This window comes from Oceanospirillum maris DSM 6286, assembly GCF_000422865.1.
In the GTDB taxonomy this organism is placed as follows: domain Bacteria; phylum Pseudomonadota; class Gammaproteobacteria; order Pseudomonadales; family Halomonadaceae; genus Oceanospirillum; species Oceanospirillum maris.
This window is the reverse complement of record NZ_AUGW01000011.1, coordinates 115343-173013: the sequence shown is the minus strand read 5'-3', so window position 1 is coordinate 173013 and position 57671 is coordinate 115343. Positions and strand designations below refer to the sequence as shown.

Below are 57671 nucleotides of genomic sequence, written 5' to 3'. Positions count from 1 at the left end.
ACCATTGCCCCGATAGTCGAGCGGTAAAGACACGTTTCTTTTGGAAGAAAACATGAGGAGGGGCATCGCCTTTCTGTGGCAACGCAATAACGGCTACCCCTCCAGGAACCCGTGAGTCCTTCGGTACAAACCCACCATAAGACACACTAGAAAAGAGAAATAAAGCTATTAACAAGCAAGAGAGCCCTAGCTTAGAGACGACCCCGTGGCTCGCTATAATTGAATCTTTAGCCATAACCGAATATAAACCAAGACGTCCATTTATCAACCGTAACAAAGCCTGTCCCTCTTTAATAAGTGTCAATATAAGTAAAAAGATAAGTAAAAAATGAGCGCAAAAAACAACCCGAAATATGCCAAAAAAAGATAGTGTGCCTTAGCTCAGTTAAGAGTCAAGAATGATTCTCTTCCGTCACGCTTTCTCGACACAGCTCCAACCAACGATTAACTCCTGCACTACGGTATTTTTGCTTATGCAAAACAAAATAAAATAACCGCTGGGTATTACGCTGTGGAATCGCTAAAGGCACAAGATTGCCCCGAGCAAAAGCATCTTCAAGAGTAACACGGGAGAGACAACCCAAGCCCATCCCTGCGTCAACGGCCCGTTTAATCGCCTCGGTATGCTGTAATTCAAGCAGAACATTTAACTCAGGCAGAATCCCACTCATAATACGATCAAACGTTTGTCGTGTACCGGAACCTGATTCACGCAGAATCCAGCTAGCGGCTTTTAAATCATGATCTGATAAACGCTGTCGAGTTGCCAGCGGATGATCGGGGCTGGCGAACACCACCAACTCATCTTCTCGCCAAGGAATGACTTCAAGTTCAGGGTGCTGAATTTCCCCCTCAACCAAGCCAACATCCAATTCAAAGTTAATCACTTTTTGGGCAATGGCCGCTGTATTCTCAACATCCAAGCGCACTTTAGCATTGGGTTGATCCGCCATGTAGCGAGCCATAAGATTCACCGCCAAGTAATTACCGATACTGAGCGTAGCGCCCACATTTAGATTCCCCGGTTGCTGGTGCTGCTGCAAAGCCACCTCTAACTCTTGAGCTTGAGCCAAAAGCGCTTCCGCTTGAGGCCGAACCAAGCGCCCGAGTTCATTTAGCTGAAGGCGTTTTCCCACACGATCAAACAGCTGGATGTCAAACTGCTGCTCAAGCTCTTTTAATGCACTACTGGCTGCCGATTGCGACATAGAGAGACTGCGCGCCGCTCGAGTAATATTTTCAAAATGAGCCGCAGCAAGGAAAACCTGTAACTGTCGCAAACTGTATTTCATGGTGAAGCCTCAACATCAACTACACATATCGATTTTACTGATAAATATAATCTAAATTATCTGTTTAACAAATAGATTAATAGGACGTTACACTACCTGCAACAGATTTTCTTATACCAATATTTTATGCACTTTTTCTAATTCTATGCGGACACTCTATATAGAAACAGAAGAGGAGGCTGGAGGCACCATGGCTGCATTTATTAAAGAAGAAGTCCTCAGTGTTCATCACTGGGATGATAACCTGTTCAGCTTTAAAACCAGCCGAGCATCAAGCCTTCGTTTTAAAAATGGTCATTTTATTATGATCGGCCTAGAGGTCGAAGGTCGGCCTCTTATGCGGGCTTACAGCATCGCCAGCGCCAACCATGAAGATCATTTAGAGTTTTTTAGTATCAAAGTACCTGATGGGCCATTAACCTCTCGCCTGCAAAGTATCAAGCCGGGCGATGAGCTGATGCTCAGTAGCAAACCAACGGGCACGTTAATTAATGACCACTTACTACCAGGTAAAAACCTTTACCTAATCAGTACAGGCACAGGCTTAGCGCCATTTTTGAGCATTATCCGAGACCCTGATATTTATGAGCAATACGACAAAGTCATTCTAACCCACGGTGTACGTTACACCTCTGAGCTGGCTTACCAAGAGCTTATTCTTGAAGAGCTGCCTAATCATGAATATTTTGGTGATTTAATTCGAGACAAACTAGTCTACTACCCAAGCGTTACCCGTGAAGCTTACAAAAACCAAGGTCGGCTGACAGATCTTATGGTGAGCGGGCAACTGTTCAAGGATCTCAATCTCCCAGCATTTAACCTAGAAACAGATCGTTTTATGATCTGTGGTGGGCCAAGCATGCTGAAAGAAACCTGTGAGATTCTGAACGAGCGGGGCTTTAAAGAAGCTAAAAATAGCGAAGCAGGCCACTACGTTATTGAGCGAGCCTTTGTAGAAAGTTAGATTGTCAGGTGCGGTCAACGTCATTAAAACGCTGACCGCTTGATCTCTAAGCCAGCACAATATTTAAGCGCTGCTGGTTGAACTCAACACAGTCGCCAGAAACAATTTTACGACGTTTACGCGTTTCTTGCTGATTGTTGACCATGACATACCCCTGCTCAATCGCCATTTTTGCCTCACCACCGCTATTCACCAAGCTTTCAAATTTCAAAATCTTGAATAATTCAACAGGTTCTTGGGTGATAATCACATCTCTCATTGGATTGCTCTCTTTATGCTATGCCGTAAAAATCAAACGTATGCCGTAAAAATCAAACGAATATGGATGATACGGTGAATGAGGTTCTATGCCCACTAGATTTAAAATGTTCAGTATTCTCTAGACTTGAAACGTAAGTAACCGTTGAACATTGTGATGTATATCATACAAGAATCGCACTAAATCAGTGCATCACTTCTTTTTTGATCTCTGTCGGCATTCGCCTCAAATGCAGAAGTTATAATCGAAGCACCTATCAAACACGAGATTAGCGCGATGACAGAACAAGGCTTTTGGGACATTATTAACTCTTCTCTCGTGCAACATCCGTCTGGCTCTGAAGGCCAGTATCAGGAGATTGCACAGGCGTTAGCATCACTTCCTGAAGAAGAACTTATTCAATTTGAGAACCACCTAGCGAAACAGAAAAATAACGCCTTTAGCTTTCCCGTATTAATGGCTAATTTTATTCTTCAAAGCTATATCAATGATGATATTTTTGAAGATTTTCGGCTTTGGTTGATCTCTTTTGGTCAGGAGAAATTTTCTAATATTCTAGATAATGCTGACAACTTAGCATCTTTTAGCAACGTAAAAGACCCTATTGAAGATATTACAGGAGAAGGTTTAGTGTTTGCCGCACAGGAAGCGTATGAGGCCGCAACCGGTAAAGAGGACTTTTTAAAACGCGTAAGAACCCTACCAGACCCTGAAATGAACTACCTCTGGCCAGAAGATATTGATGCGCTGGCAAAAATGTTACCCAATTTATTCAATAAATACTGGGATAACAGCAGAACCTATGAATTAGGCCCTGCGGAAGAATAACCTAAAAATGACAAGGCTGGCTTAGGGAAAGGCAGGCCTTAAAAGTGACGTGTTTGATTTAAGAACCAAGGTGTTTGATTCAAGAAACAGAATGCTTGACCCAAAAAAATAGATCAATCGATGTTATCCGCCGTCGTATCTATCTCTTCCTGCAACCCCGAACGAATCGACTCCGCAATACCTGACATGGAAACTACTTGCAAAATACTGTTGATGGAGTTCCAGTCTTCCTCGGAAATCATAACAACATTGCCACTATCGCCTTTGATAAATACCGTTTCATGGGTTTGGGCCGTTTTATCAACAAGCTGATCAATTTGTTGAGCAAACTCTTTAGTGGTCATCATCATTTTGCTGCTCCTGTCACCACGCATTTAGCACTCTTTCAAACATCTGCTCTTTTATTTCGACATTCTTGCAGAGGATTATCTGCGGTGCCAGAGAGACATCAGCTAAAAACGGAGTGTATCAAAACTTGGTTGCATGTCACTTTTAATGCTGTTGATCATGATCTTTGTCACATCATTGATGACCGTTTAACCTCTTAAATCAAGCAATTAAGGTTAACTTAGATTTGATTCGCATCAACCCACTGAGCATAAACAATGGGAAACAATATATTTGATATAAAAAATACTCGTTTTTGCAATGAAGCCAAGTCTATAATATTTTTCGCTCAGAATCCGTCTCACGGAACGAGAATTTAAAACAATGACCGTTAAAGAGGGTTGAACCAGCTTATGACTCAGCAATACATGACTCTTGGGTACTACCACGGCTTCAACAAAATGTTCAGGCCAACTTATGATATTTTCGATTGCGAAGGCAATCCCGTTTATGCCGATACAAAAATGATCAAGCAGTTGGTAAGCGATGGGGTAATTGCCGACCCCGCTGACCGAGAAGGCCTTGAAAAACATTTAGTGGATGAAGGGGTTTTACATGGGTCTGGTCATTTACTCGACGGTATCGCTCTTGACCGAGCCAAGCAAGAACCATCGTCGGTTGATATCCCACCAATGGATGATGAGAAGCGCTTTGTGCTCGCCTGGAGCACATTAAACAAGATACCGGTTAGGCGCGGAAAATCCACCCGCAGCGTAAAACTGCCTATTGGTGAGTTCCCTGAAGGCACTCCGATTGTTGATCTACGCCGTAAACTTATCCCAGCTTTTCCTGATTTCGATATTGAATCGGCCATTAATGACGGGGTCAATATTATGCTAATCAAGCGTCGAGAAGAGCTTCTACTTTCTAAACGGTACGCTCTTGAACTGCCGCTTGATCTTGAAGCCGGGTCTTAGCATCCGTAGCCCACAGTTTAAACGGGGACACGTTTATGTGTGTGGTCGTTTGTGGTATTTCATTCTTTAGTCGTGAACAAGATAATTTCAAGCACTCCGCTCGCTCAAAGCGAGCACACGCGGTAAAGTGCTCAAGAGCATTAATAAAGAACACTTCAGAATAATTCAGCTCACGTTGAAGCACTAATGCCTTTAACGTTTCGTGCAGACGCTTAGCCTCATGGAGCAAATGCGCTCGCAGAGAAAGCGTCATTGCTTGGCCATCAACCTTTGCCAGCTCATCGGAAAAGTGTGTTAGAACTTGATCAATATAACGACGTGTCATGGGCTTACCCTGTTGTCATCTTTATTTAATATGACGACCTATGACAGCCTCAACTCTACCGTTAGATTACACCGTTAAGTCTACTGCTATGGCGTCACCGTCCATCATATGAATAAGACTAGTGTGAATTAATGACGCCAAGGTGACATATCATCGATATTTTTATGACAATAATCGACAAAAAATCATGCAGGATAGTCAGCAATACTCTCTGTCAGTAGACTCAAGACCTTCCCCATGCCTTGATGAAGCGCCGCTTCAATTTCTGCCATCGTGATAATCTCATCCGTCAGTCCTGCCGCCATATTAACCACAAGGGCAATACAGGCATAAGGTAGCTCAACTTCACGGGCCAATGCCGCCTCAGGCATTCCGGTCATACCGACAATATCGCAACCATCACGCAACATACGCTGAATCTCGCCGGCAGTTTCAAGTCTTGGGCCTTGAGTCGCACCATAGACACCCCTAGCCATAATATCCAGCTGCAGTGCTTTTGCCTTATTGACTAACCGTTGGCGAAGAGGCTCATCATAGGGCCAGCTAAAATCGATATGAACCACATGATCCAAGTCATCGGCAAAGAAGGTATGCTCACGCCCCCAAGTGTAATCGACGATTTGATCAGGAATCATCAACCCAGCAGGCTCACAATCAGGATGGATACCGCCTACTGCATTAACAGCAATAATAGCCGTGGCACCAGCGTTCTTTAATGCTTGGATATTGGCACGGTAGTTTACTTTATGGGGAGGAATTCGGTGCGGATGACCATGGCGTGCTAAAAAAAGCACATGTTTACCGCCAATGGAGCCTGTTATAATCTCGGCAGAAGGATCACCCCATTGAGTGTCCACTTTTTGGTGAGAGATTACATCCAAGCCATCCATTTCAGTCAGCCCAGTGCCACCTATGATTGCCAACATATTTTATCCTCTACCCTAAAACCGTTCCCATTAAAATAAAAAAGCCGCTGCACATTGCCAGCGGCCTTTACGTCTAGATCTACATGTACTTGAGTTTACATACCTTTAGGCGCATAAATACCCGGTGCATTACGCAAAAATCCTTGGAAATCCATGCCGTAACCAAAGAGGTAGCGGTCTTCAACGTCAAGCCCTGTGAAGTTCGCTTTCATACCTTTCTCAGCTTTACGATCATGCATTTTATCGACTAAAACCGCACTATAAACCGCTTTTGCACCTTGCTCATTACAATACTCTAGAATAGCAGCCAGAGTGTGGCCTTCATCTAAAATGTCATCAATAATCAAAACCGTGCGGTCTTTCATATTCACTTCTGGTGGCACACGCCAGTAGAGCTCACCGCCGGTCGTTTCACCTCGGTAACGTGTCGCATGAATATAGTCAACTTCTAGAGGAAACTCTAAACGAGTTAGCAAGTGACCTGTCGTAATTAAGCCGCCATTCATAACACAATAGACAACAGGCAGTGTATCGCCCAATTGCTGAGAAATGTCTTCAGCCATTTTATCTAATGCGGAATCAACCTGCTCTTTTGTACAAAGGCAATCTGATTCAGTAAAGACTTTTTTAATACGTTCCAGGTTATTTTCGACTGGCATTGTTTTATTCCAACGGTTTTTTTATGTCATCAAATAGTTAAATCCCAGCTAAATGCCATTAAAGCACTGAGCTGGGATTCATTGAATATCTCAGAGCCGTTTAGACAAGTGACTCAAGTAAGTCCGCTACACGGTTATAGCGAGGGTCTGCATCAAGGGCATCCAATGTCGGTCGTGAATGCACACTTAACGCAGCAAGACGTTGCTCCGAGCGCGGAGAAAACTCATAGTCCTCCAGTGCATCTAATACTTGTAACGCGCCTGCTCGATCATTACACACCAAAACCATGTCACAACCGGCGGATAAAGCAGCATGGGTTCGTGCGCCATAATCGCCCGCTATGGCTGCACCGGCCATGCCAAGGTCATCGCTAAAGATCACCCCTTTAAAGCCTAACTGGCGGCGTAGAATGTCTTTCAGCCAGTAAGGGGAAAAGCCTGCCGGTTCCGGTGCAACCTGCTTATAGATCACATGGGCAGGCATCACACCATCAAGCATTGGGCATAACGCCGTAAACGGTTTTAAACAACTAGCATCAATCTCTGAAAATGAGCGCTCATCAACAGGTAAGTCCACATGAGAATCTGCAGCCACAAAGCCATGCCCAGGAAAGTGCTTGCCAATAGCGGGCATACCCGCTTCATGCAACCCTTCAATCAAAGCATCTGCCAAACGAGTCACAACATCAGGACGGCCTGAGAAAGCTCGATCACCAATAACATCACTGGTGCCGTAGTCCAGATCCAACACAGGGGCAAAAGTAAAGTCTAGCCCATAGGCCAATAGCTCAGAAGCCATTAACCAACCAATATCCCATGCCAGTTCAAGAGCCGCTTCTGGGTCTTTCATAAATAATGCGCCAAGACTCGCCATTGGCGGAATGCGAGTAAAACCATTCCTAAAGCGCTGTACACGGCCACCTTCATGATCAACAGAGATAAGGATATCAGGACGTAATTCACGAATACTGCGTGTTAAGTATTCCAGCTGGGCAGGGTCTCGATAATTACGGGAAAACAGAATAATACCGCCCACCATCGGGTGAACTGCCAGCTCACGCTCATCATCGGTCAGCTCGTACCCTTCCAGATCAAGCATTAGGGGACCATGGGTCATAGCGACATTATCCTGTAAAGAAGTGAATAAACCGCGAAATTTAGCAGAGAACGGCCAAGAAAAAAACCTTAAACGTACCAACGCCCGTATTTGAAGGGAAAAAAACAGTAAAGAAGCAACAAATGGAACGATATGTAGAACTATATGCAGAAAAAACTACATCATTCAGCAAATATAGCTAAACATTCCCAATATAGACTGGCAAATAAACGGGAACAACCTCAAACAACAAAACAATATCCTGTAGCCGCATTCGGATACAGCCGTGGGATTGAGCAATTCCCATAGGTTCCGTATCGGGAGTGCCATGCAGGTAAATATAGCGACGCATCGTATCCCTATTACCAAGACGGTTACGACCCAGTTCCAAGCCACTCAGCCATAAGATGCGCCCTAGAATCCAGTCTCTATCAGGGTTTTCTCGACCTAATTGCTCGGTATAGCACTCACCAGTCCAGCGTCGCCCACGGTATACCGCATTAGCCGGATGCCCTTGACCAATTTTTGCACGAACCAAGTGCCAACCCAACGGGGTTTGACCGCTGCCTTCCTCTTCCCCCACGCCGTTAAGGCCGGTAGAAACAGGAAAGCTAAGCTCAACAATACCTCTGCGAATGACGTAAAGTTTTTGATGCGATATATCGACTTGCAACCAATGCCCAGAAGTCGCAAAAAACGACCAGTCAGGCGCTAATGCCGGTTGATAACCACCCTCTTCGTTAGCATGGGTCATTTTAGATCTCTACACTCGCTTCACTCGGCTCTGTTAGAGCATCTGGAACGGCCAGAACATCAGGAATCGGTGCCGACATACCGGCAGAGACAAAAGGGATTAACCGCTGAACCACATCTCGAACTCGGGTTTGTTCATTAAAATCCTGTTCAGCAATATCTTTAAGAGCATCTAAGCTAGACATCGTAAAAACAGCGGAACCTAGCATAAAGTGCAGCCGCCAAAAACGCTCAACATCCGGTAGATCACTAGAAGCATCACGTACCATACTTGTAAAACGGAAAAACACGCTACCGTATTGTTCCTGTAGGTAGCGGCGCATATGACCTTGAGCCTGAGTATAAGCCAAACCCAGCAAACGCATAAAAACAGACAAGCCATTACGGGTCGGGCTTGGCATGGTAATAACCGTTGTCGTTAGGGTTTCTAAAACCGCATTCAACGGGATCTCTTCACCTTTGTATTGTTCTTCAAGCCGATCCATTTCATCATTAAATCGCGCAGAAAAAGGGTCTAAATAACGGGCAAAAACAGCCTGTATCAAAGCCTTTTTAGAGCCAAAATGATAGTTTACTGCAGCAAGGTTAACCTTGGCCTTACTGGTTATTGTCCGCAAGGAGGTTTCTGCAAAACCTTTCTCAGCAAACAACATTTCAGCGGTATCCAAAATACGACTGACGGTATCTAATTGAGCCATGCTCACCTCTATAAGTATCTTTTTACTGCGGCACGACTAACTTAAAGAGCACGGGACCCAATATAAAGCACTGCACCAACAAGCTAACCAAGAAGCAATTATCAAACGAATGTTTAAAACATAAATACAATCGGAAGCAAAGTCAAGAATCCGCACAACCAAGGGCAATTAAAGGCATCATCTTGAAGTATTTATAGAAAAGCATCAGAAATCGCCATAAAAATAATGACCGAACCTCCTCTCCTGAGGTGCCCTCCTTAAAGATTCCTTATAAAAATGCCTATCGGGGAAGACAAAAAGCTATTTTTGTGTAAACTGTATGCAAGTACACGCTGTATAAAATGACAGATGAGACATCATGATAAAACTGACTAAACGCCAGCAAGAAGTGCTCGACTTCATTACGTCACACATGGAGTCTACCGGATACCCTCCAACACGAGCCGAAATCGCTAAAGCACTGGGCTTTCGGTCTCCCAATGCAGCAGAAGAGCACCTTAGAGCCCTTGCCCGCAAAGGTGCCATAGAAATGATTCCGGGCACCTCTCGTGGAATCAAACTACCGACGCATAGCCATCAAGGTTTGCCTGTGATCGGCCAAGTTGCCGCCGGTAGCCCTATTTTGGCTCAAGAGCATATCGAAAGTTATTCTGGTGTTAGCGCCAGCTTTTTTAGGCCAAAAGCACACTACATGCTAAGAGTGAGAGGCCTAAGCATGAAAAACATTGGCATTATGGATGGGGACTTGCTCGCCGTTCATCAAACCGGTGATATTCGCGATGGTCAAATTGTTATTGCTCGTATTGGCGACGAAGTAACTGTGAAGCGTTTTAAACAGGAAGGTAACTTGGTTTATCTCATTGCCGAAAACGAAGAGTTTGAACCTATTATTGTTGACCTAGAAACCGACTCTCTAGCGATTGAAGGCATTGGCGTCGGCATTATTCGTGGCGGTTACGGGCAAGGTTTGCAGTAAATTTTTATTCCCCCATCCTTAAAAAAATCATTAAAAAAACCCCCAATATAGGCTGTCCAGCCATTGGGGGTTAATTCATTGTCTTAATATCAAAATCACGTCACACGATCCATATCTACCCTAGTGAATAACCGAGTGCTCCGTTGGGCCTTCCTCATCCTCTTCGCCCCATAGGCGGTTATCCTGAATCGCTTTATCGATCATTTCACGGGCGATATCAAAACTTGCGCCACGTAGGTGCTCAACAATCTCTGGTGCAAAACGAATGCGCACCAAGGGTTCACCTTGATGGTCGTCGGCGGATTGCAAAATGACATCGCCATCGGCAAGCTCAACAATTTCAAGAAACGGGCTGTCAGACAAGGTGGTTACCTCTAAAAAAATAAAGAATGAGACAGTTCATGCTGCTTGTATCAAAATTCCTGCATGGTTTGACGTAAATCGTCCACAAAAGCGTGCATATGATCCAGCCATAAACGTAATTGCTGTTGATCTGATGTCGAGTCACTTACGGCCGAAATCAAATCTATATTAGAATCCACAGGGACTGCTTCCGCTTTACTCGGTTCAGGTAGCCAGCAAGCTTGATAGCGCTTTTGCAGCTGGCTTAGCCAGCTAAAGCTATCTGCTTCTAATGCAAGCACACGGTTAAGCTGCGGCAATACACACCCATGTTTTTCCGCCGCTTGCTGTAAATCTGACGGCGTTTTCCACTCTCCGGCTGGCAATCGAGCGGTCTCTGCAATCTCATACAGTAACGCCTGTAAAGCACCCTGAAGATGAAACACAACCGCTTCAAAATGAGCAGAGGCATACGCCGGACGAATTAATTCATCCTGTGCGTCAATCTGATCGAAATGTTGTAACAATAACCGTGCAGAATAGAGCTTCTGCATAGTTCGTGATGCAAACGATGCCATAGAAGGAAAACCTGATTCAGACCAGAAATAGGCATGTGCTTTTGAAAACACATAGATTCAGAACGCTAAAAGGCCGGTCTTAACCGGCCTTTTATAGACGTCATTTTCCGCACAGTTTAGCTGAAATCCACAGGATGTGAACTAGCTTTTAGCTGTTTTTCGTACCGCTTTTTTCTTCTCACGGCTAACCCATTGACCTCCCTCATAAAAAGCTTGCCAGCCCGTGGCCTTACCTTCTATTTCTGTCATAAGGTATTGCTCTTTATTCTTACGGCTAAAGCGGATAACGGTTGGATTTCCATCCCCATCGTGAGTAGGGCCATCCATCAAAAAGTTATACTTAGGATCAATTTCTGCTTTGTGCGGCAGAATTTCAACCAGCTGAGGTGGACGTGTTTCACGATTTTTCGGGAACTGACTTGCGGCCAAGAATAGTCCAGAAGCACCATCACGCAGGACATAATGATCTTCAACTTTTTGACAGGCTAGCTCCGGCATAGGCACAGGATCCATTTTAGGGGGCGCTGCTTCACCACTTTTCAGCAGCTTACGGGTATTTTTGCAGCTCTCGCTGGTGCAACCAAAGTACTTACCAAAACGCCCTGTTTTTAGCTGCATCTCAGATCCGCACTTATCACACTCAAGCACAGGGCCATCGTAACCCTTAATCTTAAACTCGCCCTGCTCAACCTCGTATCCCGTGCAATCTGGGTTATTACCACAGACGTGAAGCTTGCGCTGCTCATCAATCAGGTAACTTTCCATGGCTGTACCGCACTTAGGGCAACGACGCTTAGCCCGTAATGCCTGTGTTTCCGCTTCATCACCCGCATCCGCACTAATCGCCTCTTCACCAGGCGTTAGATTGATCGTAGTTTTACAGCGTTCTTTAGGTGGCAGGGCATAGCCTGAACATCCTAAGAAAACACCGGTACTTGCTGTGCGAATCTGCATTGGGCGGCCACAGCTTGGACAGGTAATGGAAGTTTCAACGGCCTGATTCGGACGCATACCGCCTTCCTCAGACTCGGCCTGAACTAACTGCTGACTGAAATCTTTGTAGAAGCTATTCAGCAAGTTCTTCCAGTCATTTTTGCCCTCGGCGACATCATCCAGCGCCTCTTCCATGCGAGCGGTAAAGCTAAAGTCCATTAAGTCGCTAAAGCTTTCCGTGAGACGATCGGTGACAATATCGCCCATTTTTTCCGCATAGAAACGTCGATTTTCAAGGCGTGCATAACCACGATCCTGAATGGTTGAAATAATCGCAGCGTAGGTCGAAGGACGGCCAATACCTCGTTTCTCAAGCTCTTTGACCAAGCTCGCCTCAGTAAAGCGCGCAACTGGCTTGGTAAAGTGTTGCTTAGGCAGCAGTTGTTCTAGGGTTAATACATCCCCAACCTGCAAATCAGGCAGAGACTGATCTTCATCTTTTTTGCTGTTAGACGGCATCACTCGGGTAAAGCCATCAAACTGCATCACACGACCACGGGCGCGCAATTCAAACGGCCCTGAGGCAACAACCAGAGAAGTGCTCATAAACTCCGCAGGCACCATTTGGCAAGCCACGAATTGACGCCAAATAAGCTCATAGAGCTTCTCTGCATCGCGCTCCATACCGGTTAACGCCGTTGACTTACGAGTGACATCCGATGGACGAATCGCTTCGTGGGCCTCTTGGGCACCTTCCTTGCTGCTATAGCGAACCGGATCTTCTGGCAGATAGTTTTTACCAAAATTATCGGCAATATAATCACGGCAGTTATCAACGGCCTCTTGACTCAAATTGGTCGAGTCAGTACGCATATAGGTTATATAACCCGCCTCGTACAAGCGTTGCGCTAACATCATCGTTTTCTTAACGCTATAGCCTAAGCGAGTACTCGCGGCCTGCTGTAGCGTTGAGGTAATGTAAGGTGCCGTAGGTTTGGTCTGCGTTGGCTTGTCTTCGCGCTTAGCAACCGTAAAGGCCGCTGAGTTAAGAATAGCCAAGGCAGCATCAGTCTGGTCTTTACTGGTCGGGCGAAAGCCCTTACCGTTCTCTTTGGTTACTTCACACTGAAAAGCCATCGTACCATCACGGTTTAGATCCGCATGTACGTCCCAGTATTCTTCAGGGACAAAGGCACGAATTTCACGCTCACGCTCAACAATTAAGCGCACAGCAACCGATTGCACTCGACCGGCAGACAGGCCGCGGGCAACCTTGGCCCATAGCAGCGGCGATACCATGTAGCCGACAACACGATCTAGAAAGCGACGTGCTTGTTGAGCATTTACTCGGCTCATATCAAGGCGACCAGGTTCTTTAAACGCATCCTGAATCGCATTTTTAGTGATTTCATTAAATACAACGCGGTGATAACGCTCTTCATCACCACCAATAGTTTCCCGCAGGTGCCAAGCGATGGCTTCCCCTTCGCGGTCCAAATCCGTTGCCAGATAGATTTGGTCAGCATCTGCTGCCAGCTTTTGCAGTTCAGAAACGACCTTCTCTTTACCCGGCAAAATTTTATAATGCGCTTCCCAATCATGTTCAGGATCGATACCCATGCGCACAATTAATTGCTCTCGTGCTTTGCGCTTTTTATGAATCGCTTTTTCATCCGGACTCATCTTTCGGGTAATCGCTGCCGCTTTGGCCCGCGCTTTAGCATCAATAGGCTCTTTTACACCACCGCTCGTTGGTAGATCACGAATATGACCTACACTCGACTTGACGATGAAGTCTTTGCCCAGATACTTGTTGATCGTTTTAGCCTTTGCAGGAGACTCGACGATAACCAGTGCTTTTCCCATTAGAGCGTCTCTTTATCTAAGGCTGTTAAGAAACAGTATATTCAAGAAAGTAAGTCTGTACTTTTGGCGTAATTTATTCGAAGGCAACTAACGAGTAACTCACTGACAGCACCAACATCCAGACCAGAGAACCAAAAATACAACGGTTAATTCGATAACACATTTAACTCGGTAACAAAAAATATGCGCCTCTTTTGCAAGATACGACACACCTTGTCAAGTACTACCTAAAAAAGGCGTATAAACTACCCCAGCAGATTAAAGAGTTCCAGCCCCAACATCAAAAAAGGCTTTTTATGCCTTAAAACGATGCGAGAGGCCATCTAAAAGCATTGTAATGACTAAAAACACTGTGGTTACAACCCTTTATCTCTGACTGCCTTTTTGAAAAAGCATTGCTTTTCTTACGGTTACCCTCCAATCTTAGGATGAAGTTGGGTGAAAAAACAAATGTGTCGACATATTAATCATCAGAACGACCCTGTCAGCCAGCAAGACAGTCACGCTAAAAGCATCAACAACACCATTTAAACTCTCACCCTTTTATTAACAACTTTCACCCTTTCAACAAGGAAGAGCCTGCAGCAATATTAAGGGCCGACCACGCCAGCTCTGCACAGTCTTCCTATAAAGCTTTTTATTGAACACGCTTTAACGAGGATAGAAACCATGACCATTATTCGAGTTGCTATAAACGGGTTTGGCCGTATTGGCCGCAATATTCTTCGTGCTTATTTTGAAGGCCATCACACGGATACCCTTGAAATTGTCGCGATCAACGACCTTGGCGATGCGGCTATTAATGCGCATCTACTGCAATATGATTCTGTTCATGGGCGTTTTGGCTATGAAGTGAGTCATGACGAACACTCACTAACCGTTGACGGACATACCATCGAAGTTTTCGCCGAGCGCGATCCAAGCAGACTGCCTTGGGATAAGCTAAATATTGATGTTGTCCTTGAGTGCACCGGGCTTTTTACTCAGCGAGATAAAGCCGCAGCACATTTAACCGCCGGTGCGAAAAAAGTGTTAATTTCCGCCCCATCCCCTGATGCCGATGCAACCGTAGTTTTTGGTGTTAACGAACACATACTAAAAGCCGAACACCAGATTGTCTCCAACGCCTCATGCACAACCAACTGCTTAGCCCCTGTGGTGAAAGTTCTGCATGACACCCTGAATATTGAAAGCGGCATGATGACAACCATTCACGCTTACACCAACGACCAGCATCTTACGGATGTTTATCACACGGATCCTTACCGTGCCCGTTCTGCGACTCAGTCCATGATCCCCACAAAAACAGGGGCTGCTGCCGCTATCGGACTAGTACTGCCGGAGCTGGAGGGGAAATTCGATGGTCTGGCCGTTCGCGTACCCACCAACAACGTATCCTTGGTGGATTTAAGTATTGTGGTCAGCAACCCTATTAGCGCAGAACAGATCAATCGAACCCTTGAAAAAGCCGCCCAAGACTCACCAGTCATGGGTTATAATAGCCTACCCTTGGTATCCATTGATTTTAACCATTGCTCCGACTCCTCCGTTTTTGACAGTAACCATACACGGGTTCAAGGCCGTCTTATTAAAGTCATGGCTTGGTATGATAATGAATGGGGATTTTCAAATCGTATGCTGGATACCGCGCAAGCACTGATGCAAACAAAGCTCTGAAACCTGCAAGATTAAGGAATCACAAAGAATGCGTAGAACCAAAATCGTTGCCACTTTAGGCCCTGCAACGGACAGCCCTGAACGACTTGCCAAAATACTGCAATATATCGACGTAGTACGTGTTAACTTCTCCCACGGCGAACCCGAGGAACATCAAGCTCGGGTTGAAGCCGTTCGCAAAACAGCCAAAGAGATCGGTCGTTTTGTTGCCGTATTAGGCGACCTTCAAGGGCCTAAAATTCGTGTTGCTCGCTTTAATGATGGCCCGATCAAGCTAGCCGTAGGCGATCTATTTACACTGGACATGGCCCTAGAGCGTGATGCTGGCGATCAAAACCGTGTAGGGGTTGATTACCCTCAGCTAGCCAATGATGTGATCTCTGGTGACACCCTGCTGTTAGATGATGGCCGCATCCAGCTCAAAGTGAACGAGGTTGTTGGTCAGGAAGTACGCTGCACCGTCACGGTGGGCGGAAAACTGTCCAACAATAAAGGCATCAATAAGCAAGGCGGCGGCCTTTCTGCTGCGGCACTAACTGAAAAAGATAGGAAAGATATCAAAACGGCCATCGCCCTTGATATGGATTATCTTGCGGTATCATTCCCTCGCACCGGGGATGATATGCGAGAAGCTCGGGCGCTATTGGGCGATGAAGGCAAAGATATTCATCTTATTGCCAAGGTTGAGCGGGCAGAAGCGGTTGCTAACGACGACGTTATGGATGATCTCATCAACGCCTGCGAAGGTGTTATGGTTGCCCGTGGCGATCTTGGCGTAGAGATTGGTGATGCACAGCTTATTGGCGTACAGAAACGCCTTATTCAACGCGCCCGCAGCCTGAACAAAGTCGTTATCACGGCAACCCAGATGATGGAATCTATGATTTCTAGCCCTCTGCCAACCCGTGCCGAAGTGTTTGATGTTGCCAATGCTGTATTAGATGGCACCGACGCCGTTATGCTGTCCGCAGAAACCGCCGTTGGCGAATTTCCGCTAGAAACCGTACAGGCAATGGACCGTCTTTGTCGTGGTGCAGAACTTGAGCGTGTTGCCCAGCAGTCTAATCACCGTATGCACGAAGGCTTTAGCCATGTTAACGAAGCCGTAGCGCTTTCTGCTATGTATGCTGCGAACCATTTAAAAGGTGTTAAAGCGATTATCTGTATGACCCGTTCAGGACTAACCCCCCTGTTGATGTCTCGCATTCGCTCAGGCCTGCCTATTTTTGCGTTTACAGCCAAAGAGCGCACCCAAAAGAGAGTTGCTCTCTATCGTGGCGTTACAACCGTACCTTTTAACCACAGTAGTACCGACCCAGAATCGATTAACAAAGCCATTGATGAGCTAAAACAGCGTCATGCTGTTGCCGCTGGAGACACCGTTATTTTGACCCGAGGCGACCATCAAGGCACCCATACGATGACGATTATTCCCGTTGTATAAGTTAAAACAAACGGTTAAATCGATAAAAAAACCTGTTGTATGACGTAAAAAAAGCCTTTGTACAAATAAAAACATTCGCCAAATAGTCGTATAGAGCATCGGGCAAATACCGCAAAAAAACGCACTATAAATAAGCAAGTCGTGCACACCAAGCACCAAATTAAAACAACTCACGAACCACGCTAAAGCCTGCAATCCTACTGGGATGTCAGGCTTTTTTTGTGCCCAACATCAAGCCTGCTATCAATTAGAAATAGACCACTAAACAAACCACCACAAAACATTTGCACGCTAACAATCCCTATAAAAAGCACTAACTCCAGAAAAAATTAGCCCTTGAAAGAAAAATATCAGCGGGTTATTGTATAAATATACTTTGAACCCTAAACAAATATTATGAATAGTGACATTATAGACTTAATTAGATTTACCCAACCCGCATTAAAGGACGGTCTTGCTGTTACAGACCTGATCCAAAACTCACCACCACTTGATCTGAACTCAAGCTATTGTTACATGCTGTGCTGCTCTCTTTGGGCAGAAACATCGGTATGTGCCTGGGAAGGCGATAAGCTTATTGGCTTTGTTTCCGCATTTATCCGCCCAGATCAACCCGAAGCCCTCTTTATCTGGCAGGTTGCCGTTCACGAGGATGCCCGAGGCAAACAACTTGCCAAGCGCATGATTCTTGAAATACTCAATCGCCCCGCCAGCCAGCCAGCCAAAGTGCTGCACACCACGATTTCACCGGATAACACCGCATCATGGCGGATGTTTGCAGGCCTAACCCGCACTCTGAAATGCGAATCCCGTACTTTCGATTTCCTTGACAAAGAGTTGCATTTTCACGGTCTGCACGAATCCGAAGAGCTGCTTGAGATCGGACCTTTCCAGCACCCGTAAAACTGGAAGTGTTAAGGCCCAACGCCTGTCCTTTTAAGCCTTGATTGTGTTCAAGTTACCCCATCAATCAAGAATGCAGCTAGCAACATGCTGATATTTAACGAATTAAAATATAACGGAGCACACGATGATTTTTAAAGAGTATGAGTCTGAAGTTCAGAGCTACGCACGTTCTTTCCCAGTTATTTTCAACAAAGCGAAAGGCAGCAAGCTGTATGACACGAACGACAACGAATACCTTGATTTTCTAGCAGGTGCAGGTTCTTTGAACTACGGACATAACAATCCAATTCTCAAAGAGAGCTTGATCGAATACATCCAAAGTGATGGCGTTGCCCACGGTTTAGATATGCACACAGAAGCCAAAGCAGGTTTTCTACAGGCATTTAGCGACATCATCCTGAAGCCCCGCGGACTGGATTACAAAGTGCAGTTTACAGGCCCAACCGGTGCTAACTGCGTTGAAGCCGCTCTTAAGCTGGCACGCAAAGTAACCGGACGTCATAACATTGTTTCTTTCACTAATGGTTTCCACGGCTGCACACTGGGCGCTTTAGCGGCAACCGGTAATAGCCACCATCGCGGTGGAGCAGGCCAACCTTTAAGCGGCGTAACGCGCCTGCCTTACGATGGCTACTTAGGTGATAACTTTAATACCCTTGAGCTATTCAAGAAGATGTTAACCGACAATTCCAGCGGCCTAGATATGCCTGCAGCGGTTATCATTGAGATCGTTCAGGGTGAGGGTGGTCTGAATACGGCATCAGGAAAATGGCTAAAAGAGCTATCTATTCTATGTAAAGAGCATGGCATACTGTTTATCGCAGACGATATTCAAGCGGGCTGTGGCCGTACCGGTACCTTCTTTAGCTTTGATCAATTTGATATCAAGCCAGATATCGTTACCTTGTCTAAATCTCTGAGCGGTTTTGGTTTACCGTTTGCGGTAACCTTGTTTGACCGTAAACTGGATATCTGGAAGCCAGGTGAGCATAACGGTACTTTTCGAGGCAACAACCACGCCTTTATTACGGCGACAAAAGCACTAGAAACGTACTGGGCTGACGACAAGTTTGCGAGCCATATCCACGCTCGTAGCGAACAGCTGAAGCAAATTCTTAACCGCATTAGTGATACATACCCAGATTTATACCGTAAAGGTCGTGGTTTGATGCAAGGTATCTGCTGCCCATCCGGTGACATTGCCGATGATATTACATCGCTATGCTTTAAAGAAAACCTGATTATCGAAACCAGCGGCCCTGAAGGAGAGGTTGTCAAATGCTTCCCGCCACTGACGGTGACAGAAGAAGAAATGGCCCAAGGCCTTAGTGTTCTAGAGCGTGCTTTTGAGCAGTACTACAGTGCTCATATGGATCTAAAAAAGGCGAGCTAATAATACGCCAACGTTACGCCTTTACTTTGAACTCCAGGTTAAAAACAACGAGGTATTTCATGATTGTTCGTCAACTTCAAGATGTTGAAAAAACCGACCGCTGCGTAAAATCCGATAACTGGAAAAGCGTTCGTATGTCTCTTAAAAATGACAATATGGGTTTCTCTTTCCATATCACAACGATCTATGCCGGTACTGAAACGCCGATTCATTACCAGAATCACCTAGAAACGGTTTACTGCATCAGTGGTTACGGTGAAGTAGAAACGGTTGCCGACGGAAAGGTTTATCCTATTAGCCCCGGCACCATCTATATCTTAGACCAGAATGACAAGCATCTACTTAGAGCCCACGAAGGTGAAGATATTGTTTTTGCTTGCGCCTTCAATCCACCGTTAAACGGTAAAGAAGTACATGATGAAAACGGCGTATACCCACTAGATGCTGATGAGCTGGCAGAATAGCAGTCCGGTTATCGAAAACAGATAACGAACAGCACTAGCTGCTTTGAACAAAATAGCCCGCTGCCTTTAATCAATAGCAGCGGGCTACTTTTTTGTACCCCTCTTCTTGGCACCACCTTTACATTCACTAATCACGCCCGTTACCCAAACTCTGTTTATCAGTTGACCCACTAGAATACAGCTTAAAACGCCAAGCCTTCTGTATGCCTTCTAGCACCAGTAAGCCCACCGCGATCCAAATAGCGATATAGGTTAACCATTCATGATCTGCAATACTCTCTCCTAATAGCAATGAGACAAAAACCAGCAGTACCGGCTCTAAATAACTGAGCAGACCAAAAAGGCTGAACGTCAACATTTTTGCTGACAACAGATAGAAAATTAGCGCCAGCGCACTAATCAGGCCAAGACCGATGACGAGCCACCAAAGCGACGCATTCTCAGTAAAAGCACTTTGGTCACCAGAACCGAAAGCAAACCAAACCGCCATGGGCAATAGCAAAAACATATCACACCAAACACCACCAAGGTGATCATTGCCCTGCCAACGTCTCAGTAAGAAATAAAGTGGATAACCGATAGCCACGACAAACGTTTCCCAAGAAACCCCGCCGGTATAAAAAACCTGATACCCTACGCCAAAAACAGCAGCGATTACCGCTAGAACTTGTAAACGCGACAACTGTTCTCCATAAACAATACGCCCCAGAACCACCATCACCAAAGGCATCATAAAGTAACCCAAGGATACCGGTAGACCACGGCCATTAACCGGCGCCCACATAAACATCCAAAGCTGAACCCCCACCAAAAAAGCTGATAACGGCAATCCTAGCCAAAGAAAAGGTTTGTGTTTGATTTCCCGTACCAGAGACAGGATAAGTCGCCACTCACCCGTCAGCCAGAGATAAAGGCTAACACTCGGCAAGGTTAGTAGCATACGCCATCCAAAAATCTGCTCACCATCAAGTGGAACCAGCCATGCGGGATAGTAATAAAGCACTGCAAACAGCACTGATGACGATAATAATAAAATAACACCGTTCATGTTTCAGATGACTCCCGTCCCTATAACAAATTCAATGGCAAATTTAACCCGAGATGGTAACAGGTTTACTGAAAAGATTAAGCGCTGATCTACAAACCAACTGAAAACAAAATATTGTTTATTTTTCAGTGAGTTAAATATATCTTTCGCACTCAAAAAAATAGACAATTCTCCGCTAGGGATACAGCGAAAGTTCAACTCATGCTTATATACGCTTATAAAAAAACGTCCCTAGGCTTAAAGCCTGTAAAATTCAGGACTGTCCCGTCAGTTTATGCTAGCTAAACCCTATAAACCCGTTATCATTAGCTATTGATAGACTCCACAACTAGATTAATATTAAGAAGACTCATGCAATCGTACGAAGAAGTTCTTGTAGCTATCCGCCAAATCATACGCGGCATCGACCTCCACTCCAGAAGGCTAAATAAAAGCACTGGCCTGACAGGCCCTCAGCTGGTTATTTTGCAAGAACTAGAAAAGGGCGGTGAGCACTTCACAATCCGAGAGTTATCTCAGATGGTCAATTTAAGCCAAGCAACAGTAACGACCATTTTGGATAGACTGGAAGTTAAAGATCTCGTTGTGCGCCAGCGCAGTACTATTGATAAGCGTAAAGTGCATGTTCTTTTAACAGACAACGGTAAAGAGCTGCTTAGCGATTCGCCAAAGGCACTACAGGAAGAGTTTATCGCTAAGTTCCAAAGCTTAGATAACTGGGAGCAAAACCTTCTACTGTCCTCAGTTCAACGTATTGCTCAAATGATGAATGCTGAAAAACTGGATGCTGCACCTTACCTAGAAGTCAGTAGTTTTACCCCCGAAAAGAAGTAAATCCGCTCGACAACATCCCAAGACGACGCCCGCGACAGATTCTTTCATTGTAGCGCGCGTCGTTTTTTTATTGGCTAACGCTAAAATGCTCTTATTTGATTGATAACACAGGCTTATCCCATGGAACAACTCAACACTCCCCAAGGTCAATTCCAACTCAGCCGTTTCCCTATCCGACCTAAAGACAGCCTACGAGCTTGGGATGCCGCCGATGAGTATCTCCTTAACTATCTTAATGATGAAAATATTGCCCTCAAGGGTAATATTCTGATTATCAACGATACCTTTGGGGCTTTAAGCACTGCCCTTGCAACACACAAGCCGACAACCCTGAGCGATTCTTACTTAGCAGAGCAGGGGATCAAGCAGAATTTACAGCACAATCATCTCGCTCCAGACAGCGTTCATTTTATTAATAGCCTGCAAACACCAAACACAACATTGGATCTTGTGCTGATAAAAATCCCTAAAAGCCATGCGATGCTAGAAGAGCAACTACACCGCATTCGCCCTTTTATTAATGCCAAGACTACCATTATCGCCGGTGCGATGACCAAGATGGTTCACACCAATACGTTAAAGCTCTTTGAGCGCTTAATTGGCCCAACAAAAACATCCCTTGCGGTTAAAAAAGCACGGCTTATTTTTTCAACCGTTACGGATATCAACTTACCAGAAAACCCTTATCCTCTGTCTTTAAATCTATCCCCAGAGAAATTCACCCAACAGGAATACACCATGAGCAACCATGCCAATGTATTTTCTCGGGAAGGTATGGATATCGGTTCTCGCTTCTTCTTAGAAACACTGGTAAAAAGCCAGCCGGTTTCCGACGAAGCACTTTCAATGGTCGATCTTGGCTGCGGTAATGGCATTGTGGGTTTAATCGTTGCCGAACGTTTCCCCAACGCTCAATTGCACTTTGTAGATGAGTCCTATATGGCCGTCGATTCTGCTCGCATCAATTTTCAGCACGCTTTTCCAAACCGAAGCGCACAGTTTAGCACCATGGACTGCCTAGGCGGGCTAGAGGAAAATAGTGTGGATATGATTATGAATAATCCGCCGTTTCATCAGCAAAATGTGGTGGGAGACTTTATTGCACAGCAGATGTTTATAGAATCGAAGAAAGTATTAAAGCAAGGCGGCACTCTATGGGTGGTAGGCAATAGGCATTTGGGTTATCAAGGTGCGCTTAAGCGCCTTATGGGTAACTGTACGGTTATTGCTAGTAACAAGAAATTTGTCGTTTTAAAAGCCATAAAACGCTAACGGAAACGATAAAAGCCCCTCAATATTAAACATTCAATGTTCAATTACTGAGGGGCTTTTAGTTAGTAGGAGATTTTCAGAAGCACTTCAAATAAAAGCTATTCAAATAAAGCCTCTTCTCTTCATCAGCAAAAATTATGCGGTTTTTAGCACTTTAGCTAAGCGCTGCAAACCTTCATCAATATCTTCCGGTGTCATTTGGCTAAAGCTTAAACGCAGTGCACGGGCCGCTGATTTTTCCACTTCAAAAGGTGTACCCGGTAAAGGAACCACCTTCGCTTCAATACCTTTTGTTAGCAGATCGCGTGTATCTTGCTCAAGCTCTAACCAGAAGAACATACCGCCAGCGGGTAACTTCCATTTAACGCTTTCTGGCAGGTACTGCTTCAACAGTTTCTGCATTAAATCACGCTTCGTGCGGTAATGGTTTTGCAGGCGATCAATATGTGCAGGCAGATTACCAGAAGCAAGGTAATCACCAATGATTTTCTGACCCAAACGGTTACTGTGCAGATCCGTCGCTTGTTTAGCACGCAGAATCCAAGGGTACAAGTCAGGATGAGCAACCACATAACCGGTACGCAGACCTGGCCATAACATTTTGGAGAAAGAGCCCATGTACATCCACGTTGCTTTCTTCAAATAAGAACAGATAGGTCGGGTAAAGGCGTTATCGTAGTTCAGAACACGGTACGGGTCATCTTCAATCAAGGTAACATCATAACGATCCAGCAGCTCCGCAACAGCAATACGTTCTTGTTCGGTGTAGCTGTAACCCGTTGGGTTTTGGAACGTAGGAATCAAATAAACCATACGCGGATTATTATTCTTTAACTGCTGCTCTAGAGATTCTAGGTTAACGCCGTTCTCACCTAGATCGAAGGGTAACAAATCAGCACCTAAGCCGCGCAAAACCTGCAGCATAGCCAAATAAGTAGGGTCTTCAACAACCACTTGAGTACCAGCGTCAACCAAAATGCGAGCCGCTAAATCCAAACCCTGCTGAGAACCCGAAGTGATCATAACCTGATCTTCAGTACACACTAAGCCCTCTTGACCCAGCCACTTAACAAGCTCTTGCTTGATCAGCACCTCACCATCAGAAGTACCGTATTGCTTAATGCTGGTTAATGTTGAATCATCCAGCACGGGCATTTCTGGCATAACAGAGGCATCGGGCAAACCACCGGCAAAAGAGATCATGCCCGGTTGTTGACTAACCGATAAAATTTCACGGACAGGGGAACCCGGTAAACGATTAGCGTAAGCGGACAGTTTCAATTCCGGTGAAGGACTGGACATTAGAGTGATCCTTTTGAATAAGTGATGACAGTGTAGTGACAACGTATAGGCTCCATTATGGAAACGGAGCAGACACACAGAAAAGATACAGTTCGCTAAAAGCAGCCCATACAGTCTACAATAACAGGCATACAGATTAATAAAATTTTATCATATTGAATAAAATGCGCAAACAGATGCCTGATCAAACCGATTTACAGAGCCATACACCCAACCCTCTCTATAAACAGGTGGGCCGAAAGCTGCACGAACGCGTCATTCAATATGCTAAGCCGGATCAAAAACTTCCGAGCTTACGCCAAGTGAGTGAACGCTTTGATATTAGTTTAAGCACAGCCCAGAGTGCCTATCAATATTTAATTGATCAAGGCTTAGTGGTTGTACGACCACGTTCCGGCTACTATTTACCGAAGCAGGTCGTGCCTAGTACGCTACAGCCACAGATTCCAGCCGCTAATCCTGCTGCAGAACGGGTCAATGTTAGCGAACTGATGATACACATGCTCTCACTTAGCCGACAGAAACCCGTCATCAATTTAGGCACGGCGGTTCCCGAGCCGGGCTTACTACCCTTAGAAGCCCTTGCTAAAATACAACGCCAGATCAGCCGAAAACCCCAGTGGGCCTACGGTGGTTACAGTCCCGTGGGTGGTGAGCCTTTACTTCAACAGGCCTTGTCGCAACATTTACAACAACGGGAAGTACACTGCACACCCGAACAACTGCTGATCACCAATGGCTGCACCGAAGCACTGCGTATCGCTCTAGGGGAATGCACACGCCCTGGCGATGTAGTCGCCATTGAGTCTCCCACCTATTTTACCATTTTGCAGCAACTGGAAAGTCTAGGTTTAAAAGCACTGGAAGTGCCCACATCACCCGAAACAGGTATTGATTTAGACCACCTCGCCTCGATGATGTCAGCGATTCGCGTGGATGCCTGTGTCGTCAATCCGGTGGGTCATAATCCCTTAGGCTTTGTTATGCCAGAAGTGCAAAAAAAAGCATTAATCGAGCTGTGCTACCGACACGGCACGCGGCTTATTGAAGATGTCATCTATCTGGATTTAAGCTACACCGACTATCATGTACGTTCGCTACGATCACTGGACACCTACGGTATCGTCAGTCAGTGCGGGTCATTTTCTAAAAGCCTATCACCTGCACTTCGAGTCGGTTGGCTGCTTCCCGCAGAAGACACTCATTCTGCTACTGCGCGAAAGTTCCTCAATAACGTGAGTGTCAGCACGCCTTGCCAACTCAGCATCGCTTATATGCTAGAGCAGGGGCTATATCAGAAGTCTGTCCGTAAAAATGCGGCCCAGCACAAAAACCGTGTTCATCAAACCCGAGAATGGGTACTGCGTTATTTCCCAGAAGGAACACGGGTGTCGCTCCCCCAAGCAGGATTTGTGCTTTGGATCGAGCTACCCGAACCGTTTAAGGCGATTTCCTTGCATGAACGAGCCTTAGAAAAAGGCGTCATGTTTCTACCCGGAGATGTCTTTTCCCCTACCAGTGATCTTTACAGCCGCTATTTAAGAATTAACTGCTGTGCGTGTCCTGAAGAGGAAGTTTTAGAAGGCATTAAACGTATTGGCCGCTGCTTTTAATCACCCAAGTAATCACTCAAGTTTTAACCATCAAACCACCAGCGGCTCCAAGCAGGCAATTAACTCCGACTCTAGTGCGTCAGCTCGATCAAAGGGAACCTCGCTAATCAACTCGAAACGAGAGTCCCGTCGATAAGCGATAGGGTAACAATCGGATTCTTGCCCAACGCGGTTATAAAACTGCCACTGATCTCTCACGCGATAGACCGCTTTTAAGCGTAATAGGTTAGGTATTGCTGCTAACCATTGCTGCAAAGCAACTTCATTAAATTTATCCTCGTCATGAAACAGCCAGCCCAAGGTATAAAACCCCACACCTTGACCTGAAAGCCGGATGGGTTGATGGGGCTTAACCTGCTGCAAAGCCTCAGCGGAGAAACTTTCTGGAGTCTCGCCAATACCACCATGCTCATGATGATGTTTTGAGCCGTGGTCATGATGATGGTCGTGGTCATGATGATGGTCGTGGTCATGATGATGGTCGTGGTCGTGGTCGTGGTCGTGGTCGTGGTCGTGGTCGTGGTCGTGGTCATTAGAGATCAATTCTTGATCATAGAATACTCCGTCACGGCCATAGGCTAGCAAGCTCGTATCTAGCACGCCTTTTTGGGCACGAACAACCCGCTGCTTAGGGGGAAACATACCTAAAGCGGCCTGCTCAAAGCGAGCCGTTTGCTGCTCAGTCGCTAGATCCGTTTTATTAATAACCAGAATATCCGATAGACTCAACTGGTCTTGGAAAATCTCATTTTCCCTAACCCGTTCATCCTCTATGGCACGAGGATCCACAAGGCAAATCACTGCCCGTACATCAAGAGCCTTAGCAAAGAGCTCATTGGTCAAGGTATCCAGAATCCCCGCAGGATGGCCAATTCCCGTTGGTTCAATAATTAACCGATCTGGCCGATACAAACGGATCAATTTTACCAAGGTGGCCGATAACACTACCCCTAAACTACAGCAGATACAGCCCCCTGGTAGCTCTTGTACTTTAATGCCGCCCTCTGTTTCGCTGGTATTTTTCTCAGTATAAGCCGCCTGATCAATACCAATCTGACCAAACTCATTAACCACCACGACCCACTGCTCATGTGCAGGCTTTTGTGCTAAAAGATGCTGAATAGCCGTTGTTTTTCCTACCCCTAAAAAACCAGTAATAAGATGTGTTGGAATCAGTTTAGGGGCAATATCAGTATTTTTTTTCAAGAAAAACTCCAGATTAACAAACAGAATAGAGCAACGATGAAGCAGGCTAGATTATGCGGCCATATAATACTTAATCAAGCCAAATGTTACATAACAACATTTCGCTTGAGTATTCAATATTCATCCCCGCATCTAATCCTACAGCCTGCGAAGCTTTATTTGCTATGCTAGCGACGTTTCCAATACAACAGTTTCCAATACAACAAGAAAAGATAAGGAACCACCATGAGTCGCCAAAGTCGAAACCCTTTCCTGCGCCTACCTGTTTGCGAAGGCAATGACGTTATTCAACGACTGATCCATGCCGATCATATATTGGAAATTTCAGAAAATGACGAACGGTCCTGCAATATAGAGCTGGTTAACGGTAAAATTTATTTAGTCGAGTTCGATCTAAAGACAATGGAGCTTCTACTCAACCAAGCCTTCGGTCATGAGCTTGCACGCCCATCGCGAGACCTTTAGATCAAATAAAAAAAGGATATGCCGCCATGCAATCACCTGCCGAACAACCAGAAATCATACGTATTCAGCTACATACTCTTGATGCATCAAACAATGCTGGCGGGCAAAAAAGCCCTCAACAAGACCTGCTGCCGGTTGCCGTCATTTATACGGGCGGCACCATCGGCATGGTTAACAGTGAACAGGGCCTAATACCTGGGGGGAATATGTCCCAGCGCCTGTTAAAAGCCCTGTTGCGATTGCCCTCAGAACGCTTTCAAGCCCTACCAAACTTTGACTTAATAACATTACCCCGCTTAATTGATAGCTCGAACGCCACACCCCATGATTGGTTGCAGCTCAATCAGCTCATTCATCAATATGCCGCACAGTACCACGCCTTTATTATTTTGCACGGCACAGACACTTTGGCCTATACCGCTTCTGCTCTCAGTTTTATCGCCCCCTCAAACAAAAAAATATTGATCACGGGTTCTCAGTATCCGTTAGAAGCTGACAATACCGATGCGATCAACAATATTGAAGGCGCACTGCTTTATACTCAGCTTAGCTCTCATCAAAAAAGTCTTAAACAAAATAGCCCAGAAAAAAATAGTCTTGAACAACAGGTATCACCACCCATCAGCAATAGTACGCCTTCAGAACTTGGTGTATCCGGTGTCTTTGGCGGCAAAATACTGCAAGGCAACCGTATGACGAAGGTAAGCACCTACTCACCACAGGGGTTTGATAGCCCAAACACCGAGCCGCTACGCTTTTACAATCATGGCAAACTACAACCAAACACTCAAAAAGCGCCAAGCACGGAGACAATCACCACCATCACTAAAATAACCCCAAAGCCGCAGCTTCAGGTGTCGGACGCCCAAGTGGTTATTTTAAAGCTTTGGCCTGGGATTCAAGCCCATCAAGTGGGCAGCTTGCTGGCTTCACCCATAAAAGGGGTCGTATTAGAAAGCTATGGTAGCGGCAATGCCCCAGATCTGAACCAACCATTATTAGCCGCATTAAAAGCAGCAACTGATCAAGGCATTATTATCGTCAATCGCAGCCAGTGCCCACAAGGCTCTGTCAGTACAAACTACGCGGCAGGTTCTGCCTTAGCGAAGGCCGGTATTATTAGTGCTTTTGATATGACCTGCGAAGCTGCTTTTAGCAAACTAAGCTTGTTGCTCATGTCTGGTTTATCCATAGAAGACGTTAAAATAGCATTTCAACGAAACCTTAGTGGCGAATTCAGCGTATAGTCATTAGCAGACTAGATATCAGCCCTATGGAGCTTAATGAATGTCAGTGCTTACACCAGCGACCACCGCACAACCTAATTTTTACCGCGACCTGTCGGCGGTACAAGATTTTTCCAAGATATTAGTGCTGGATACCTATCAACCTGTACCGGATGATTGGTTTGTTTTAGTGGCAGATGTGGTTAACTCAACCGGTGCCATTTTGAACAACCGTTATCAAGATGTGAATACTCTAGGCGCTAGCTGCATTATTGCAGTGCTAAATGCATGTAAAAACAACATCATTATTGATGATCAAACAGCGTCTAAAAAAACAGCTGCCATTCAAAACAGCCGAGAAAATATACCCTATGTTTTTGGCGGTGATGGGGCCTCTTTTTGCGTACCTCCATCTTATCTTAATCAAGCTTTAGCAGCCCTCAAAGGTACCCAAAAAGTATCACAGCAAGCCTACAGCCTTGAGTTGCGGACAGGCTTTATTGCTGTTTCAGCGTTAAGAGACGCAGGACACGAAGTTCTGGTAAGCAAGATGCAAGTCAGCAACCATGCCTTTCAAGCGGCCTTTGCCGGTAGCGGTATGACCCAAGCCGAGCTTTGGATAAAGCAATACCCAGATCGCCACGCTATACCTGACAATATACCGGCAGAGGCTGACTTTAGTGGACTGCAATGTCGCTGGGATCGTATACCAAGCCCAAAGGAAGAAACCGTTTCACTCTTGATAGAGAGCCGTTGCGAATCCCTAAGCAAGCAAAGCGACCTCTACCAGCAAACCATGAACAAAATCACCGAAATCTACGGTGATCAAGATCAACACCACCCTTTGCAAGCGGATAAAATGCATATGACGCTATCCGCAGAAAAATTACGCACGGAAGCCCGCCTCTACTCCGTAGGAAAAAGCTGGCTATACAAGCTGAGCTATGGCGTTAAAATTCGTGTAATTGCGGTAATCGGTAGCCTGATGATGGCTAATAATGTCGTTATCAAAGGCTATAACTGGGGTGGCTATAAGGAAGATATGATTCATCACTCCGACCACTTAAAATTCGACAATATGTTAAGAATGGTGCTCGCAGGCAGCCACGAACAGCGCCAACAGTTGGGATCTTGGTTAGAGGAGCAGTACCAAGCCGGCAAGCTTTATTATGGCGTGTCTCAATCAGAAGCGGCTTTACTCACCTGTTTGGTTTTTCAGCATGGTACCGATCATTTCCACTTTGTGGATGGCGCTGATGGAGGTTACACCCTAGCGGCAACTCATCTAAAGCAACAAAAAAAGACGGATAATCAGGCAATGGAAGCCAGCTAATGGCGCTACCCCGATCCTTACTTGGGCATTAATATATCTTGCGTTAAATATTGCATCGCACAATTTGTAAGAGTAAAGTCGATATGCAGCATATAGGCGGACATTATCTAATATAGTGCTAATGTGAGCTAATACAGCGCTAATGGCATGACGTCTTGATTCGATAAGTCTGGTGCGTACTCAATAAGATAACAGCAATCTGTTAAAGCTTTAGTTATCGGTAGTAAAAAAAAGGAAGCAGTATGTCAGAGCAAGAGTTTCAAGCACTTCAGCAGTGGGATAACAACGATCTGCTAGACGGTGTAAAGAGATTACTTACCGTATCAGAGGTCAACAGTTTGACGGATCTTTTCCGACTGAATGAGTTGGCTGAAAGCTATCGTCGTACGTACCCATTAACGGACAAGGTAAAGGCATAGCCCTGTTAATATAGTCCAATTTAAAGATAGCCCCGTTTAAAGGCGGGGCTTGTTTGCGGTGAAATAGCTAACTTTCTCAGGTTAGCCTTTACAGCCAAACGGCATTTCAATAGAGTTCGCCCTCTGCAGAAACGGGGTAGCGAACAATGCAACATTCTCATCCAGAACAAACTCAATCCGCTAAATTACAACAGCCTAAGTCACAAAAGCATGATGTCATTATTATTGGAGCCGGTGCTGCAGGTTTAATGTGTGCGATTAGTGCAGGGCAGCGCCAACGTGATGTACTGATACTGGATCATGCCCGTAAAACCGGCAATAAAATTATGGTATCCGGTGGTGGTCGCTGCAACTTCACCAACTATTATATTGAGCCGAATCGCTACCTCTCACGCAATCCCCACTTTTGCAAATCCGCCTTAAGCCGTTATACCCAATGGGATTTTATCGCCTTGGTCGAGAAACATGGCCTGCCTTACCACGAAAAAGAAGAAGGCCAGCTATTCTCTGACAACAAATCCAAGGCCATACTGGATATGATGTTAAAGGAAGTCGCCAGTGCCGGGGCGCGTATTCAGCTAAAAACTGAAATCGTAACGATTACCGCCTTGCCGGAAAAGGCCGCGCCCTATCGCTACCAACTACAAACACGGCACGGGGAAGACCAGCACGTTTATCAGTGCCAGTCTTTAGTGGTCGCCACTGGTGGGCTATCTATGCCAACCATGGGAGCCAGTGGTTTTGGCTATCAAGTAGCCGAGCAATTTGGTATTACACTACTGCCACGCAGTGCAGCACTTGTGCCCTTTACCTTACAGCCCGATGAGAAAGCATTAACAGAGCCTCTTTCAGGCCTCAGCACACCAGCGACTTTAACCTGCGAACCGGCCTCAGATAGCGAAGCCAGTAAAGACGGTAAGAATACTCATCCGCGCCCAAGCATAAGCTTTACCGGTAGCCTACTCTTTACCCATCGCGGCCTGAGTGGCCCACCAGTATTACAAATATCGTCTTATTGGCGGGCAGGGGATACCCTAACCATTAACCTGTTGCCGGATATTGAGCTGGATGAACATCTAAAAGAACTGCGCCAAAATCGCCCGAAGGTAGAGCTTAAAACAGTACTCAGTGAACATTTACCCGCCCGCCTTGCCAAAGCGATCTGTGAGAACTGGTTTGAAAATACGACCATCAGCGAGCTTAGTAACGCTAAAATCACCGAAATTACAGAAAAGGTACAGCGCTGGCAGCCGAATATCTCAGGTACCGAGGGCTACCGTACAGCAGAAGTGACCCTTGGCGGCGTGGATACCGATGAACTATCCTCCAAAACCTTAGAGGCGAAAAAAGCCCCAGGACTGCACTTTATCGGCGAAGTTGTCGATGTTTCAGGCCATTTAGGCGGATTTAACTTTCAATGGGCGTGGAGTTCTGGCTGGGTAGCTGGGGAGGTTGTTTAAGTTTTGCTTCGCATATTTCAAGGCTAACGTTTAAACAAGAGCGAGAATAAACCCTCGCTCTTGTTTCAGTCCTTCAGGCTCACTTCAATTAACCGTCCTGATCGACCGGGTCTCCTTCCTGCCATGCACAGACGCGGTTACGGCCACTATTTTTAGCCTTGTAAAGTGCGGCATCGGTATGCTGATACCAATGAGAGAAACCTTCATTCTCAGCAAGCTGAGCAACGCCAATGCTCACGGTAAATCGAGGAAGGTTCGGGGCGGCAATATTCTCAACGGCGGTGCGGTATTTATCCGCTAAAGCCACCGCATCATCAACGGCGACATCAGGCACCAACACTAAAAACTCTTCACCACCCCAGCGAACAAGGTGATCTGTGGCGCGCATTTGGGCGGTTAGAGTAGCGGCTAATAGCTTTAAAACATCATCGCCAACTTTATGCCCGTATTCATCATTAACATGCTTAAAATGATCAACATCCATGATCATCAAGCTTACCGGTGTCCCTTTACGCTGATTTCTTGCCATCTCTTGCTTAATCAACTCTGCACTGCCATGACGATTTAACAACCCTGTTAGTTGATCCGTATGAGCTAGGTTAATCGCCTCTTGCTCTGCCTGCTGGCGCAGCAATACTTCTTTCCCTAATCGCTTATTTAAGCGGCTATACCAAGCGATAACGGCCCCTAAAATGAGGACGGTAGCTAAAACACCAATACCCGTAATCCACCAATTCGTGCCTTTTTGGTAGCGAATTGAGATCCACTTATTGATAATTTCTTGCCGTTCAAACGCTGTCGTCTGTGCAATGGCCTTATCTAGAATACTGAGCAGCGGCTGCAAACTCTTCTGCACCCCCATGCCCAGTTGCCAATTTTTATCAAATTCTGAAGATACTTTCAGCTGACCAAGATATTCATGTTGAATTGAGTAACCAACGGAGACCAACGAGTCCGCATAACCAAATAGCTCACCGGCCTGAACTTTCTGTAAACCTTCATCAATATTAGCTACTTCGACAAAATTGAGGTCAGGGTATTGCTCAACCAAAACGGGATAAAAAGCGTAGCCACTACTAACCCCTATACGCTTACCGGTCAGTTGAGTGATATCAGCAATATAGGGGATTTGGATATCGGTTGCCAACACAAGAGGTGTTTTAATATAAGGCTGGGTGAAATTTAGAAACTCTTCCCTTGATGGCGTTTGCGTTATTAAAGGAAATATATCGCAAAGTCCCTCTCGCCCTAATTGTAAAGACCCTTGCCAGCTCTTACTGGGCACAAGATCAAACTGAATATCTAAGCGTGTTTCAATAAGCGCTAGAAAATCCGCAGAAATACCAACATGCAGACCCTTGTCAATCGCCTCTAACGGCAACCATCTAGGATCAACACACGTTGTGATATGTTTACGCTCATCTAAAAAAGCAATTTCTTCTTCGCTTAAACCCTCAACGCCTACGGTATCAAACTGGTTCATCCATTTGCTTTTTAATGCAGCGGCCTCGCTATAGGAAATTTGAGCATGGGCTTTAACCAAAATACTGCGTAAAAGCTCATTACCTTTGGTAACGCCCATCGGCAGTACCGTTGTCTGGGGAAGCGCTAAGCCTTCTACTTGACTAACATTTAAATTACTCAGCCAGTTCTTTTGAATATAAAACTCTAAAGCCGGTAAACTTCCCACCGCAATATCGGCCTTACCGTCTGAAACAGCGAGTACCGCACCAGCGGTTGATGTGCTCATAAACAGTTTGTTATCAGGGTAGTTTTTCTTAAGATAAGCGTGCAAAAACGTATTTTTAGAGACAGCAATCACTGCATCTTTGAGCTGATTTTGGCTCAGTTGCATATCTTTTCGGAAAACAGCCCCTGTTGTGTACTCAATATGACTATAAGGCGTGTAATCCACAAACTGCTGACGTTCTTCTGTAATAGCAATATAGGGGATTAAATCTAGCTCGCCTTTTTTTAGCTTGTCTAGCGCCTCAAACCACGGCTCTGATTCAAATCTAATATCAGCACCAAGCACTTGCCCCATCAGGCGCACATAGTCTAATGAGTAACCTTTTAATGAACCGTTTTCCATAAAACTAAAAGGAGGGAAGGCATCTGAAACATAAACAGAAATATAAGGCTTACCGTTCAGGTACGCCTGCTCTTCAGGCGTCAGTTGTAAATCCGAAGCCGCGAAGGTTTGAAAAGGGAAAGTGATCATCAAACATAGCATCAGAATACAACTCAAGCGTAGTGCAAAAGCTGAAAGTTCAGTCTGAAAACCTATAAACGGATCGCGCTGAAATAGGACTTTTAGCAAAATAAAACAAGCCTCTTAATAAAAAAATCAAACAAGCGGCTTATTAAAAAAGCCAAAACTATCAAAAAGAAAGCATAACAACCTTTTCATTATGATACAGAGCAGAGCTGTAGTACACACGATAAGAAGCACATACGACAAAAGACCTCATTGAAATTAGAACCTTTACATTACATTACCGACCACGCCAGCCGACAACTGGTTCACACAGCCTAAGACTGTTAAGATACGCGCCGATGTTTTTACGCCCTCTGGCCTGTAACGTACAGGAGGCCTTCAGGGGAAATATCCATGATAGGCTTTAATAAGGTGGATTTAACCCCACGGATCTAGGCTTTTTCACTCTGGGATAAGAGCGGAAATAATAAAAAATGATGAGTATGAAGAATCAAACGATAGACTTGTTTTCCCCAGACCATGATCATGGTTTGCGCTTTCATGAAGAACCCGACCTGAATTTTGCCCATCAGTGGTCATCAGTTCCTGTTCACATAAAAGAAGCGGTAGAGCTATCTAAAAGCTTGCCAGTGGTTTTTCATCGTAACCCAATGGGGACTATTGAAATTATCGCTCTTTTTACGGCTCATGGTGACCATCTCATTAAGAATGGTCAATGGAGTCTAAAGCAGCAGCCCAATTTGCTGAGAATGTATCCTTTCACGTGGATGCTAAAACAGCGAGATATTAAGCTAGCGTACTACCCCCAGGCACCGCATTTTCAGGGAGCAGGCCAAAAACTGCTAACCTCTAAAAGCAAGCCAACCCGAAAACTACGGGAAGTCATTAACGATCTGGATCGTGCCCAGCGTTTATTTTCTGTCACGGGTCAACGGATGATGGAGCTAGTACGCTTTGATCTCTTAATGCCCATCACTGTGGCCCAGAATATTACGCTGCCACAGGAAACCTACCTAATATTGAAAGAACCGGTTGCAGAAGACATTCGCAGCCAACTGAGTCCAGAAGTTGCTCACTTATTAGACTGTCATGTTAAGAGCTTAAGCTTACTGCCTGCCATTAACGGTGCCGTTATTACGGATACTAGCACTACCGCAAATGCCGCTGCACCAAGTAAGCCTGAAAAGGTTAAAGCTAAACCTGCAAAAACCAAGAAGGCAAAAGCAGAGGACATCAGCGGTACTGTTGGCATTGATCATATTATCGAGCAAGCTTGCATTCAATTTGAGGTGAGCCGAGATGACCTACAAAGCCGCAAGCGTAATAATACGCTAACGCAGGCTCGTAATAATCTAGCAACTGAAGCTAAAGCCGCTAGCATCTTAAAAGAGATGGCTGTTTGGTTAGAGCGCTCTCCTGCAACACTCAACAGCTGGTTGAAGTAGCCTAGTGTTTTAGGGATAAAACCATTGCTGTACAGGAAGATAAGGTGGGTCTTTTTACCCACCTTATCTTTTTTATTCACGCTTGTTCCTCTGTGCAACAACGAGCTTTACTTTGCGTCTTAGCATCTCTGTTTTCTTATTTCTTATATCCAATAAAACCCAAATGTTACCCAGTGCTTCAGGCAGGTTCAATATCGTGGGCTAGCATATGAGATTTTACAATATCAGGCAGTGCAACCACTTTACGCTCACGCATGGAAAACCAACCAAATATAGCCTTATGACGTGCCGCTAGCTCGCCATCCTGACGATAAATGCTATTAACCAGCTGTACCGATTTAGCAGATCCTGTTGGTTCACCAATTTCTATCGTGACATCGACCACTTCGCCCATAAATAACTCGCGGAAATACTCCGTTTCCTCTTTAAATAACACAGGCCCTAACCCTTGCTGTTTAAGCCACTCAGGAGTCATGCCAATATCAATCATGTAACCTATACGAGTGTGGGCGCAAAAATCAGCATAGGCGCTGTGGCGCATATGTTGGTTGGCATCACAGTCAGCCCAACGTACTTCAATTTTCTTGCTAAATAATACCGGTTGCTCAGTCATTTTATCGTATCTCCATTGTTGATCTTAAAACGTTGATCTTAAAAACGCTGACCTTAAAAAAGGTTGAATACGTTAGCCCAAAAAAACAGAAGCCTGACTCTATCACTCAGATTTTTCAATCGCAGTTGCAGCATTGTGGCGTTTTCTTTGGTATAAGTTAAATTCATAATTCAAATCCAAGTCATGATTTTTAATCATCAATACAATAACAACAATGGTCGAGCACGATGAATATTCGGACACTTAAAAAAATCGATCTTAATGCATTAGTCACGCTCAAGGTGCTATTAGATGAGCAGCATGTTACCCATACCGCAACCCAGCTCAATCTAACTCAATCAGCTGTTAGTCGGACTTTAGCCAAGCTACGGGATATGTTTAATGATCCACTACTTGTTAAATCGGGCAAGCATTTAGCCCTAACCAATCGCGCAGAAAAGCTACAGCCGCAACTTAACGCTCTACTAGAAAGCGCCAGCGCTCTATTGCTACCAGAACAATTTGACCCTGCCACCTATACCGGCAGTATTCGACTAGCCACCACAGATTATGGAACCCACAGTCTATTACCACGCCTAGTGCCAACCTTAAATGAGGTAGCCCCCAAAGTTAGCTTAACCGCTGTGGACTGGCGCTCTAATCTGTTAACTGAATTAGAAGAAAACCGTGTTGATCTTATTATTGGCGGTGCAACTCAACCCCCTGCCGATATTTTTCAGCGGATCGTCGCCCATGATCGCTTTGTGGTGGTGGTACGACGGGAACATCCCAATGCCCAAGGGGTGAGCTTAGATGATTATCTGACGCAAAAACATGTGATGATTAGCCCAACAGGCACAGGTACCAGCGGCATTGATGACGTGCTTTCATTAGAAGGGCACTCGCGTCATATTAGCGTGCGAGTGCCTCACTTTTTTGCCGCATTAGAGATTATCGCTACGACAGACATGATGATTCTACTACCGGCCAAATTTGTACGCCGCTATGTATCCGCCGAAAAATATGCCGTACTAGAACCACCTTTTGCTATTCCTGAAATGGATATTTCAATGTTCTGGCACGCTCGTATTCACCACGACCCTTTGCATAAATGGTTTCGCCAGTTTATCTACGACACCATTTATGATCGAACCAAGGTGTGACTGCTCCCCACCCTGACCGGCGAGGGTTTACGCGGAGTTTTGCTAAGCGCTTCAAATACACTGATGCTCTAACGATGGGCTAAAGCATTTTCAGGGCAGTTTAGTGCGATACGCTCCTGCTCCTCATCTAAGATAGATTGAGGGAACTGTCCCATAAAGCAGCAGCAAATATTCTCACCTATCATGGTTCTTGGGCCTAAAGGATGGCCTATATGCCGGTAAACACCGTGACTATGGCTGTGGGAATGATCATGGGAATGATGATGACCGTGATCATGTGAGTGTTTATGAGGCTGAAACTCTGCATGATGGTGATGAATATCCACCTCACCAGACGCTAAACGGCGCTTAAAGGCGCTCATTAGACTTTCTGGCCCAGCTTCGTCTTGCTGCATAATCTCCCGTACGCGAACTTCAAAAGCGTCGATCACTTTTTCATGGTCGTTTAAGTACTGCGCCTTAATAAACTCGATCTCTGGATTTTCCGCCGCAACTTTATCAACGTAGCCGTAAATCCGCTTAATCAAACGTCCGGTGAACAGGAAGTAAGGGGCAATAACCACTCGCTTATAACCCAATTTGAGTAGCTTCTCTAAGCCAACCCCAACAGAAGGGTAGGTAACGCCGGAATACACGGTATCCGCCCAACCAAAGCCCATATTCTCGTTGACGATTCGGGTTAGCTTTGCAGCCTCCGCATTCGCATGTGTATCAGATGTGCCACGTCCCACCACCACCAGTAATGTGTCATATAAGTTGTCTGGTGGGTTATTCGCATCCAGGCCTAATGACTCATAAATCCGGGTCTGAAAGGCGGAGATCATCGCATCATGCAAACCCAGCTCACTGCCGTATTTAACCGTTAAACCCCGCTGAGAATCCTGAAACGTGGTCAACACTGAAGGAATATCATTTTTGGCATGGGTCGCGGCAAATAGCATTCCCGGTACGGCATAAATTTCTTCAACACCTTGATCCACTAACGCATTTAAGCCCATATGGATATTCGGTGCAGAAAACTCCAAAAAGCCATATTCCACAGGTAGATCGGGAAAACGTTTTTTTAGCCCTTCTGCCACACGGCCAAACTCACGTTCAGCATCTTTATCTCGGCTACCGTGCCCACACACCATAATGCCTTGCTTTGCCATATTATTATCTCCCTTAAACGCTAATACGATCTGTTAGAAAAAATTCAATCAACTAAAATAACTCAGGTTTACCTATCGAAGATAAACCTTCTCGGGCTTCATCTAATGCCAATAGCAACTGCTGTAACTGTTGCTGATAATGTTCTGGCTGCTGCCATTGCCCGCGCTGGATCGCCTCCATTAGGCGTTCCGCCATCTCTTCCAATGCATTGGGGTTATGCTCCTGCAAAAACGCTTGATTGGTCGTATCAAGCACCAGCGCATCGGCCACTTTTTCATATTGGTAATCGTCAATCAGGTCTGTGGTTGCATCATAGGCGAAGAGGTAATCAACACTGGCCGCCATCTCAAAGGCGCCTTTGTAACCATGCTCTCGCATCCCATTAATCCATTTAGGATTTAACACCCGACTGCGGATGACGCGATTCAACTCTTCTTTTAAGGTGCGAATGTTAGGGTCTGCAGGATTTGAGTGATCCCCATGATAGACCTGCGGTGTTGTGCCAGAATACACAGTAACCGCGTTGCTCATGCCGCCTTGAAACTGATAGTAATCATCGGAATCCAGCAGATCATGTTCTCGGTTGTCCTGGTTTTGCACCACCGCCTCCAACTGAGAAAGACGATACTCAAAGGCTTGATGTGCTGCCACACCGTCGCCAGAGGGTTGATCTGATGATGAATCCTCATCGGTACCGCTGCCATAGGCATATCCCCCCCAATTGAGATAAGCCTCCGCTAAGTCGCTCTTTTTCTCCCAACAACGCTCATCAATTAACCCCTGTAAACCCGCGCCGTAGGCTCCCGGTTTGCTACCAAAAACGCGATAACTGGCTTGGCGTAGCGCCTGTGCAGAGCTAAGCCCCTCTGCAATTAACCCCTGCTGACGCTTAACAATATGAGCTTTAATGGTATTGCCGTTACCCGCCTCTTGGTAATCCACCAAGGCCTGTACCGCCGCATCATAAAGCTTCATCACATTAGGGAAGGCATCACGAAAAAAGCCTGACACCCGCAAGGTAACATCAACCCTTGGACGACCTAGGCGTAAGCAGCTGACGATCTCAAAATCCACCACGCGGTTAGAGCCGCTAGCCCATACCGGACGTATGCCCATTAACGCAAAAGCCTGAGCAATATCATCGCCACCGGTACGCATGGTCGCCGTCCCCCAAACCGATAATCCTAGCTGTTTCGGGTAATCGCCCTGCTCTTGCAGGTGCCTCTGGATCAACGCCTCAGCGGAACGTTCGCCAATAGCCCAAGCAGCAGGCGATGGAATAGCGCGGCTATCTAAGGAGAAAAAATTACGCCCCGTTGGCAGCGTATCTAACCGCCCCCGAGTCGGTGCGCCACTTGGCCCCGGCGGTACAAACTGCCCATTAAGACCTGAAACCAAAGAGTGTAATTCTAGATGAGCACTTTGTTGCAATGCTTTGAATAATCTATTTTCCACATATTCAAATTGCTGTGCCGTTCGGGGTAAGCGTGCTAAATCTAAACTAAAGCCATTCGCCGTATCAGAATTAGAACAGGAGTCATCGTCTAATAAATAACGCTGAATCAGCGCCAGCGCCAATAGCTCTAATCGCTCTCGGGTATCTGCACGGGTGCGCCACGGACGAGTGCTTTGTGCGACGAGAATATCAGGCTTGGCTCCTAGCCAAGGTTCTGCATCGGCTTTTAGGGGATTAAATATACCGCCATCAGCCTGTGTAACAGCCAAACCTAAGTCTTGACTAAGATTATGCAGAATACCTTGGCTCTCAGGAGTGCTACCCCGAGGAAGTCGCAACAAAGCCACTAAGGTATCCGCTAGCTTATCCCGCTCCGGTAGCTGCCCTAAAATATGCAGGCCGTGCCGAATCTGAGCTTCTTTAATCTCACAGAGATAGGCATCTAACTGCTCTAGAACCTGATTATCATCAACGCCTTTTGTCGATAGGCGTTCAATCGATGGGGGTTCAGTTGATGGGGGTTCAGTTGATGGGGGTTCAGATATATTTAAGCCTAATTCTTCCAACAGATGACTGCTTTGCACCTGCTTTAGAATCTCTTGTTTGAGCCAGTCTTCACGGCGTTGATCCATCCCCAGAGCTTGATAATACTCATCCACGAGATTCTCCAGCTCTGCCAGCTCGCCATAGCTTTCAGCCCGAGTCATCGGTGGCATCAGATGATCAATAATAACCCCCTGAGTACGACGCTTAGCCTGCGCGCCTTCTCCGGGGTCATTAACGATAAAGGGATAAAAATGCGGCAATGGGCCAAGGGCAATATCCGGCCAACACTGAGCCGATAAGGCGGTTCCCTTGCCGGGCAGCCATTCTAAATTGCCGTGTTTACCCACATGCACCACCGCGTCCACTTGATAGCAGTGTCGTAGCCAAAAATAAAACGCCAGATAACTGTGGGGCGGCACAAGATCAGGGTCGTGATAGTTAGCGACCAGATCAATATTGAAACCCCGTGCAGGTTGAATACCGATAAAGACATCCCCCAAACGCAAGCCTGATAGCATCAATCGACCGGCGCGGTATTTTATATCTTGCTGAGGCATTCCCCAACGCTGCAATACCGCTTGCTGGTTAGCCTCCGGCAACTGCTCAAAATACTGTTGGTATTCATTCAGCGCCATACTTTGCCAGCAGGGCAGTTGATGCAGCGTATTGGGGTTATTCGTTACCGACTCCAGCAACCATTCAATCAGCTCTGTTCCAGATTGCGGCAAATCATGCTCGGGTAATGGATAGCCCGCCTCGGCCAACGCCCGCAGAATATTGACCATGGATTGCGGTGTATCCAACCCAACACCATTGCCGATACGACCATCTTTAGTGGGGTAGTTGGCTAAAATAAGTGCAATACGTTTGTCTTTATTCGCCTTTGCCCCTAAACGACAATAGGCCTTTGCCAACTGAGCAACGAAGGTGGCACGCTCCTGATGCAATTGGTAACGCACCACAGGAAGCTGGCAGCGTTCATCAAAATGAGATTGGGCTTTAAAACTAATCGCACGACTGATAATACGACCGTCCATCTCTGGCAGTACCACCTGCATAGCAATATCTCTGCTGCGTAATCCCTGGCTGTATTGCTGCCAATCCTCTTGAGTGCTACCGGATAGAATCAGCTGCAGCACCGGAATCTGGCGTTCAAAAGGGGAATCAAACAGGGTTGGCTCAGAGCTTACGCCCTGTTCAAGGATGTCCCGATGAGCACGACTCTGATTCTGATACGTCTGATTCTGTTGAACACGATTACTGGCAAAGCTGGTGCTATTTAAAATCAAGCAGGCGTTATGTGCTTCCACCAACTGATTGACCAAAGTAAGGGATTCAGCATCTTTAAGAGAGGATACCGCCACTGCCAGAGGATTAAGTCCTTGTTGGCGTAACAGGGCTAAGAACTGATCAAACACCTGCGTGTTTGCGCTTTGAAGATGGCTGCGATAAAACAGCAGCACACAGACCGGTTGATCTGATGGAGTATCAGCCTCTTGATAAACCAAGGCGTTAGGCAACATTTGTGGCTCTTGCCATGCGTGAAGATAAGCTCTTGCAGGCGAACGATCACTTAATCGGTCATCCGCTAAGAACGAATCAAGCAATAGCTGATCCATTAAAAAGCGCAGCAGATTTTCACTGTTTGCCACGCCCCCTTGACGCAGATAAGCCCAAACTTTTAAACAAATGTCTTTTGCCACATTAGAGGCACCGAACAGCTCAAGGTCAGGGCTGTTATCCCCAGGCACCAGAATCAACTGACGTTTTTTCCCCTTGGAAGTATAGCCTTCACTCCAACGCTGCAACCGCTCAAACCCATAGGGCCAATAACTTTGCCCACCTAATAGTGACACCACCACCAACTCTGTTTCTTCCAGCACGGCGCTTTCATACAGATCATAGGCCGCAGGTTTTAATAGCTGCATCCAGTTTGCCAACCGGATTCTGGGTTCATGTTTATCAGAGCTAACGCCTGTGGCCAAAGCGTCCGAAAAACGAGAAACTCCAGCAGACAAAGCTGCAAGGCTAGTGTCTGCTGCCGCCAAAATAACCAGATCCCCAGGGCTTTGCTGTAAATCGACAATACCTTCATCGTCCACAAAACCACCGGGCTGCGCCGCTAACAGATGCATATCAGACCGCCTTGTTCAGTACCGCTTCAATATCGGCTTGATGGATACCTTTACCAATAAAGACCAACTGCGTTTGACGGGCTTCATTCGATTGCCACAGGCGATCAAAGTAACATTCCAAACGTTGACCTACCGCCTGTAAAACCTGCCGCATCGGTTTATCCGGCAAGGCCGCAAAGCCTTTAATGCGAAAGATATTCTGTTGCTGCAGCAGTTGGTTCAAACAAGCCTGTAGGCGCTCGCTATCCACTTCCGGCAGGGTGACCACAAAGGAGTCAAAATGATCATGGGCATGTTCGTGATGAGCACCATGACTATGGTGATGATCGTGGTGATTATGTACCTCGTTAATATGCTCTTCTGTGGCAGCACCCACACCCAAAAGCAGATTAAGATCCGTTGCATGGTGATCCAAATACAGGGTTTTCACCTTGTCGGACACCTGCTCGGCAACCACTTTGGCGACGGTTTCTTGCTCCGCCTCAGATAGCAGGTCTTGCTTGCTGACAATCACTAAATCGGCGGCACTGAGCTGGTCGTCCAACAGTTCTTGCAAGCTAGGATCATGATCAAGACTTTCATCCGCAAGGCGCTGAGCTTGGACACGGGCCTCGTTATCCGCAAAGCGACCCGCAGCAACGGCGGGGCCATCAACCAGTGTAATCACCGCATCAACGGTGCAGAACTGTTTAATGTCAGGCCAGTTAAACGCCTGAACCAGAGGCTTAGGCAGTGCAAGTCCACTGGTTTCAATCAAGATATGGTCAATATCATGGCGGCGCGCCACCAATTGCTGCATAACCGGTAAGAACTCTTCCTCTACCGTGCAGCAGATACAGCCGTTAGCCAGTTCGTAAATACCTTTTGTTCCTAGGGTGTTCTGTCCATCGACGACGTTCTGTCCATCAACACCATCCTGACCATCTGTTTCGCACTCCAAAGGACACGAACGTAGCAGTTCAGAATCAATATCCAGCTCACCAAACTCGTTCACAATCACCGCAATACGCTTGCCAGCCGCTTGTTTTAGTAAGTTCGATAATAGAGTGGTTTTACCACTGCCTAAGAAACCAGTAACAATCGTGGCGGGAATTTTATTCAGTTGCATCCTGTGCTCGCTCGCTCTGTCTGTTTGCTTATTAACGCTGTTTTTAATCCGCGGGACTTATAATCTGCGGATCTTATAATCCACGAACCCTAGGCCGAAAAACATGGGCCTGATCCTTGTGATACAAATAGGAATCGGCAAAGTCATCACTGTCTAAAACATGCCCCACCAAAATCAAACTGGTTCGGGTAAACCCCTTAGCACGCACTTTAGCGACAATATCCTTTAAAGTGCCGGTCACTTTATCTTGGTCTGGCCAAGAGCTGCGATAACAGACCGCAATCGGGCAGTCTTCGCCGTAATGAGGTATCAGCTCTGCCACAATTTTATGGATACGGGTAACGCCTAAGTGAATCGCTAGTGTTGCGCCACTACGGGCCAATTCAGGTAAACGTTCCCGCTCGGGGAACGGGGTTTTACCCTCGTAACGGGTCAAAATTAAGGTTTGTGAGACACCGGATAACGTGAGTTCTTTCCCCAGATAAGCCGCCGATGCGGATACAGCACTTACACCGGGGATCACCTCATAGGGAATACCCTCATGCTCTAAGCGCCGGATCTGTTCACCAATAGCACCATAAAGAGCCGGATCACCACACTGCAAACGGGCAACGTCCTGCCCTTTGTCATGGGCGGCGGTAATATAAAGCATAATCTCATCCAGATTTAGCTGGGCTGTATCCGCAATGACCTCAGCCTTGCCCTCAACACTGGCAACAACCTCTCGGGGAATCAAAGAGCCCGCATACAGCACCACAGGACAAGCCTGCAGAAGACGCTGGCCTTTTAGGGTCATCAGCTCAGGATCGCCGGGGCCTGCACCTATAAAATAAACGGTCATACGGTTACCTCTTGCAAGACGTTTTCTGTCCTATCAACATCGGTGCCATCAACATCGGTGCCATCAACATCGGTCTCATCAACACCTGTACCGCCAGTTTTTAGCTTTTTACGGTAACCCCTAGGGGTATAAAGCCACTCTTTACTGCCGTTAATAATATGACGGGACTCGCTATTACCCACGCTAACCATGGTGAACATATCAACCTGTGAGGCATCCAGTTGATCTAAGCGCACAATACGAATCTGTTCATCACTGCGGGTTAACTGTCGTCCAATAAGAACTGGTGTGCTGGCCGGTCGATATTGCAAAAGCACATCCCGAGCATGGTTGAGCTGCCAATCCCGTTTTTTCGAAACAGGATTGTAGAAGGAGACAACAAAATCCCCTTGCCCTGCGCTATGAATACGCTGGTCGATGGTTTCCCAGGGCGTAAGCAGGTCTGATAAGGAGATGGTGCAAAAATCATGGCCGAGCAAAGCCCCCACACGACTGGCTCCGGCCTGCATCGCGGAGATGCCAGGGATCACCTCAATATCCACATCCAGCCATTCTGGATGCTGCTCCAATCCCTGTAACTGCTGATCTAACAGCTCAAACACCAAGGTTGCCATCGCATAGATGCCGATATCACCACTGGAGATTAGAGCCGTTGTTTTACCGCTAGCGGCTAAATCAAGAGCCAAACGCGCGCGGCCAATCTCCTCACCTAAAGGCAGGTCGTGGTGCTCTTTGTTCTGGCACAGATCGCCTAATAGATCTAAATAAAGGCCGTAAGCCACTAAATCACTACTGGCTTGAATCGCTTTAAGTGCCTTAGGGGCTACCAGTTCTAAATCACCGGGGCCGATACCGACGACATACAGTTGTTTTCTCATTATGATCGCTTTCTCATCAGGTTTTATCTCCTCGATAAAATCGGGCAATAGCACAGGTCGCACGGGGATTTTTGTGTTTAGGCAGTACCAGCTCTGACTCTGCCCTGCTCTTGTTTAAGTTCTGGTTCTGATCAGCGCCATATAAAGCGGCGGACTCTGCTACGCCATAAACGCCCACCGTATTAAAAACATACTCTGAGCGAGTGCTTAGCCGCTGGTCCATCATATTCAGCTGATCTTTGTGCCAAGTGAAAAATGGGAGGCCTAACTTTTCCGCTAGGGTGATCAACCCCTGCTCATCAGCTTTAATATCAATACTGTGCAAACTCTCGACCTGTGACAGCGGGATACCGGCCTTCGCCAGACAGGACATTAATAAGCATTCAAGGTCGTCCAATGGGCAGTGGCGTTCACACCCCATCCCAATACAGTAGCGGGGATTAAGATAGGACTGCGCGGTGGTAATCACTGGCTGTGCCTGAATCTGTATGGCTAACTGTTGTGTCAAATGGTTCGCACCGCCTTCATGACCGGACAGCAGCGGAATCACAAATTGACCGCACTCATCCAGTACCAGCACCGGCGCATCCTGATACTTATCTTTGAGTACCGGCCCTAAGGCCCGCATCACAATGCCGGTGGCGCAGATAAAAACCAACGCATCCTGCTGGGGAGCGGCCTCAGCAAAAACCTGTTGCACCCGTGGTATAAAAGGCTTGGCCCTATGCTCAATTTGGCTGCGATAGCCTAGCACCTCTAAAGGCTGTATCAGTCGTTCAGCCAATGCCAAGCCTTGCTCGGTTAAACTAAAAAGTGTGATCACAGCCGCGCCGCCTGTCGAGTAACCACAAATAGCGAAAAGTAAGGCCCAGACTCCGCCACCAACTGCGTAACATCCGGTTCAATCCGCTGATTATCACGGCCAATATATTCCAGATAACGGGCATCGGCGCTGCGCTGGGTTTCCGCCAAAAGCGCTAAAATACGCGGTCGAGCCAACCCCGCTTTCATAATCACCACAGAATCATGGTTCTGTAGCGTTTGACGAATTTGCTGATCCGTATGGCGACCACTCACCACCGCAAAGGATTCTTGTTGCAAGGTTAACGCCTGTTGTAACTGAGCTGCCGCCGCATGTACCGATGAAATACCGGGCACAACTTGGGTAGTAAACTGCCCCTGCAAACGCTCCAACAAATAAGCAAAAGAGCCAAAGAACAGCGGATCACCCTCGCACAAAAACACCACATCAAGCCCTTGGGTCAACGCCTTGGCAATTTGAGTGGCGGCGTGATCGTAGGCTTGGTTTGCAAGACGGCGGTCAGTGCTCATGGGCATAACAATAGGAATCTCCCGTAGTGGGTGATCCGGTGGTAAGCCGACAAAGGCCTCACGGGCAATCTCTTTTGCCTGAGAGCGGCCTTCTGCATTAGCTAAGTAGCTAATCACAGGAGCCCGTTGAATCTGGCGTAGAGCTTTTAAGGTCAATAGCTCGGGATCACCGGGGCCAACCCCTACGCCAATTAATCGGCCCTGTGTTTGCTGATCGCTTAGACTCATAACCCTTGTGCTCCACTGTTCTGATTGCGTTTAACACGATGCTTGCTGAACTTAAACAGAGTGACGGGCAATGCCGGTCGATAAAGCAACTGTCCTGCCAGTTGATCGCCTTTACTAACCGCTATTTGCAGGGTTTCACACTGCCCCTGCAGCCCATCATCCAAAAAGCGCAACAAGGTTTGACGACTGTTCTCGGTAACGGCGCTTGCCACCAAAACCCCATGCTCTGGCAACTGTTGCCAACAGCGTGTTAATAGCGCCGACAACTCACCATCACTACCGCCAATGAAGACCTTATTGGCTGGGGGAAGCTCAGCTAAAACATCCGGCGCACGCCCTTGAACGGGTATCAGGTTGGCGGAGACACCAAAGCGCTGGCGGTTGGCTTCAAGGCAAGCAAAGCGCTCTGGATGATGCTCAATCGCAAACACCTGGGCCCTTGGCTGCCAAAAGCTCAGCTCTACCGCCACACCGCCACAACCCGCACCGATATCCCACAGAGTCTCTTCAGCACCAAGCTGCAACAGAGACAAAATACCCAAACGAACCTCTCGCTTAGTCAACATCGCACTCGTCCGCCCTTTTGAGCTCTGAATCGAACCAGCCCCAGAACGAGAGCCCACCTGCTCATCTACCACCTGCTTATCGATATGGGTAATAAAATCAGCATCAGCAATACCGGGAAACTCTGGCAGATAACCTCGGGAATGATCCACCTGATTGAGCCGCAACACAGTAATGTGCAAAGGGGCAACATCATCATCCGGCCAGATATGTCTTTCTAAACAAATGCTCTCTAAGAAAGTTCTCTCTAAGAAAGTGCTCTCTAAGAAATCGCTTTCTGGGTAAGTGCTTTTATAACGACGAATCTGCTCCTGCGGATAGCCTAGGTTTTCACATAGAGTTAGCTCAAAATCTGTAAACCCCGTATCAAGGCATAACTGAGCAATGGCTTGGGGATAGCTTTTCGAATCGGTCAGAAGCACCAGTGTGCTCCGCTGTTTAAGGTGGCGGCGTAAGGTGTTTAAAGGTCGCCCGTGCAGGCTAACAACCTCCACATCCTGTAGCGATAAGCCCAGTCGATGACAGACCACTTGTACGCTGGAAACCGCCGGATAAAACTGCAGCTGTTCAGGCTGAAACCCTTGCCGTCCCAACCAACGGCCAATACCATAAAAAAGCGGATCACCGGAGGCTAACACCACCACAGACTGCCCTTGATCCAAATAGGGTGTAATCACCGCCTTTAGCTGCTTTAACTTAGGCAGTTCAAGGGTTGCGGGTTTATATCTAGGTTTAGATTTAGGACTAGACTCAAGTCCCTGCCATAAATGCTCAACCAAAGCCAGTTGCCGATTAGAACCTATTACCAGTGCGGCATCGTAGAGCACTGCGCAAGCCTCAGGTGTTAATAGCCCTGTACCATCATTGACAGAACTGCCATTGACAGAACCGCCATCGACAGAACCGCCATCGACAGAAAGCCCGATCACATGCAGCATCAGTAGAACTCTCCGCGTAAACAGCGCAACAAAGCATTGCAGCTGGCAGACGTTACCGCGCTACCACCCTGCCGCCCCAACAGGGTAATGCACTCTATCTCCAAATCCTGATGGCTCTGCCACAGTGCCGCTTTCGACTCCTCCGCGCCGACAAAGCCCACGGGCATTCCGATAATCAACGCAGGTCTATCGGCCCCTTGATGGATCATCTCCAACAACCGGAACAGGGCCGTAGGGGCATTGCCGATCAAAACAACACTGCCTTTTAACCGTGGCCGCCATAGCTCTAACGCAGCCATAGATCGTGTTTCACCACGCTCTTTAGCAAGGGATTGAGTCTCTGAATGGTTCAAAAAACAAAGTGGCTCACGATCAATCATCCGCTTGGTTATCCCCTGCTTAACCATCTCGACATCGCATAAGATCCTGTGCTCGTTATTGGATAATGCCGCCAAACCGCTCTGACAGGCGTTAGCACTAAAGCGTACCTGCGAGGCGATTTCCGGTATTCCCACGCTATGCACAATGCGCATCACCACCTGCTGCTCTTCACGATTAAAGGTGCTTAAATTGGTTAACTGGCGGATTTGGCGAAAACTCTCCCGCTCAATCCCCACCGGATCGGCGATATAGCTCAAATCAAGACTCATAAAACACTATCCTTAAATAATTTAGCGACAGCATCAGAAAGAGATTCCACCGTGCAAAAATGGCGATCCGCTGGCTCAAGCGTTGGGCGGGCTAACATAAAAACGGGGATATTCAATCGACGAGCGACTTCTAACTTAGGCTCAGTGGCGATACCACCACTGTTTTTGCTGACCAGAACGCGCACATCATATTTAGCAAATAACGCCTGTTCACCAGCCAAATCAAAGGGGCCAATAGCTTTTAACCAGTGAATCGTCTTGGGTAGCGGCACCCGAGAAGGGGCAGCGGTGCGCATAATAATGCCAAGGGAATGTCCCGCCGGATTCTGTTCATCTGTTTCCGTGCTATTTAATAGCTGAGTCAGCATGGGCGCGCTTAGCTGACCCGTCGTCAACAGAATACTCCCCGTGGTGGATAGCCCTTGTAAATAGCGACCGAGGCCTTGGGTTAAGCTGAACCAATCGGGGTACTCAAACCAGTTATCCTGCGGTTGAGCCTGCCAGGCCGGACGATGGAAACGCCAGCAAGGGATACCCACAATTGCCGCCGCGAGAACAGCGTTCTGACTCATGGTTGCGGCATAGGGATGGGTAACATCAAGGATTAAATGGATATTCTCTTGCTCTAAAAAGCGAGCCAGGCCGGTAACGGACCGGTTCCCTTCCGTAGCCATAGAAAAACGACTAAAACCACCGCTGATCACAGGGCAAGCAAGGTTCTGCTGACGGGCCAAGCCAGCCACGCTCAATCCAGCCACACTGTAGATCAGCGTAACACCCTGTTGATGCAGCTTCTGGGCAAGTTTTCGGCCATCGGAAGTGCCCCCCAATAGCAAAATACGAGTCTGAGTCACGATATTGTCCTTGGAGTCGCAGCAGGGATAGGTGATGCAGAAATAGAGATAGAGACAGGCCCAGAGGAATAACAGCCTACAAAACGCCCCTTACGATCCACCGCCCAGACCTCCAGCTCGCAGGTTGTAGGCAGATAACCTTGAGCCACCTCCCATGCGGCTTTGCATACCGCAGAGGCAAGATCAACATTCGCTTGCTGACAAAGCTGTAGCGCTTGAATACTGGTATTACAACGGATGATCTCTTGTTGAAGTGACTCATCCGCTCCAGCCTCAGCGGCCAGTTTTGCCAAAGAGGAAAAACTGATTGCCGATACTCGGCTGTTCAAATCCAGATGCCCTTCCGCCAGCTTACTTAACTTGCCAAAACCACCGCACAGGCTCAGTTTTTCAATATTGACAATGGACGGTGATTTATCGAGTTCATATTTGCTGTGGTTCGTTTCAAGCAGGTTATTTTTGTGCTCAATCTTCTTATGTTTAACACGCTTATGTTTATATTTAATATGCTTAAGTACAGCCCCAACAAAATCTCCCATCTCGATCAAAGCGGTTTCAGGTAGCTGATAATGGGCAGCAATGGCTTGCTCGCTGCTGCTGCCCGTGGTCGCGGCAATATGACTAAAGCCGTTATGGGCTGCAACATCAATACCCTGCTTAATCGACGCAATATAGGCGGAACAGGAGTAGGGGCGAACAATACCGGTAGTGCCTAAAATCGATAATCCCCCTAAAATACCCAAACGCGGATTCATGGTTTTCAGTGCGATCTGCTCGCCGCGCTCGACCCCTACCGCCACTTCGAACCCCCCTTGATATTGGTAGGTGTAGGCGGTTTTGGTCAGATGATCCGCGATCATTTTTCGGGGAGTAGGGTTAATCGCAGGCTCACCAACAGGTAACACCAAACCTTCACGGGTGACCGTGCCTACGCCCTTTGCCGCTTTAAAGCGCACACCAACATCAGAGATTAAGCGCAGCTCTACAAAGACGGTCGCACCGTGGGTCACATCTGGGTCATCCCCTGCATCCTTGATGGTGGCGGTGATCATGCCGTTTTCAATCTCTTGATAGGCCACTATCGGTAAAGAGACTTGCTGCCCTTTTGGCAGAGTAATCTCCACCTGTTCGGGTCTTCGTTTGGCTAGTAACGCTTGCACCGCCGCAACACAACAGGCCGTCGCACAGCTACCCGTTGTTAACCCAGAACGTAAAGGTTTTGGCTGCTCGGTACTTTCTGGCCACATGGTTAAACCGCACCCTGGGCATCAGCATTGAACGATTCGGACAGTAACTCCGCCAAAGGAATGTAAGTAGCCGATAGCTGTGTAGCCAATTCCATGCAACGCCCGCGCTTTATGGTGCTCTGTTCGGTATCAATCAAGAGGGTTTCACCGGCCAAGGCTAAACCGGAAAAAGAGGCCGTTGTACGCCCATCGGTAAACAGGTAGTTATAACAATGCAGGGTTGGCTGTTGGCGTAGGGCTTGGCGAAGATAACGAGAAGCCTGCTGCAACGCCTCCTTAAGAGGGGTTCCACCACCAACTGATAACTGGTTAAGCCAGCCTTTAAGACTTTTCGGCGCTTTTTTGCCAGTAAAGACCTGAACCTGTTGATTACCGAAGCCGATTAAAGCCAGCGGCTGGCGCTTAAGATAAGCGTGCTGGCTGATCTGCTCGACCAAGGCTTTAGCCTGCTCCAAACGGTTACGGCCCGGTTCATCATTGAGCAAGGAGCCAGAGCTATCCAACATAACAAGATGCAAAATCGGCTGGCTTTGGCGTTTAGTTTGAAACACCAAGGATCGCAATGGCTGTTGGCCTCTAGACTCCGGCAAGGTCTTAAACCAACCGGATAAGGTTTTAAACCAATCGACAGCGCCAGCGGTTTGCTTTGCTTGCGCTATTTTAAAATCACCAAATGCGCCCACCCCTTTACGACATGATCCTTTAGCGCCACCGCTACGCATAATAGAGGCCTGTAATGCAGACTCAGATAACCCCCTTCTCCTTTGGGTCGCAGATGGGTTTTGCTGTAATCGTTGCCAATTTAAGCTCGGTAACAAGGGCATGTTTTCTAAAGGATAACCTTGCTGTTGCTCTGCGGTTAACTGGCCCCAATCCCCTTCGGCTTTTGAGTCTTTTTCTTGCATGTTCTTCGGTAAATCAGACTGAGGTAAACCGGATTGGGATAAACTCGTTTGGGCAGGCAAAGGCCGCTTGCTACCTTCTGGACGCTTAAAAGGCGACGACGGCTTACGGTCACTTTTTTCCGGCTCATCTTGCGGGCGTTGATCGTCCTGCGTGTTTTCCTTTGGCCTATTCTCAGGCTTATTCTGAGTATTATCTTGAGAACCTGAACCTGAACCTGAACCTGAACCTGAATTAGGATTAGAGCCAGATACATTTCGACGATGTACCAGTACCAATTCTTCTACCGCAAGAATATCGGCTTCGGTAATCTCTTGTCGCTGCTGCAGGGCAGCATGGGCGGTTGCAGCACGATACCAGACGATATCGGCCCGAAGACCATCCACCTGTGCCGCACAGCAACGTTCGGCAATTTGATAACGCAGAGCATCACTGCATAACACCGTAGGCAATAATTCTCGGGCTTGCTGAACGGTCTGCTGCAATAGCTGTTGAGCCTGCTCGTAATCACGACAAAAACGCATAGGATCACGGTCAAAAGCTTCTCTTAACCGCACAATCTCAATGCGATCCTGCACTTGGTAATGGTTTTCCAACTGTACACAAAGACCAAAACGATCCAATAACTGGGGACGCAACTCACCCTCTTCAGGATTCATAGTACCGATCAATAAGCATTTGGCTGGGTGGCTATGGCTGATCCCGTCGCGTTCAATGCGGTTGATACCACTGGCGGCGACATCTAGGAGCTGATCAACAAGATAATCGGGCAGTAGATTAACCTCATCCACATAAAGCACACCACCGTGGGCACGGCTTAACAAGCCAGGGCGAAAAACCACCTCTTGCTGATCAAGTACCTTTTGCAGATCAAGACTACCCAACAACATCTCTTCACTGGCCCCTAAAGGCAGAGTGACAAATTCCGCAGACTGTTTCTGTTCTTGAACAAGAGTTTGGGAAGGAAGAAGATCAGCCAAAGCTCTTGCTAGAGTAGACTTCGCGCTACCCCGTGGCCCGCTGACCACAACCCCGCCCAAGGCTGGATTAATCGCCGCTAACAATAGGGCTAACTTAAAGGTTTCCTGCCCGATAATTGCGCTAAAGGGATAATGCATCGCGCTAAACGGGTCACGGTCGTCGCTAACCGACTGTCGATTGCTTGCAGCATTAAGCTCTGTCATAACACCGCCTCGATATTGTTAGGCTCGGATAAACCTGTTGCCTTTTTTTCAATCTCAACCGAGTCCAGCACGGGGGTTCGGGTGACAAGCTGAGCCGCATCCAGCACGAGGGTTCGAGTGGCGAGCTGAGCCAGAAAATCATGGTCATGGGAGATAATCAGCATCGCTTGAGGTAAGCTTTTAAGCGTTGTTAGCAGCCGCTCACGGGCTTGCTGGTCTAAGGCATTACTTGGCTCATCAAGTAGCAAAATATCCGGTTGCATGGCTAAAACGGTTGCTAGGGTGATCATACGCTTTTCACCGCCGGACAACTGATGAGTGACCGCATCGGCAAAATCGGCCATTCCCAGATCCTGTAACGTTTGTTGAGCAATCCCCAAGGCTTCCCCTCGACTTTTACCTTGGTTCAATGGGCCAAAGGCCACATCTTCGAGTACCGTAGGGCAAAAAAGTTGATCATCTGGGTCTTGAAACAAAAAGCCAATTCGTGACCTTACACAGACAAAGTCCGCCTCAGACACACAGGGTTTACCAAAGGCGATAACCTGTCCTGCCTTAGCTTTTTTCAACCCGACCAGTAGATGTAAAAATGTCGTTTTACCGGTGCCATTAGCCCCTGTTAGAGCCACCCGCTCACCGATATGCAGATCAAAATCCACCTGATCCAACACCACGCCGCGTCGGGGATAACGGTAGCAAAGCTTTTGCGCCTGTAGCAACGGTGATGATGGTTCTCGGTGGGCTTCAAGGCTCATAGCAAAATAGCTCCAATTAATGCGCCTAAATAGCCGCAAGAGAAGATAGCAAACAGGTAATCAATACGGGTCAAGCGTAGGTTATCGAGGAGATAAAACTGTCCGGTAAACCCTCGGCACTTCATGGCGTTATTAATTCGTTCTGAACGCTCCAGTGATCGCACCAACAACATACCGATCAAATAACCGATCGCCCGCCACGTATGTCGATTAGCCCTCATAACAAAAGCACGGGCCTGCATCGCACGACGCATACGCTTGTATTCTTGTCCAATAACATCCAGATAACGTACGGTAAAGAGTAAGAGATGCACCAGCTTTTCAGGCACCTTTAGATAAGCTAAAGCATGCCCCAACGTTGATGCACTTAACGTACCGATCAAGGCCAAAAGGCACAGCAAGGTGCTGTTCGCTTTAAGCCCAATAAATAAAGCATGTTGCACGCCTTCAACGCTGGCAACAAAACCTGCCACTTCAAATAAAGGCGTGCCTTCTGTTGTAAAAGGCAGCATAAAAAGCAAAAAGATAACAAAAAGATCCATCGCTAAAACGCGGCGCAGGGTGCGCCTTAGGTTTAGCTTCGCCAATAATGCGAAAGTTAACGCTGTTGCCAAACATACCAAAAGCACACCCAAGCTATTAGCCGCCACTACTAACAGGGCAAAAACCGAGGTAAACAACAGGCGCAGGCGCGGGTCAAGCCGGTCTAAAATAGAACGATTATGCTTAAGTGCCTGCCCTTTCCAAGAGGTTGCACTGTGCTCTAGGGCTTTAGGCATTCGTCACCCGAGTGCTCTTTAATGGTGTTCTTTAAGTGGCTAGTTGTTATTTGAAAGTGGCTATTTGTCATGTGAGCTTTTTTCTGTTGGCGATTTTGCCACCAAATACCTAAGCCGCAGATACCGAAGATATAGCCGATGCCCCCTAAAACATTCTGCAGGTTAGCCTTGGCTTGATAAGCGGCCAGCTCTTGGCGCAGGGGTTTGATCTGACGGGCAACGGCCTGTTCAATCTGCTGTGCCGTTAGGGCGGGGGTAGCACTGGGGATATCAACTCGGCTCACCACACTTCCGGCTGAGCCTGTCTGTTCAGGTAGGGTTATCTCATCCGCAGGTAGATGCAACCTAGCAATATGGCCAGAGCTCATGTCAACCACAAAGTAATGATCCTCCGCCTTGGATGCGGTAAAAAAGAACATGCCATCATCACCGATCTGTGTTTCTCCAAGCCGTTCGCCATTACCGTTTTCAACCTGTACCAAGGTGCCAGCCTTAGCCATATCACCGTTAGAAAAGCCCACTTCGCCTTCAACCTGGTTGCCAATGGCATAAACCCCACCGATAACATTATGGGCATAGGCTCCAGAGGAAATGCTAATAATAAAAGCACAGAAGCAATAGATAAAACGGTTAACCATAACGCTGTTCCTGCCATGTTTCTGATAGTTGTAAAAATTCTGGTTTCACTTTACGCAGCAGTAGCACCGCCGACCCCGTGACAAAAGCTTCAACCAGTATGACAGGGATATGAGCGATCAAGGTGATTTGGGCTGCAGCCCAAAAAGCCTGCCCCGACAACGCCAATGAACCCGCAACCATAACGGTGGTTAACGCAACAGAGCCGCCACCCCCAATACCGCCCCAAATTGCAGCGGTTCTATCGGAGTATGCGGTGATACCTCGACGACAGAGGTAAAAAACCAATACAGCAGGTAAGGCGATATTCAGCGTATTGACCCCTAAAACCGAAAACCCGCCAAAACCAAAAAAGACCGCCTGCAGTAATAACGCGATAAGCAGTGCCGGAAATGCCACCCAACCAAGGGCCAAACCAATCAGGCCGTTTAAGATCAAATGAACGCTGGAAAAGCCCAGCGGCAGATGAATATAAGACGCCACAAAAAAAGCGGCGGATAAAACGCCCACTTGAGGTAAGCGTTCCGCATCCAGTTTTTTCAGGCCAATACCAACGCCAAGCACCGCTAAAACAGCGCCTGAAATAAGTACCGGCCCCGATAAAGCGCCATCAACAATATGCATAACCGTTATCTTTCCCGAGGCAATCAATAGAAACTACGTAGCGCTATCAACAGAGCTATCAATAGAGCTATAAAAAAGGCTACGTAGTTATTTAATGTGGCAATAAAGGCTAGGTCACGGATCAAAGATCTGTGACTGGATGCGCCTGCACCCAAATTACCGCGTCTTGGGAAAGCTCTTTACCCTTGTGCTCGGTCTTAGGGCCAACACCCAGAGCACAGAAACCCCAGTGTCCTGCTTTTGGCAAGGCAAAGGTAAAGGTGCCGTTAGCATCGGCTTTAATCGTCATGGTGATAAAGGCATCAGCCGGAGGGTCAATGGTTGGCTGACTAGAGAAGGCGTTGCTTTTCATCTCCGGCTGATAATTAACGTACTCAACCTCAATCTCAGCAAACGGCACGGGCTTTCCTGCACTTTTTACCACGCCGGTAAAGCTGCCACCTTCGTACAGGGCGTAGGGCTTAGATAAAGGTACAATCTCAGCGGATAAGCCTAATTCGCTATCCCAATCCGTTGGTAGGCTACCGACATTAACGATGGTTTTGGCAAACTGCTGAATATAAATATCTTCTGCTTGCTCAAGGTAAGGCGCACTTTGTAAGATAAAAATATTATCCCCTAAACCTCTTAAACGAGCCTTAGATTGATAGGACACACCCTCACCATCTGCACTTTTCCAAGTTGATGTTTCTAACTGAGGCAGCAGATCGGTTTTCTTACCTTTACGCACCTGATAGAAGGCTTCAGGTGTAGCAATGTCCATCACATGACCATTGGCCGCAGGGTGGGTAAAGGGCATTTTTAATTCGATCTCACCACCACGATTTTTTAGCAGCTCGGGCGTATAAATCATTTGGAAATGAGCCGATGCAGCGCTAGAGAAAACCAGCCCAGGGATAGTCATCACTGCGGTTAAACAGGCTGATTTGAACGTTTGGCTCGGGTTAAATGGAATAGTAAACACAGAAATGCTCCGTCTGATCTGTTTGATAAAAGAATACAGGCGAAGTTGGGGAGGATAAGCACACTAAAACTCAAATAGGGTTAATCAGAGAACAGAAATAAAACAATCGGCTTAGAAAAAAGCAACATCTGTTATAAGCAACGTCTCTGCTATAAAAGCTTTTGTCGCCCGGTGAAGCCCTCCGCAACACCATGGAAAATCTATTGTCAGGTAGGTATCCGGACTCATCAGTAAACCGTTTAACCGGTTTGATCCTTTCACCTTCCCATAGCAGGGTTTAAGTGTTATCACTCAAACCTGCACTACAGTGGCCTAAAGAAAGGACTTAGCTGATTTACCGTTGCGGGGGCAGTGTCGGAATGCAAAGAATGAATCATTCAATGGGCACCGACTTCCCTTTTAACACAGGCTGGTACAGCCTTATGACCTAACAACCCGCGCACAATACCGTCAGATGGGACTGGGGTCAAATGAGCGTGATTCAAAATAAGATGAAAATATTAGCGGTTACTGGCGACAGTCCTAAGCGTTATGGCATTAAGCCCGCGAATACCGATCCCAAGCAGACACGCACTTAGCAGCATCAATACCATCGGTAGCGGTGTGCCATCAGCAAAA

At 46.8% G+C, this 57671-nt stretch carries 55 protein-coding genes and 1 riboswitch (2 of these 56 running past the window's edge); of the genes, 19 read left to right on the top strand and 36 right to left on the bottom strand.

Annotated features, from left to right (window positions below):
- Positions 1 to 175, bottom strand: partial view of a peptidoglycan DD-metalloendopeptidase family protein gene (locus G517_RS0104655; protein WP_211224235.1) — the beginning only. Its footprint begins 635 nt before the window's first position; the window shows 175 of its 810 coding nt (coding positions 1-175); it begins with the start codon at positions 173 to 175; its stop codon lies off the left edge, out of view.
- 217 nt (positions 176 to 392) lie between these two features.
- Positions 393 to 1292, bottom strand: a complete 900-nt coding sequence (locus tag G517_RS0104650; RefSeq protein ID WP_028303450.1) for a LysR family transcriptional regulator — start codon at positions 1290 to 1292, stop codon at positions 393 to 395.
- Positions 1293 to 1482: 190 nt separating this feature from the next.
- Between G517_RS0104650 and G517_RS0104645 the strand changes: the two genes are divergently transcribed.
- The gene (locus G517_RS0104645) at positions 1483 to 2256 is read left to right on the top strand and encodes a ferredoxin--NADP reductase (protein WP_028303449.1); all 774 of its coding nucleotides are present in this window, start codon (positions 1483 to 1485) and stop codon (positions 2254 to 2256) included.
- A 46-nt stretch (positions 2257 to 2302) separates the two neighbouring features.
- Here the strand turns inward: G517_RS0104645 and G517_RS0104640 are convergent, their stop codons facing one another.
- Entirely contained in the window at positions 2303 to 2515 is a 213-nt protein-coding gene (locus G517_RS0104640) for an RNA-binding S4 domain-containing protein (protein WP_028303448.1), read from the bottom strand.
- 276 nt (positions 2516 to 2791) lie between these two features.
- Here G517_RS0104640 and G517_RS0104635 point away from each other — a divergent pair, with 276 nt between their 5' ends.
- Positions 2792 to 3343 carry a DUF4240 domain-containing protein gene (locus tag G517_RS0104635; RefSeq protein WP_028303447.1) on the top strand — a complete coding sequence of 184 codons (552 nt, stop codon included), beginning with the start codon at positions 2792 to 2794 and terminating at the stop codon, positions 3341 to 3343.
- Between the two features lie 113 nt (positions 3344 to 3456).
- On the opposite strand, the gene G517_RS0104630 is transcribed toward G517_RS0104635, so the two are convergent.
- Positions 3457 to 3693 carry a type II toxin-antitoxin system Phd/YefM family antitoxin gene (locus tag G517_RS0104630; protein WP_051206042.1) on the bottom strand — a complete coding sequence of 79 codons (237 nt, stop codon included), beginning with the start codon at positions 3691 to 3693 and terminating at the stop codon, positions 3457 to 3459.
- 390 nt (positions 3694 to 4083) lie between these two features.
- Between G517_RS0104630 and G517_RS0104625 the strand changes: the two genes are divergently transcribed.
- Positions 4084 to 4647: a hypothetical protein gene (locus tag G517_RS0104625; RefSeq protein WP_157833146.1), complete on the top strand. Its 564-nt coding sequence runs from the start codon at positions 4084 to 4086 to the stop codon at positions 4645 to 4647.
- Here G517_RS0104625 and G517_RS20695 read toward each other — a convergent pair.
- The 6 genes from G517_RS20695 to G517_RS17730 form a co-directional block, all read right to left on the bottom strand.
- Positions 4598 to 4972, bottom strand: a complete 375-nt coding sequence (locus G517_RS20695) for a hypothetical protein (protein WP_157833145.1) — start codon at positions 4970 to 4972, stop codon at positions 4598 to 4600. The two genes, G517_RS0104625 and G517_RS20695, sit on opposite strands and share 50 nt — an antisense overlap.
- A 185-nt stretch (positions 4973 to 5157) precedes the next feature.
- Positions 5158 to 5898, bottom strand: a complete 741-nt coding sequence (locus G517_RS0104620; RefSeq protein ID WP_028303444.1) for an S-methyl-5'-thioinosine phosphorylase — start codon at positions 5896 to 5898, stop codon at positions 5158 to 5160.
- Between the two features lie 95 nt (positions 5899 to 5993).
- On the bottom strand, positions 5994 to 6557 hold the full coding sequence (locus tag G517_RS0104615; protein WP_028303443.1) for a hypoxanthine-guanine phosphoribosyltransferase: 564 nt from the start codon (positions 6555 to 6557) through the stop codon (positions 5994 to 5996).
- A 100-nt stretch (positions 6558 to 6657) separates the two neighbouring features.
- On the bottom strand, positions 6658 to 7674 hold the full coding sequence (nagZ, locus tag G517_RS17735; protein WP_036590358.1) for a beta-N-acetylhexosaminidase: 1017 nt from the start codon (positions 7672 to 7674) through the stop codon (positions 6658 to 6660).
- Positions 7675 to 7852: 178 nt separating this feature from the next.
- Positions 7853 to 8407 (bottom strand): L,D-transpeptidase, encoded by a 555-nt coding sequence (locus G517_RS0104605; protein WP_084632063.1) that lies wholly within the window; start codon positions 8405 to 8407, stop codon positions 7853 to 7855.
- Position 8408: 1 nt separating this feature from the next.
- Positions 8409 to 9104 carry a TetR/AcrR family transcriptional regulator gene (locus G517_RS17730; RefSeq protein WP_051206040.1) on the bottom strand — a complete coding sequence of 232 codons (696 nt, stop codon included), beginning with the start codon at positions 9102 to 9104 and terminating at the stop codon, positions 8409 to 8411.
- A gap of 358 nt (positions 9105 to 9462) precedes the next feature.
- On the opposite strand from G517_RS17730, the gene lexA reads away from it, so the two are divergent.
- Positions 9463 to 10080 (top strand): transcriptional repressor LexA, encoded by a 618-nt coding sequence (gene lexA, locus G517_RS0104595; RefSeq protein ID WP_425413770.1) that lies wholly within the window; start codon positions 9463 to 9465, stop codon positions 10078 to 10080.
- A gap of 120 nt (positions 10081 to 10200) precedes the next feature.
- Here lexA and G517_RS0104590 read toward each other — a convergent pair whose 3' ends face one another.
- The 3 genes from G517_RS0104590 to topA all read right to left on the bottom strand — a co-directional run bounded on the left by G517_RS0104590 (position 10201) and on the right by topA (position 13799).
- On the bottom strand, positions 10201 to 10443 hold the full coding sequence (locus G517_RS0104590) for a hypothetical protein (protein ID WP_028303440.1): 243 nt from the start codon (positions 10441 to 10443) through the stop codon (positions 10201 to 10203).
- A 50-nt stretch (positions 10444 to 10493) separates the two neighbouring features.
- Positions 10494 to 11000: a DUF6586 family protein gene (locus G517_RS0104585; RefSeq protein WP_028303439.1), complete on the bottom strand. Its 507-nt coding sequence runs from the start codon at positions 10998 to 11000 to the stop codon at positions 10494 to 10496.
- A gap of 141 nt (positions 11001 to 11141) precedes the next feature.
- Positions 11142 to 13799, bottom strand: a complete 2658-nt coding sequence (gene topA, locus G517_RS0104580; RefSeq protein ID WP_028303438.1) for a type I DNA topoisomerase — start codon at positions 13797 to 13799, stop codon at positions 11142 to 11144.
- A gap of 669 nt (positions 13800 to 14468) precedes the next feature.
- On the opposite strand from topA, the gene gap reads away from it, so the two are divergent.
- From gap to G517_RS0104555, 5 genes are all read left to right on the top strand, one after another.
- A complete protein-coding gene (gene gap, locus G517_RS0104575) occupies positions 14469 to 15476 on the top strand; it encodes a type I glyceraldehyde-3-phosphate dehydrogenase (protein ID WP_028303437.1) in 1008 nt (335 codons plus the stop codon).
- A 28-nt stretch (positions 15477 to 15504) separates the two neighbouring features.
- On the top strand, positions 15505 to 16920 hold the full coding sequence (pyk, locus tag G517_RS0104570) for a pyruvate kinase (protein ID WP_036590355.1): 1416 nt from the start codon (positions 15505 to 15507) through the stop codon (positions 16918 to 16920).
- Between the two features lie 396 nt (positions 16921 to 17316).
- A complete protein-coding gene (gene ectA / locus G517_RS0104565) occupies positions 17317 to 17823 on the top strand; it encodes a diaminobutyrate acetyltransferase (RefSeq protein ID WP_028303435.1) in 507 nt (168 codons plus the stop codon).
- A 127-nt stretch (positions 17824 to 17950) separates the two neighbouring features.
- The gene (gene ectB, locus G517_RS0104560; RefSeq protein ID WP_036590353.1) at positions 17951 to 19219 is read left to right on the top strand and encodes a diaminobutyrate--2-oxoglutarate transaminase; all 1269 of its coding nucleotides are present in this window, start codon (positions 17951 to 17953) and stop codon (positions 19217 to 19219) included.
- 59 nt (positions 19220 to 19278) lie between these two features.
- Positions 19279 to 19683 (top strand): ectoine synthase, encoded by a 405-nt coding sequence (locus G517_RS0104555; RefSeq protein WP_028303433.1) that lies wholly within the window; start codon positions 19279 to 19281, stop codon positions 19681 to 19683.
- A 127-nt stretch (positions 19684 to 19810) separates the two neighbouring features.
- Here the strand turns inward: G517_RS0104555 and rarD are convergent, their stop codons facing one another.
- Positions 19811 to 20731 (bottom strand): EamA family transporter RarD, encoded by a 921-nt coding sequence (rarD, locus tag G517_RS17725; RefSeq protein ID WP_051206037.1) that lies wholly within the window; start codon positions 20729 to 20731, stop codon positions 19811 to 19813.
- 351 nt (positions 20732 to 21082) lie between these two features.
- Between rarD and G517_RS0104545 the strand changes: the two genes are divergently transcribed.
- The gene (locus tag G517_RS0104545) at positions 21083 to 21565 is read left to right on the top strand and encodes a MarR family winged helix-turn-helix transcriptional regulator (RefSeq protein ID WP_028303432.1); all 483 of its coding nucleotides are present in this window, start codon (positions 21083 to 21085) and stop codon (positions 21563 to 21565) included.
- 120 nt (positions 21566 to 21685) lie between these two features.
- On the top strand, positions 21686 to 22837 hold the full coding sequence (locus G517_RS0104540; RefSeq protein WP_028303431.1) for a methyltransferase: 1152 nt from the start codon (positions 21686 to 21688) through the stop codon (positions 22835 to 22837).
- A 135-nt stretch (positions 22838 to 22972) separates the two neighbouring features.
- Here G517_RS0104540 and G517_RS0104535 read toward each other — a convergent pair whose 3' ends face one another.
- Positions 22973 to 24139, bottom strand: coding sequence for an aminotransferase-like domain-containing protein (locus tag G517_RS0104535; protein ID WP_051206035.1), 1167 nt, complete (start codon positions 24137 to 24139; stop codon positions 22973 to 22975).
- Positions 24140 to 24315: 176 nt separating this feature from the next.
- On the opposite strand from G517_RS0104535, the gene G517_RS17720 reads away from it, so the two are divergent.
- The gene (locus G517_RS17720) at positions 24316 to 25752 is read left to right on the top strand and encodes an aminotransferase-like domain-containing protein (protein WP_169447902.1); all 1437 of its coding nucleotides are present in this window, start codon (positions 24316 to 24318) and stop codon (positions 25750 to 25752) included.
- A gap of 30 nt (positions 25753 to 25782) precedes the next feature.
- Here the strand turns inward: G517_RS17720 and G517_RS20860 are convergent, their stop codons facing one another.
- Entirely contained in the window at positions 25783 to 26958 is a 1176-nt protein-coding gene (locus tag G517_RS20860) for a CobW family GTP-binding protein (RefSeq protein WP_036590351.1), read from the bottom strand.
- Between the two features lie 225 nt (positions 26959 to 27183).
- On the opposite strand from G517_RS20860, the gene G517_RS0104520 reads away from it, so the two are divergent.
- The 5 genes from G517_RS0104520 to G517_RS0104500 all read left to right on the top strand — a co-directional run bounded on the left by G517_RS0104520 (position 27184) and on the right by G517_RS0104500 (position 31861).
- Positions 27184 to 27423, top strand: coding sequence for a hypothetical protein (locus tag G517_RS0104520; protein WP_028303429.1), 240 nt, complete (start codon positions 27184 to 27186; stop codon positions 27421 to 27423).
- A gap of 26 nt (positions 27424 to 27449) precedes the next feature.
- Positions 27450 to 28670 (top strand): asparaginase, encoded by a 1221-nt coding sequence (locus tag G517_RS17710; protein WP_051206032.1) that lies wholly within the window; start codon positions 27450 to 27452, stop codon positions 28668 to 28670.
- Positions 28671 to 28710: 40 nt separating this feature from the next.
- Positions 28711 to 29982, top strand: a complete 1272-nt coding sequence (locus G517_RS0104510; RefSeq protein WP_028303428.1) for a DUF3095 domain-containing protein — start codon at positions 28711 to 28713, stop codon at positions 29980 to 29982.
- Between the two features lie 242 nt (positions 29983 to 30224).
- Positions 30225 to 30401 (top strand): hypothetical protein, encoded by a 177-nt coding sequence (locus G517_RS20690; RefSeq protein ID WP_157833144.1) that lies wholly within the window; start codon positions 30225 to 30227, stop codon positions 30399 to 30401.
- A 146-nt stretch (positions 30402 to 30547) separates the two neighbouring features.
- Positions 30548 to 31861 carry a BaiN/RdsA family NAD(P)/FAD-dependent oxidoreductase gene (locus G517_RS0104500; RefSeq protein ID WP_084632062.1) on the top strand — a complete coding sequence of 438 codons (1314 nt, stop codon included), beginning with the start codon at positions 30548 to 30550 and terminating at the stop codon, positions 31859 to 31861.
- An 88-nt stretch (positions 31862 to 31949) separates the two neighbouring features.
- Here G517_RS0104500 and G517_RS0104495 read toward each other — a convergent pair whose 3' ends face one another.
- Positions 31950 to 34082, bottom strand: a complete 2133-nt coding sequence (locus G517_RS0104495) for a transporter substrate-binding domain-containing diguanylate cyclase (protein ID WP_169447901.1) — start codon at positions 34080 to 34082, stop codon at positions 31950 to 31952.
- 479 nt (positions 34083 to 34561) lie between these two features.
- On the opposite strand from G517_RS0104495, the gene G517_RS0104490 reads away from it, so the two are divergent.
- Complete coding sequence (locus G517_RS0104490) at positions 34562 to 35524, top strand: SapC family protein (RefSeq protein ID WP_169447900.1); 963 nt, start codon at positions 34562 to 34564, stop codon at positions 35522 to 35524.
- Between the two features lie 178 nt (positions 35525 to 35702).
- On the opposite strand, the gene G517_RS0104485 is transcribed toward G517_RS0104490, so the two are convergent.
- On the bottom strand, positions 35703 to 36137 hold the full coding sequence (locus tag G517_RS0104485) for an acyl-CoA thioesterase (RefSeq protein WP_028303424.1): 435 nt from the start codon (positions 36135 to 36137) through the stop codon (positions 35703 to 35705).
- Between the two features lie 227 nt (positions 36138 to 36364).
- On the opposite strand from G517_RS0104485, the gene G517_RS0104480 reads away from it, so the two are divergent.
- The gene (locus G517_RS0104480; protein WP_028303423.1) at positions 36365 to 37279 is read left to right on the top strand and encodes a LysR family transcriptional regulator; all 915 of its coding nucleotides are present in this window, start codon (positions 36365 to 36367) and stop codon (positions 37277 to 37279) included.
- A gap of 68 nt (positions 37280 to 37347) precedes the next feature.
- Here the strand turns inward: G517_RS0104480 and G517_RS0104475 are convergent, their stop codons facing one another.
- The 18 genes from G517_RS0104475 to G517_RS17690 all read right to left on the bottom strand — a co-directional run.
- Positions 37348 to 38430 carry a sirohydrochlorin chelatase gene (locus tag G517_RS0104475; RefSeq protein ID WP_028303422.1) on the bottom strand — a complete coding sequence of 361 codons (1083 nt, stop codon included), beginning with the start codon at positions 38428 to 38430 and terminating at the stop codon, positions 37348 to 37350.
- Between the two features lie 52 nt (positions 38431 to 38482).
- Entirely contained in the window at positions 38483 to 42568 is a 4086-nt protein-coding gene (gene cobN / locus G517_RS0104470; RefSeq protein WP_028303421.1) for a cobaltochelatase subunit CobN, read from the bottom strand.
- 1 nt (position 42569) lies between these two features.
- Positions 42570 to 43676, bottom strand: a complete 1107-nt coding sequence (gene cobW / locus G517_RS0104465; protein ID WP_028303420.1) for a cobalamin biosynthesis protein CobW — start codon at positions 43674 to 43676, stop codon at positions 42570 to 42572.
- Between the two features lie 73 nt (positions 43677 to 43749).
- Positions 43750 to 44517 carry a precorrin-4 C(11)-methyltransferase gene (gene cobM / locus G517_RS0104460; RefSeq protein WP_028303419.1) on the bottom strand — a complete coding sequence of 256 codons (768 nt, stop codon included), beginning with the start codon at positions 44515 to 44517 and terminating at the stop codon, positions 43750 to 43752.
- Positions 44514 to 45395 carry a precorrin-3B C(17)-methyltransferase gene (cobJ, locus tag G517_RS0104455; RefSeq protein WP_028303418.1) on the bottom strand — a complete coding sequence of 294 codons (882 nt, stop codon included), beginning with the start codon at positions 45393 to 45395 and terminating at the stop codon, positions 44514 to 44516. Before cobJ ends, cobM begins: the two co-directional genes overlap by 4 nt.
- A gap of 16 nt (positions 45396 to 45411) precedes the next feature.
- Positions 45412 to 46218, bottom strand: coding sequence for a cobalamin biosynthesis protein (locus G517_RS0104450; protein ID WP_028303417.1), 807 nt, complete (start codon positions 46216 to 46218; stop codon positions 45412 to 45414).
- Positions 46215 to 46955 (bottom strand): precorrin-2 C(20)-methyltransferase, encoded by a 741-nt coding sequence (cobI, locus tag G517_RS0104445; protein WP_028303416.1) that lies wholly within the window; start codon positions 46953 to 46955, stop codon positions 46215 to 46217. Before cobI ends, G517_RS0104450 begins: the two co-directional genes overlap by 4 nt.
- A complete protein-coding gene (gene cbiE, locus G517_RS0104440) occupies positions 46952 to 48457 on the bottom strand; it encodes a precorrin-6y C5,15-methyltransferase (decarboxylating) subunit CbiE (protein ID WP_036590349.1) in 1506 nt (501 codons plus the stop codon). The genes cobI and cbiE overlap by 4 nt, the downstream gene beginning before the upstream one ends.
- On the bottom strand, positions 48457 to 49107 hold the full coding sequence (locus G517_RS0104435; protein ID WP_028303414.1) for a precorrin-8X methylmutase: 651 nt from the start codon (positions 49105 to 49107) through the stop codon (positions 48457 to 48459). The genes cbiE and G517_RS0104435 overlap by 1 nt, the downstream gene beginning before the upstream one ends.
- Positions 49104 to 49961, bottom strand: coding sequence for a precorrin-6A/cobalt-precorrin-6A reductase (locus tag G517_RS0104430; RefSeq protein ID WP_036590348.1), 858 nt, complete (start codon positions 49959 to 49961; stop codon positions 49104 to 49106). Before G517_RS0104430 ends, G517_RS0104435 begins: the two co-directional genes overlap by 4 nt.
- The gene (locus tag G517_RS17705) at positions 49958 to 51208 is read right to left on the bottom strand and encodes a cobalt-precorrin-5B (C(1))-methyltransferase (protein ID WP_084632061.1); all 1251 of its coding nucleotides are present in this window, start codon (positions 51206 to 51208) and stop codon (positions 49958 to 49960) included. The genes G517_RS0104430 and G517_RS17705 overlap by 4 nt, the downstream gene beginning before the upstream one ends.
- A 2-nt stretch (positions 51209 to 51210) precedes the next feature.
- On the bottom strand, positions 51211 to 53295 hold the full coding sequence (locus G517_RS20420) for an ATP-binding protein (protein ID WP_084632060.1): 2085 nt from the start codon (positions 53293 to 53295) through the stop codon (positions 51211 to 51213).
- On the bottom strand, positions 53292 to 54050 hold the full coding sequence (locus G517_RS17700; protein ID WP_084632059.1) for an energy-coupling factor ABC transporter ATP-binding protein: 759 nt from the start codon (positions 54048 to 54050) through the stop codon (positions 53292 to 53294). Before G517_RS17700 ends, G517_RS20420 begins: the two co-directional genes overlap by 4 nt.
- Complete coding sequence (cbiQ, locus tag G517_RS0104410; RefSeq protein ID WP_028303411.1) at positions 54047 to 54829, bottom strand: cobalt ECF transporter T component CbiQ; 783 nt, start codon at positions 54827 to 54829, stop codon at positions 54047 to 54049. Before cbiQ ends, G517_RS17700 begins: the two co-directional genes overlap by 4 nt.
- On the bottom strand, positions 54814 to 55467 hold the full coding sequence (locus tag G517_RS17695) for a hypothetical protein (RefSeq protein ID WP_051206030.1): 654 nt from the start codon (positions 55465 to 55467) through the stop codon (positions 54814 to 54816). Before G517_RS17695 ends, cbiQ begins: the two co-directional genes overlap by 16 nt.
- A complete protein-coding gene (gene cbiM / locus G517_RS0104400) occupies positions 55460 to 56089 on the bottom strand; it encodes a cobalt transporter CbiM (protein WP_028303410.1) in 630 nt (209 codons plus the stop codon). The genes G517_RS17695 and cbiM overlap by 8 nt, the downstream gene beginning before the upstream one ends.
- Positions 56090 to 56210: 121 nt before the next feature.
- Positions 56211 to 57053: a DUF4198 domain-containing protein gene (locus G517_RS0104395; RefSeq protein ID WP_245543191.1), complete on the bottom strand. Its 843-nt coding sequence runs from the start codon at positions 57051 to 57053 to the stop codon at positions 56211 to 56213.
- Positions 57054 to 57245: 192 nt separating this feature from the next.
- A riboswitch (cobalamin riboswitch) is annotated at positions 57246 to 57499 on the bottom strand.
- Between the two features lie 54 nt (positions 57500 to 57553).
- On the bottom strand, positions 57554 to 57671 hold the end of the coding sequence (locus G517_RS17690) for a multidrug effflux MFS transporter (protein ID WP_051206027.1). The gene runs 1109 nt beyond the window's last position; the window shows 118 of its 1227 coding nt (coding positions 1110-1227); its start codon lies off the right edge, out of view; its stop codon occupies positions 57554 to 57556.

Excerpts from the sequence above, each read along its gene's own strand:
- G517_RS0104650 (WP_028303450.1), bottom strand. The coding sequence starts at position 1,292 with ATGAAATACAGTTTGCGACAGTTACAGGTTTTCCTTGCTGCGGCTCAT.
- G517_RS0104645 (WP_028303449.1), top strand. The coding sequence starts at position 1,483 with ATGGCTGCATTTATTAAAGAAGAAGTCCTCAGTGTTCATCACTGGGAT.
- G517_RS0104640 (WP_028303448.1), bottom strand. The coding sequence starts at position 2,515 with ATGAGAGATGTGATTATCACCCAAGAACCTGTTGAATTATTCAAGATT.
- G517_RS0104635 (WP_028303447.1), top strand. The coding sequence starts at position 2,792 with ATGACAGAACAAGGCTTTTGGGACATTATTAACTCTTCTCTCGTGCAA.
- G517_RS0104630 (WP_051206042.1), bottom strand. The coding sequence starts at position 3,693 with ATGATGATGACCACTAAAGAGTTTGCTCAACAAATTGATCAGCTTGTT.
- G517_RS0104625 (WP_157833146.1), top strand. The coding sequence starts at position 4,084 with ATGACTCAGCAATACATGACTCTTGGGTACTACCACGGCTTCAACAAA.
- G517_RS20695 (WP_157833145.1), bottom strand. The coding sequence starts at position 4,972 with ATGACACGTCGTTATATTGATCAAGTTCTAACACACTTTTCCGATGAG.
- G517_RS0104620 (WP_028303444.1), bottom strand. The coding sequence starts at position 5,898 with ATGTTGGCAATCATAGGTGGCACTGGGCTGACTGAAATGGATGGCTTG.
- G517_RS0104615 (WP_028303443.1), bottom strand. The coding sequence starts at position 6,557 with ATGCCAGTCGAAAATAACCTGGAACGTATTAAAAAAGTCTTTACTGAA.
- nagZ (WP_036590358.1), bottom strand. The coding sequence starts at position 7,674 with ATGACCCATGGTCCCCTAATGCTTGATCTGGAAGGGTACGAGCTGACC.
- G517_RS0104605 (WP_084632063.1), bottom strand. The coding sequence starts at position 8,407 with ATGACCCATGCTAACGAAGAGGGTGGTTATCAACCGGCATTAGCGCCT.
- G517_RS17730 (WP_051206040.1), bottom strand. The coding sequence starts at position 9,104 with ATGGCTCAATTAGATACCGTCAGTCGTATTTTGGATACCGCTGAAATG.
- lexA (WP_425413770.1), top strand. The coding sequence starts at position 9,463 with ATGATAAAACTGACTAAACGCCAGCAAGAAGTGCTCGACTTCATTACG.
- G517_RS0104585 (WP_028303439.1), bottom strand. The coding sequence starts at position 11,000 with ATGGCATCGTTTGCATCACGAACTATGCAGAAGCTCTATTCTGCACGG.
- topA (WP_028303438.1), bottom strand. The coding sequence starts at position 13,799 with ATGGGAAAAGCACTGGTTATCGTCGAGTCTCCTGCAAAGGCTAAAACG.
- gap (WP_028303437.1), top strand. The coding sequence starts at position 14,469 with ATGACCATTATTCGAGTTGCTATAAACGGGTTTGGCCGTATTGGCCGC.
- pyk (WP_036590355.1), top strand. The coding sequence starts at position 15,505 with ATGCGTAGAACCAAAATCGTTGCCACTTTAGGCCCTGCAACGGACAGC.
- ectA (WP_028303435.1), top strand. The coding sequence starts at position 17,317 with ATGAATAGTGACATTATAGACTTAATTAGATTTACCCAACCCGCATTA.
- ectB (WP_036590353.1), top strand. The coding sequence starts at position 17,951 with ATGATTTTTAAAGAGTATGAGTCTGAAGTTCAGAGCTACGCACGTTCT.
- G517_RS0104555 (WP_028303433.1), top strand. The coding sequence starts at position 19,279 with ATGATTGTTCGTCAACTTCAAGATGTTGAAAAAACCGACCGCTGCGTA.
- rarD (WP_051206037.1), bottom strand. The coding sequence starts at position 20,731 with ATGAACGGTGTTATTTTATTATTATCGTCATCAGTGCTGTTTGCAGTG.
- G517_RS0104545 (WP_028303432.1), top strand. The coding sequence starts at position 21,083 with ATGCAATCGTACGAAGAAGTTCTTGTAGCTATCCGCCAAATCATACGC.
- G517_RS0104540 (WP_028303431.1), top strand. The coding sequence starts at position 21,686 with ATGGAACAACTCAACACTCCCCAAGGTCAATTCCAACTCAGCCGTTTC.
- G517_RS0104535 (WP_051206035.1), bottom strand. The coding sequence starts at position 24,139 with ATGTCCAGTCCTTCACCGGAATTGAAACTGTCCGCTTACGCTAATCGT.
- G517_RS17720 (WP_169447902.1), top strand. The coding sequence starts at position 24,316 with ATGCCTGATCAAACCGATTTACAGAGCCATACACCCAACCCTCTCTAT.
- G517_RS0104520 (WP_028303429.1), top strand. The coding sequence starts at position 27,184 with ATGAGTCGCCAAAGTCGAAACCCTTTCCTGCGCCTACCTGTTTGCGAA.
- G517_RS17710 (WP_051206032.1), top strand. The coding sequence starts at position 27,450 with ATGCAATCACCTGCCGAACAACCAGAAATCATACGTATTCAGCTACAT.
- G517_RS0104510 (WP_028303428.1), top strand. The coding sequence starts at position 28,711 with ATGTCAGTGCTTACACCAGCGACCACCGCACAACCTAATTTTTACCGC.
- G517_RS20690 (WP_157833144.1), top strand. The coding sequence starts at position 30,225 with ATGTCAGAGCAAGAGTTTCAAGCACTTCAGCAGTGGGATAACAACGAT.
- G517_RS0104500 (WP_084632062.1), top strand. The coding sequence starts at position 30,548 with ATGCAACATTCTCATCCAGAACAAACTCAATCCGCTAAATTACAACAG.
- G517_RS0104495 (WP_169447901.1), bottom strand. The coding sequence starts at position 34,082 with ATGATCACTTTCCCTTTTCAAACCTTCGCGGCTTCGGATTTACAACTG.
- G517_RS0104490 (WP_169447900.1), top strand. The coding sequence starts at position 34,562 with ATGAAGAATCAAACGATAGACTTGTTTTCCCCAGACCATGATCATGGT.
- G517_RS0104485 (WP_028303424.1), bottom strand. The coding sequence starts at position 36,137 with ATGACTGAGCAACCGGTATTATTTAGCAAGAAAATTGAAGTACGTTGG.
- G517_RS0104480 (WP_028303423.1), top strand. The coding sequence starts at position 36,365 with ATGAATATTCGGACACTTAAAAAAATCGATCTTAATGCATTAGTCACG.
- G517_RS0104475 (WP_028303422.1), bottom strand. The coding sequence starts at position 38,430 with ATGGCAAAGCAAGGCATTATGGTGTGTGGGCACGGTAGCCGAGATAAA.
- cobN (WP_028303421.1), bottom strand. The coding sequence starts at position 42,568 with ATGCATCTGTTAGCGGCGCAGCCCGGTGGTTTTGTGGACGATGAAGGT.
- cobW (WP_028303420.1), bottom strand. The coding sequence starts at position 43,676 with ATGCAACTGAATAAAATTCCCGCCACGATTGTTACTGGTTTCTTAGGC.
- cobM (WP_028303419.1), bottom strand. The coding sequence starts at position 44,517 with ATGACCGTTTATTTTATAGGTGCAGGCCCCGGCGATCCTGAGCTGATG.
- cobJ (WP_028303418.1), bottom strand. The coding sequence starts at position 45,395 with ATGAGAAAACAACTGTATGTCGTCGGTATCGGCCCCGGTGATTTAGAA.
- cobI (WP_028303416.1), bottom strand. The coding sequence starts at position 46,955 with ATGAGTCTAAGCGATCAGCAAACACAGGGCCGATTAATTGGCGTAGGG.
- cbiE (WP_036590349.1), bottom strand. The coding sequence starts at position 48,457 with ATGCTGCATGTGATCGGGCTTTCTGTCGATGGCGGTTCTGTCGATGGC.
- G517_RS0104435 (WP_028303414.1), bottom strand. The coding sequence starts at position 49,107 with ATGAGTCTTGATTTGAGCTATATCGCCGATCCGGTGGGGATTGAGCGG.
- G517_RS17705 (WP_084632061.1), bottom strand. The coding sequence starts at position 51,208 with ATGTGGCCAGAAAGTACCGAGCAGCCAAAACCTTTACGTTCTGGGTTA.
- G517_RS20420 (WP_084632060.1), bottom strand. The coding sequence starts at position 53,295 with ATGACAGAGCTTAATGCTGCAAGCAATCGACAGTCGGTTAGCGACGAC.
- G517_RS17700 (WP_084632059.1), bottom strand. The coding sequence starts at position 54,050 with ATGAGCCTTGAAGCCCACCGAGAACCATCATCACCGTTGCTACAGGCG.
- cbiQ (WP_028303411.1), bottom strand. The coding sequence starts at position 54,829 with ATGCCTAAAGCCCTAGAGCACAGTGCAACCTCTTGGAAAGGGCAGGCA.
- G517_RS17695 (WP_051206030.1), bottom strand. The coding sequence starts at position 55,467 with ATGGTTAACCGTTTTATCTATTGCTTCTGTGCTTTTATTATTAGCATT.
- cbiM (WP_028303410.1), bottom strand. The coding sequence starts at position 56,089 with ATGCATATTGTTGATGGCGCTTTATCGGGGCCGGTACTTATTTCAGGC.